The organism is Nitratireductor rhodophyticola (genome assembly GCF_019891355.1).
GTDB lineage: Bacteria > Pseudomonadota > Alphaproteobacteria > Rhizobiales > Rhizobiaceae > Nitratireductor > Nitratireductor rhodophyticola.
Genome location: NZ_JAHSSF010000003.1, coordinates 676,293 through 732,510, shown reverse-complemented (window position 1 = coordinate 732,510; position 56,218 = coordinate 676,293). Strand labels below are relative to the sequence as shown.

The following is a 56,218-nucleotide window of genomic DNA, read 5'->3' as shown; positions in this document are numbered from 1 at the left end:
ACGCCAAGCACAAGAAGGTCATGAAAGCCGCCAAGGGTTTCTACGGCCGTCGCAAGAACACCATTCGCATCGCCAAGCAGGCGGTCGAAAAGTCGATGCAATACGCCTACCGCGATCGCAAGGCCCGCAAGCGCAATTTCCGCGCTCTGTGGATCCAGCGCATCAACGCCGGCGCACGCGAACACGGCCTGACCTATGGCCGCTTCATCGACGGCCTCAACAAGGCCGGCATCGAGATCGACCGCAAGGTTCTGGCCGATATGGCCGTGCATGAGCCGCAGGCCTTCGCCGCTCTGGTGAAGAAGTCCAAGGAAGCGCTCGTGTACCTCAAGGACACCACCCCGAATGCTTTTGAAAGCGCTGTCGCTTAAGGCTGGCGCTTCCCGAAGCAAACAGGTTTAATTCGGGAAACCCGCGCTGGCAGGGCTGGCGCGGGTTTTTCTTTGCGATGATGACCATGGACAACCAGACGAGACACGAGCAGGACGTCCTTTCGCCGGAGGCGACGGCGGCGCTGCTGCGCCTGCTCATCACCGGTGAGCATCAGCGTGTTTCATCAACCGTGCTGGATGGACATACCGTCTGGATAAAACGCTATGACGTGGAGCGGCAGCCGATCGCCCAATGGCTGCATGGGGCACTGACGCCGCTGATGCCTGCCGCCTTCCTGCGCGCCTCCCCAAGCACGAACACCGCGTCCGCCATCGAGCGCGAAGTGCGCAAGCTCGATGCCTTCCGAAAGGCAGGGCTGCCGACGGCAAAACTGCTGTTCCGCAACGACCGGGTTCTGGTGCTCTCGAATGTCGCTCCCATCGCCCAGAGCGAGCTCGATATGCTGGCGCGTCATGGCGAGGACGGCGCCCATGACGGGCTTCTGGTGCAGGCGGCGGAGGCCCTATGCAAAGCACATCACCTCGGCCTGTGCCATGGCAGACCACATCCGCGCGACATGTTCATCACCGGCGACGGCCGCTGGGGCTTTGTCGACTTCGAAGAAGAGCCCGAAGCCGCCATGCCGCTGGCGACGGCGCAGGCGCGCGATGTGTGGCTTCTTTTCCTGCAGATCTGCATGCAGGCGAAGCGGCCCGACACGCCGCAAAGTGCATTCGATGCCTATTTCGCCGAGCCGCCGCGGCTGGTGGCGGAAGAACTGCGGCGGATTATTCGATTTTTCGCGCCGCTCGTCCCCCTTCTCGGCGCAATCGAGCATTGGGGGCTTGGCAGCGACGGCAAGCGCGTGTTGAAAGCAACACGGTTTTTGAAAACGGCTCTCGGCAACGCGGCGGCCACGCCCGCAGAAATGAGCCAGCACGACATCAAACCCAAAAGGGGCTACGAGGCATGAGCGAACTCGAGGAACTGGAAAAGACCATCGCCGGGCAGATCGAAGCTGCCGCCGACGAGCAGGAGATCGACGCCGTGCGCGTCGCCACGCTCGGCAAGAAGGGCTCGGTCTCGCAGATGCTGAAGACGCTTGGCTCCATGTCTCCGGAAGAGCGGCAGGTGATGGGCCCCGCAATCAACGGGCTGAAGGCGCGCGTCACCGAAGCGCTGACCGAACGACGCGACGCACTGCGCAATGCCGCCATCGACGCACGGCTCGAGCGCGAAAAAGTGGATGTCACCCTGCCCGTGCGGCGGGCACCCGCCGAGCGCGGCCGCATTCATCCGATCAGCCAGGTGATCGACGAGATCACGGCCATCTTCGCGGACATGGGTTTTTCCATCGCCGAAGGGCCGGACATCGAGACCGACTATTACAATTTCACGGCGCTGAACTTCCCTGAAGGCCACCCGGCCCGCGAGATGCACGACACTTTCTTCTTCCCGCCGGATGAGAAGGGTGAGCGCAAGCTTCTGCGCACCCACACCTCGCCGGTGCAGATCCACACGATGGAGACGCAGGAACCGCCGATCCGCATCGTCATTCCCGGCAAGACCTATCGGCAGGATTCGGACGCAACCCACTCGCCCATGTTCCACCAGCTCGAAGGGCTGGTCATCGACAAGACAGCCAATGTCGCCAACATGAAGTGGGTCCTGCAGGAGTTCTGCAAGGCGTTCTTCGAAGTGCCGCAGCTCAACATGCGCTTCCGCCCCTCCTTCTTCCCCTTCACCGAACCGAGCCTGGAAGTGGACATCCAGTGCGACCGCTCGCAGCCGGGCGAAGTGCGCTTCGGCGAGGGCAATGACTGGATGGAGATTCTCGGCTGCGGCATGGTCCACCCCAATGTGCTGCGCGCCTGCAATCTCGATCCGGACGAGTATCAGGGCTTTGCCTGGGGCATGGGCATCGACCGCATCGCCACGCTGAAATACGGCATGCCGGACCTGCGCGACTATTTCGACGCCGATGTGCGCTGGATCGAGCATTACGGCTTCCGTCCGCTGGACCTGCCGACACTGTTCGGCGGATTGAGCGCCTGATGACTTCGCCCGACAGCCATGGCGAGGCGGTTCGTTTCGCGTTCGGCGACAGCCCGGCACTGGCAGATGAACTGCTGGAGCTGGTGCTTGCCGGGCAAAAAACGGCGACCTGCGGAGCCTTGAACGACTTCGAGACCGGCGGCGAGCCGATGCCGCAGGTTGGGCGGCAGGATATCGTCCTTGACGGCAAGGGACGCCCTGCCGCCGTCATAGAGACGGTAGAGGTTACCATTCGCCGCTTTGACGAAGTGGACGAAGATTTTGCACGCGCCGAAGGCGAGGGAGACCTCTCGCTGACATGCTGGCGCGAGGGACATGAAGCCTATTTCCAGCGAAATGGCGGCTTCAGCCCCGATATGAAACTGGTTTGCGAGCGGTTCCGGCTGGTGAAAATCCTGGAACGGCAAGACCCGAAGGAATGATGCCATGAAATTCACGCTCTCCTGGCTCAAGGAGCACCTTGAGACTGACGCCACGCTCGACGAGATTGTCGAAAAGCTCACCATGATCGGCCTCGAGGTCGAGGAGGTGGATGACAAGGCATCGCTGAAGCCCTTCGTGATCGCCAAGGTTCTGACCGCCGAGCAGCACCCCGATGCCGACCGGTTGCGCGTGCTTTCCGTCGACACGGGCGACGGCAAGCCGGTTCAGGTGGTGTGCGGTGCGCCCAATGCGCGTGCCGGTCTCGTCGGCGCCTTTGCCGCGCCCGGAACCTATGTGCCCGGCATCGACGTCACGCTCTCTGTCGGCAAGATCCGCGGTGTGGAAAGCCACGGCATGATGTGCTCGGAGCGCGAATTGCAGATGTCGGACGAGCATGACGGCATCATAGACCTGCCCGAGGACGCGCCCGTTGGCACGTCATTCGCAAGCTGGGCGAAGCTCGACGATCCGGTGATCGAGATCGGCCTGACGCCGAACCGGCCAGACTGTACCGGCGTTCACGGCATCGCGCGCGATCTTGCGGCGGCGGGCCTTGGCACGCTGAAGGAGGCACCCATCGCCGCGGTGGCGGGCAAGGGGGCCTGCCCTGTCGAGCTGACCATCGAAGCACCGGAGCTTTGCCCCGGTTTCGCGCTGCGACTCGTGCGCGGCGTGAAGAATGGCGCCTCGCCAAAATGGATGCAGCAGCGCCTGACGGCCATCGGCCTGCGTCCGATCAATGCGCTGGTCGACATCACCAACTATGTGACCTTCGACCGGGGCCGCCCGCTCCACGTCTTCGATGCCGCCAAGGTGAAAGGCAATCTCACTGTACGCCGCGCCAAGGATGGCGAGACCGTGCTGGCGCTCGACGAGCGCGAATACAAGCTGACGCCGGAAATGTGCGTCATTGCCGACGAAAACGGCGTTGAGTCCATTGCCGGCATCATGGGTGGCGAGCATTCGGGTTGCGATGAGAACACCACGGATGTGCTGATCGAATCCGCCCTATGGGATGCGATGAACATTGCCCGCACGGGCCGCGACCTAGGCATCATCACCGATGCGCGCTATCGCTTCGAGCGTGGCGTCGACCCGGAGATGATGGAACCCGGCCTTGAGCTTGCCACGCAACTCGTTCTCGACCTGTGCGGCGGCGAGCCGACGGAAAGCCGCGTGGTTGGATACAAAGGCTATGAGCCACGCAGCATCACCTTCCCGGTGAGCGAGGTGAAGCGCCTGACCGGCCTTGAGGTTTCAAGCACTGAGAGCAAAGACATTCTCAACCGCCTCGGCTTTACCTCCACCGGCGATGGCGAGGTGCTGGACGTGTCCGTGCCGTCCTGGCGTCCGGACATCGACGGCAAGGCCGATCTGGTGGAAGAGGTGATGCGCATTCACGGTGTCAACGAAATCGCGCCGCAGCCCCTGCCCTCTCATGGCGCGGTCAACGGCCAGATCCTCACCGTGTTGCAGAACCGCACCCGCCAGGCGCGCCGCGCGCTGGCCGTGCGCGGCATGTTGGAGGCGGTCACCTGGACCTTCATCGACGAGACCCAGGCAAAGCTCTTCGGCGGCGGGAACGCTTCCCTCAAGCTTTCCAACCCGATTGCCGCTTCCATGTCGGACATGCGCCCCTCGCTTCTCCCGGGCCTCATCGCAGCCGCCCAGCGCAATGCCGCGCGTGGCTATGCCGATGTGGCGTTGTTCGAAGTGTCGAGCACCTATGAGAACGACAGCTATGAAGGCCAGCGCCGTGTTGCGGGCGGCATTCGTCGCGGCACAGCGGTGATGGACGGCGCGGGACGGCACTGGTCGGGCAACAGCGCCTCCGTCAGCGTGTTCGATGCCAAGGCCGATGCGCTGGCGGCCCTTGAGGCTGCGGGCGCTCCGGTGGACAAGCTGCAGATCGTCGCGGAGGCCCCCGCATGGTATCACCCCGGTCGCTCGGGAACGATCCGTCTTGGGCCGAAAATCGTGCTCGCCGCATTCGGCGAAATCCACCCACGCACGCTGGAGGCACTGGATGCCGAAGGGCCGATCTGCGGTTTCGAGGTGTTCCTCGACGCGATCCCCGAACCAAAGGCCAAGGCGACACGCACCAAGCCGCGCCTCGACCTTTCGCCCTTCCAGCTCGTGCGGCGCGACTTCGCCTTTGTGGTCGACAAGTCTGTCGAGGCGGCAACCATCGAGCGGGCGGCGGCGGCAGCCGACAAGAAGCTCGTCACCGGTGTGCGCGTGTTCGACATTTTCGAGGGCGCCTCGCTTGGCGAAGACAAGAAGTCCGTTGCCATCGAAGTCTCGATCCAGCCGCGCGACAAGACGCTGACGGATGAAGAGCTCGAAGCCATCGCCGGCCGCATCGTCGCCAATGTCGGCAAACAGACCGGCGGCACGCTGCGGGGTTGATAGCGTTCAGCGGCGCCCTTTCGGCAACCGTTTCGCTTCGCGGACGAGTGCAGCAATGTGCTCGTCCGCTTTTTTGTGGCGCTCGATCTTTTGTTGTTTGGAAAACCGCTCGAATTCCGCGCGCGCATGATCCTTTGCAGCATCCGCGCTCACACTGCCGCCCGATCGCAGGACGGCCCGGCCAAGGTTTTCGAGCTGTTGGTCGAGAAGCCGCGTTGCATCCTCCATGACAACCAATCGGCCCAGCTTGGCCTGATCCTCGAAGATATCCAGAAGGATGGTGGTCAGGCGGTTGAGTTCACTGATTTCGGCCTCGGCAAGATAGTTCTTGGAGACGGTCACGTCCCGCTTGCGGATCGTGTCGCCCGGCCAGCTTTGCAGTCCCATATTCTCGAGGCGATGATCAGCGCGTGCCATTACCACTTCCGAGGGTGTCTGCGAAACAACTGCATAGATCAGCTTGGCCTGCGTTTTCTGGAAGAAGCTCTGCGCTTTTGCGGCGCTGCCGTCATAGTCTTGACAGAGTGCGCAGATGGCTTGCAGTTCACGATAGACATTGGCCTCATCCGAGCGAATGTCGCGGATGATCTCCCGCAATTCGGCGATGCGGTCGCGCTCCTGCTTGAGGCGCGCTGAATCCACCACAAAGCCGCTGCGTGCAAACTGAACCAGAATTCCCGTGGCCCAGCGTCGGAACAGGGTCGCCTGCGCGGAGGAGACGCGGTAGCCGACTGAAATGATCATGTCGAGGCTGTAGAGCGTGACTGGTTTTGTCGACCGAGCAATTTGCATTTTCTGCAAATTGCTCTCCTGCTCCAGTTCCCCCTCGGCAATCACATTCGAAATGTGCCGGGATATAACCGAGATATCACGCCCGAAAAGCCGCGCAATCTGTTCCTGCGTCATCCAGAGCGCTTCGCCCTCGTAGCGAATGTCGAGTCGGAGCCCCTTTTCACCATCGTAAATCAGAAACCGGTCTCCGGTTTCTGCATCTTCCACGAGATGGACGGGTTCATCCGCTTTCATGCGCCTCTCCAAGGGGTTTCCAGAACATTAGCAGAACAAAATGACGCGCGAAACCTTGCCGGTTTTCAATCCCCGGCATAGAGCGGATCACCGTTTCATAGAAACGCCGCTCCGCTCAATCCTTCCCTCTCTTCCCGCATTTGTGCAGACGTCAGGTGATTCCACCTGACGGCAAAATGCTCTATGTGTTTGCCTGCGCAAAACAGGAGGAAAGTGTATGTTCCGTTGGGGCGTTCTTTCGACGGCCAGGATTGGTCGCGAGCAGGTTATTCCGCAGATTCAGGATTCGGAAAACGGCGTCGTGACGGCGGTCGCCAGCCGTGATTCGTCGAAGGCGCAGGCCGTGGCGAACCGCTTCGGTATCCCCAACGTGTTTTCTTCCTATGACGCGCTTCTCGCCTCGCCCGATGTGGATGGCGTCTATATTCCCTTGCCGACCTCCGACCATGTTGCCTGGGCGATCAAGGCGGCGGATGCCGGCAAGCATGTTCTGGTGGAAAAGCCGCTGGCGCTGGACGCCAAGGATATTGCCCGCGTGATCGAGGCGCGCGACCGCAACAATGTCGTCGTGTCGGAAGCCTTCATGGTCACCTATCACCCGCAATGGCACAAGGTGCGCGACCTGATTGCTGAAGGTGCCATCGGGCGGCTGCGGCATGTGCAGGGCGTGTTCTGCTATCACAATGTCGATCCCGAAAACATGCGCAACAGGCCAGAGCTCGGCGGCGGCGGTCTTCCCGACATCGGCGTCTATCCGACGGTGACCACGCGCTTTGCCACCGGCCTGGAGCCCGAACGCGTGCAGGCCATGGTGGAGCGCGATCCCACCTTCGGCACCGACATCTATTCAAGCGCCAAGGCCGATTTCGGGTCCTTCGAGCTGAGCTTCTACGTGTCGACACAGATGGCGCTTCGCCAGAGCATGGTGTTCCACGGCGACAGAGGCTTCATCGAAGTGAATGCACCCTTCAACACACCCGATTACGGCGACACGCGGGTGACGATGTTCAGCGCCGATCACAACAGCGCCTGCGTCTACCGCTTTCCTCGCGCGCGGCAATACCGATTGCAGGCGGAAGCCATCGTGGCGGCGGCGCAGGGAGAGAAAACGCCGATCTTCACACTTGAGGATTCGGTGAAGAACCAGAAGCTGATCGACGCCATCTATCGCGCTGCTGGCCATGATGGCTGGGAGGCCGTTTAAGAACCCAACCGCATTCAGGCCTTATCCCCGCCCTTTCCGGTGAAGAAGATGTGTCTTCCGATCCGCCCCAGCCTGTGCAGACGCCGCGCCCACCCAGGCCGCACATAGCTGGCGTGATAGTGCGTGGCAGCACTCACGGCGTGCAGGCCGCCATCCTCCGATCCGGTCTCGACGCGACAGTCTGGCGTGCGGTTCTGCATGGATGCGGCGATTTCCTGCGCAAGACGCCATGGCCGCTTTTCCTTCGGGAGAAGAGCAATACCGGTGCATGTGAAAGAGAACTGGCAGCGGTATGGCCTGTGCGCATTCTGAAACACCACGCCGCAGATGGTACGGGGAAACGATGGCGAGCGAACACGGTTCACGATCACCATTGCAACCGCCCTCTGTCCGCTCAGAGGCTCGCCCCGCGCTTCGTGATAGACGGCGGCAGAGAGACAGGTCGTTTCGACCTCCCTTTTGAGGGATGGCAACATTGCGCGGAAAGCCGAACGCCGCTGCAAATGAGACCCCGTGCCTCTCACGTCCGCAACCGCGCTGGAGGCGACCGGAAAAACGGTGCCGGGCTCCCATGCCGGAACCGCCTGAAGCAAAGAAGAAACGTACAATCCCCCAGACACGAGACTTTCTGCGAGCATCGGCACTCCTGCGGGCACCGAGCCGATGCCACACCCGTCTGCCCCCAGATAAAAAGCAATTACACAACCTATGCGCGCAAACAAATTGGCTTTGTTTCAAATGTCGATATGAATGGCCGGCGCGCACGGGGCGGGGCTGGCGGAGACGCGCTTTGCCGAACAGGCGGTCGGTTCGTTCCAAATCGAGGCAAATCCCGCCTTGCGTTGCAAAAATAGCGTTCTTATATACGCCCGGAAGCTGTTCGGTGCGTTTCGCCCAGAGATGCGGCCGCAGCAAATTCGTGTGAACAGGGGCTGTCATCTGGAACGCCGGAATGGGTCCTGACAGTCTGCTTTGCGGAGAGAAGACATGGCAAAAGTTATCGGTATCGACCTCGGAACAACCAATTCCTGCGTCGCCGTCATGGACGGCAAGGACGCCAAGGTTATTGAGAACGCGGAAGGTGCACGCACCACGCCGTCCATCGTGGCCTTCACGGATTCGGACGAGCGTCTGGTCGGCCAGCCGGCGAAGCGCCAGGCGGTCACCAACCCGGAAAACACCCTTTTTGCAATCAAGCGCCTGATCGGCCGCCGCTTCTCCGACCCCACGGTCGAGAAGGACAAGAAGCTGGTCCCCTACAAGATCGTCAAGGCCGACAATGGCGATGCCTGGGTCGAGGCGCATGGCAAGACCTATTCGCCCTCGCAGATTTCGGCGATGACGCTGCAGAAAATGAAGGAAACGGCTGAATCCTATCTCGGCGAGAAGGTCGAGAAGGCGGTCATCACCGTTCCCGCCTATTTCAACGACGCCCAGCGCCAGGCCACCAAGGACGCCGGCAAGATCGCCGGTCTTGAAGTGCTGCGCATCATCAACGAGCCGACCGCTGCCGCGCTCGCCTACGGCCTCGACAAGAAGGACGGCAAGACCATCGCCGTCTACGACCTTGGCGGCGGCACGTTCGACATCTCGATCCTCGAGATCGGCGACGGCGTGTTCGAGGTGAAGTCCACCAATGGCGACACGTTCCTCGGCGGTGAAGACTTCGACATGCGTCTGGTCGAGTATCTCGCAGCCGAGTTCAAGAAAGAGCAGGGCATCGACCTGCAGCAGGACAAGCTTGCCCTTCAGCGCCTCAAAGAGGCTGCCGAGAAAGCCAAGATCGAGCTGTCGTCTGCCTCGCAGACAGAGATCAACCTGCCCTTCATCACCGCCGACCAGTCGGGTCCGAAGCACCTGACCATGAAGCTGACGCGCGCCAAGTTCGAGAGCCTCGTCGAGGATCTGGTCAAGCGCACCGTCGAGCCCTGCAAGGCGGCGCTCAAGGATGCCGGCATGAATGCCGGTGAGATCGACGAAGTGGTTCTGGTCGGCGGCATGACACGCATGCCGAAGGTTCAGGAGACAGTGAAGAACTTCTTCGGCAAGGAGCCGCACAAGGGCGTGAACCCGGATGAAGTGGTTGCCATGGGTGCTGCCATTCAGGCCGGCGTTCTGCAGGGCGACGTCAAGGACGTTCTGCTGCTCGACGTGACCCCGCTTTCGCTGGGCATCGAGACGCTGGGCGGCGTGTTCACCCGCCTGATCGACCGCAACACGACGATCCCGACCAAGAAGAGCCAGGTCTTCTCGACCGCCGAGGACAATCAGAATGCGGTGACCATCAACGTGTTCCAGGGCGAACGCGAGATGGCTGCCGACAACAAGAGCCTGGGCCGCTTCGACCTGACCGGCCTTCCGCCCGCACCGCGCGGTGTGCCGCAGATCGAGGTCACGTTCGACATCGATGCCAACGGCATCGTCAACGTGTCCGCGAAAGACAAGGGCACCGGCAAGGAACAGGCGATCCGCATCCAGGCCTCCGGCGGTCTCAGCGACGACGAGATCGAGACCATGGTGAAGGACGCCGAGTCCAACGCCGAGGCCGACAAGAAGCGCCGCGAGGCCGTGGAAGCGAAGAACCAGGCCGAAGCCCTTATCCACTCGACCGAGAAGTCCCTTGGCGAGTATGGCGACAAGGTCTCCGAAGAGGAGAAAAAGGCCATCGAAGACGCGCTCGCCGAGCTGAAGACCGCTGTCGAAGGCGACGATGCCGAGGACATCAAGGCCAAGACCAATGCCCTCGCCGAGGCTTCAATGAAGCTTGGCCAGGCCATGTATGAGGCAAGTCAGGCAGAAGCGGCAGAAGCAGACGCTGCTGCCGATGCAAAGGCTTCGGGCGATGATGTCGTGGATGCCGATTTCGAGGAAATCGACGAGGACGACAAGAAGTCGGCCTGAACACCCTGACAGAACGACCAGAAAAGCCCGGGATTTGCGTCCCGGGCTTTTTCACATCTTCTTAAACCCCCTCCCAATAGACTTGCCGGCAAAATAAAGACTGCGGATTGGCCAGGGGGAGGCTAATGATCCGGTACCGGCTCTTCGAGATATGGCGCTTTGTCGCTGCGCTGTTGATCATGCTCTACCACTTCGGGCATTTCGCGCCCGGTGACGGGCTTGCCCTGAAAAACGAACTGGCGCCGCTCAGGCCGTTGCTCGACATGTTCTTCATCATATCGGGCTTTCTGATTTTCGCGCGTTATGGAGAGCAGGTCCGCGATGCCCGGAGCTACGGCATCTATCTCTACAAGAGACTGATCCGCCTTTACCCGCTCCACCTTGCCACGCTTTCCTATTTCGTTCTGATCGGCCTTCTCGTCTCCGTGGGCGTCTTGCGCACCGGTGGAGAGCCGCAGCTCTACGACTGGAGCGCGCTGCCGTCGAACCTCCTGCTCATACAGGCCTGGGGGGTGGAAGACAGGCTCTCCTTCAACTTTGTCTCCTGGTCGCTTTCAGCGGAGTGGTTTGCCTATCTCCTGCTGCCCGTCATCATCGTTGCCTTTCGTCGTGCCGGGCTGGCCGGTCTCTTCGTCCTGCTTTTCGCCTGCTACGCGACTTTGGAGCTGATGGTGCGCTCAGGCGTGATGCCGTTCGAAAGCTGGGTCATGGCCGATACCTGGGGCGCATACCGCACCTTCGCCGATTTTATTCTGGGCGCCCTGCTCGCGATTCTCGTGCACCGCTCTGCCTTGACGGTTTCAGCGCGATGGCCCGCCTGGGCCGCCATCCTGCTTGCCTGCGCCTCCATGCTGCTGCAACTGAACATCTATGTGACGCTGCTTCTGCTGGCGGTCGCGGTCTTCCTGGCGGGGCTTGTCGAGCGCAACGATCCTGAACGGTACAGCTATCCGGCCTTCCTGCGCCCGGCCGCCGCGGTCTCGTTCGGTGTTTATCTCTGGCACCCGGTTACCGAGAGCCTCTTTTTTTCCTATCTGTGGAGCCACCACATTCAGTCGCATTCCATTGCGCTTTTCTTTGGCTATACGGGCTCTGTGATGCTGGTGACGGTGATCTTCGCCATTGCGTCTTTCCGCTTCTTCGAAAACACGCTGTCCGGATACCTGTTGCGGGCCGCCGGTCTTGCACGGCCGAAACCCGCTTCGGCCAGGGCCGCGGCCGAGGTCAACTGAAAGCGGCCCGATGCCGCCAAATGGAGCCGCTACCGCGCTTACATGGCTGGCAATCTCATGAAAACTATGGCATTCGCTGTCGCGAATACCTAAATAACGGGCACTGATCGGGGAACGGTGTTCGCTCCAGATAGACTATGCGGGACTCTCATTGATGAAGGCAGATTTTTACGAGACGCTCAGCGTGTCGAGAAACGCCGACGAGAAGGAACTTAAGAGCGCTTTTCGCAAGCTCGCCATGCGGTATCACCCTGACCGCAATCCGGGCGACGACGAAGCCGAGCAGAAGTTCAAGGAAGTCAACGAAGCCTACGAGACGCTGCGCGACCCTCAGAAGCGCGCAGCCTATGACCAGTTCGGTCACGCCGCTTTCGAGAATGGCGGCATGGGCGGTCGTGGTGGCTTCGGCGGCGGCGGCGGATTCGCCGATATATTCGAAGACATTTTCGGCGACATGATGGGCGGCGGCGGACGACGCCGCGGTGGCCGCCAGCATGGCGCGGATCTGCGCTTCAACATGGAAATCACCCTCGAAGAGGCTTTCACGGGCAAGACCGGGCAGATTCGCGTGCCGACAGCCGTGGCCTGTGACGACTGCGCAGGCACGGGTGCCAGGCCCGGCACTTCGCCGACACAGTGCCAGATGTGCCACGGTTCCGGCCGGGTGCGCGCCGCGCAGGGCTTCTTCTCCATCGAGCGCACCTGTCCGACCTGTCAGGGACGTGGCGAAACCATTTCCGACCCCTGCCCAAAATGCTCCGGCCAGGGACGCGTGGCCGAGGAGCGGTCGCTCTCGGTCAACATTCCCGCCGGCATCGAAGACGGCACGCGCATCCGCCTTGCGGGTGAAGGCGAAGCGGGCCTGCGCGGCGGACCGGCGGGCGATCTCTACATCTTCCTTTCGGTCAAGCCGCATGAGTTCTTCCAGCGCGACGGAGCCGACCTTTATTGCAAGGTGCCGATTTCCATGACCACGGCGGCCCTCGGGGGCGCCTTCGAGGTCACCACGCTCGATGGGACACAGACCCGGGTGAAGGTGCCCGAGGGCACCCAGAACGGGCGGCAGTTCCGCCTGAGCGGAAAAGGCATGCCGGTTCTCCGGCAACCCAAGGTCGGCGATCTTTACATTCAGGTGGCCGTAGAAACGCCGCAAAACCTCACCAAGAAGCAACGGGAGCTTCTTGAGGAGTTCGAGAACATTTCCTCCAAGGAGAACAGCCCCCAGTCGGCTGGCTTCTTCTCGCGGATGAAGGACTTCTTCGAATCCTTCGGTGAGTAGCCAAACCGTGCTAAGAGGAACCACCGGGCCGTTGCCCGGTTGTTCTTATGCGGCCGGGCATTCTGACAGGGCCGCAGGGAGATCGGGAACGTGACGGAGGACGCCGGGAAGATGAGCAAGGGCTTGGATGTACGCAAGGCCATCGCGGATCGCTTTGGAGAAGAACTGCGTTTCTTTCGCGGCTGGATCGAGCAACCGAAGGCCGTCGGCTCCATCATTCCAACAAGCGGCGTGACGGCGAGGCGAATGGCCTCGGTCATCAACACGGATTCCGGCCTGCCGGTTCTCGAGGTGGGGCCCGGCACAGGCGTCATCACAAAGGCCATTCTGGCCCATGGCGTGAAACCCGAAAACCTCTATGCGGTCGAATACTCCCCGGATTTCGTCAAGCACCTGCGGGAAACCTATCCCGGAGTGCACGTCATTCAGGGCGATGCGTTCAATCTGGACCAGACGCTGACGCAGGCCCTGGGAGACAGGGCGCCACGGGTCTTCGATAGTGTCATCTCCGGAGTGCCCCTGCTCAACTTCCCTGTTGAAGCGCGCATCGCCTATCTGGATTCCCTGCTTGATCGCATTCCCGACGGGCGTCCCGTGATACAGCTCACCTACGGACCGAAATCGCCCATCCCGCCCGGACAGGGCGATTATACGGTCGAGCATTTCGATTTCGTGCTGCGCAACATTCCGCCGACGCAGCTCTGGGTCTACCGCCGCGGCAAACACTGATTTTTCACTCCGCCTCCTGACCTAACCGCCCCGCCCGGATTCGAGGCCTGTTCATCCACGCCGACATTGGCTATACGGCTCTCTCAAAAAGGAGCTGTGGCCAATGACCCCCAAGATTCTGGTTTTCGCGGGATCGATCCGCACCGGCGCCTTTAGCGGCCAGACTGCCGACGCCGCCATGAAAGAACTCGCGCAGCAGGGCGCCGAGGTGACGCGCATCTCGCTGGCGGACTACCCGCTTCCCATCATGGATCAGGATCTGGAGAAGGAGAAAGGCATTCCCGAGAATGCCTACAGGCTCGGCCGGCTGATCGCCGCCCATGACGGCGTGCTGATCGCCAGCCCGGAATACAACGCCTCCATCCCGCCTCTGTTGAAGAACACCATCGACTGGGTAAGCCGCATCTCGAAGGACGGTGGAAAGCCACTGCGCCCATGGGCTGGAAAGTCCATGGGGCTCTGCTCCTCCTCAGACGGCAATTTCGCCGGCATACGCGGGCTCTATCACCTGCGCGCCGTGCTGATGAACTGCAAGGCCGACATCATCACCCAGCAGTGCTCCGTTGCCCGCGCACAGGACGCCTTCGACGAGAATGGCGACTTCAGGGATGACCGCACGCGCGGGATGATGGAAGCCGTGTGCAGCAGCCTGATCGAACGCGCCAGATTGACATCGACAAGAGTGGGAGCCTGACCTTATGAGCGAAGCAATGCGGGACCGCCTGATCGTAGGCCTGGATGTGCCGACCCTGACCGAAGCCGACCGGGTGGTCGCGGCACTCGGCGATACCGTTTCATTCTACAAGATCGGTCACCAACTCGCCTTTGCCGGCGGGCTGGGCTTTGCGCGCGAGCTGGCCGGCTCAGGGAAGAAGATCTTCCTCGACATGAAACTCCTCGACATAGACAACACCGTGGCCAAGGGCGTGGAAAACATCGCCCGTATGGGCATGACCATGCTGACCATCCATGCCTACCCCAAGGCGATGCGCGCAGCCGTGCAGGCGGCGGAGGGCTCGGGGCTGACGCTGCTTGGCGTAACGGTTCTGACCTCGATGGACGATGCGGACCTCAACGAGGCCGGCTATGCGCTGACGGCGCGTGAGCTGGTGAAGAAGCGCGTCGCGCAGGCGCGCGAGGCAGGGATGGGCGGCATTGTCTGCGCACCGACCGAGGTGAGCGAAATGCGCGATGTGGCAGGTCCCGGCATGGCGCTGGTGACCCCCGGCATTCGCCCGGCAGGCAGCGACCATGGCGACCAGAAGCGTGTGATGACGCCCGGCGACGCGATCCGCGCGGGAGGCTCCCATCTGGTGGTGGCCCGCCCGATCGTGGCGGCGCAGGATCCGAAGGCCGCGGCGCAATCCATTCTCGACGAGATGGCCGCAGCCTGACAGAGTGGGCCGGACGCCGACCACGGAGGAGGAAATCATGCCCAAGGGTTACTGGATTGCCCATGTCGATGTGCGCGATCCCGAGCGCTACAAGGACTATGTGGCTACGGCCAAACCGGCTTTCGAGAAGTTCGGTGCGCGTTTTCTCGCGCGTGGCGGCACCTGGGAAGGACTGGAGGGCACGGGGCGCGGGCGCAATGTGGTGATCGAGTTTCCCTCGTTGCAGGCAGCGCGCGATTGCTACAACTCGCCTGAATATCAGGCCGCAAAGGCGATCCGCACGACCGTTGCGCAGGCCGACATGATCCTTGTCGAGGGTGCGGAATAAGCGGCGCACGAAGAGGACAGAGCCACGATCGATCTGCCTGAGAATTATACGATCCGGCCCTATCGGAGCGCAGACGCTGCGCTGCTGCCGGGGGTGGAGGCGCGTGCCGCACGGCTTTTTGCCGCGCATGGATATGCCGACCTGGCCGCCACTCCGGCCATGACGTCGAAAACGTTCGACAGGATCGCCCTTGAGAACCAAACCCTTGTCGCGGAGCACGAAACCGATGGCGCCGTCGGCTTCGCCATTTGCGGCACCATCGGCCCGTTTCTTCATCTGAAGGAGCTTTCCGTCGCGCCGGAGCACGGGAAGCGAGGGCTGGGCAGGGCGCTGCTTTCGGCGGTGGTTGGAGAAAGCGTTTCGCGCGGGCTTGACGGCGTGTCGCTCTCCACCTTTCGGACCGTGCCGTTCAATGCGCCGTTTTATGCGCGTCATGGCTTTGTGGAGCAGCCGCTCATTTCAGCGCCAGAAGCGCTGAGAGAGCGTTTTTTCTCCGAGATTCCACCGGGAATTGCGGCGGAAAGCCGTGTTTTGATGCTGCGTCGCAACAGACCCGGCTAATATTGCATGCCTATTTATCTATTAATATCAGTCTGTTGCAAGTTCTGCACTGAGGCAACTGCCGAGAAAACAGCGGTTCTATTGCAACGCAGCAAAAGTCGTTTACTCTAATTGGTATGCAAATGACCAAGGCTACACCGTTCTACACACACCTCCCCCGGCGGTCTGGCCATAGCGAAGGTCCTCCCAGGAAACCTAGCAATGTATTATCAGCTCTATGAATTCAACCACGCCGCGCTTCAACCGGCGCGGGCTTATGCCGATGCGGTTCGGCTCTTTTACAGCAATCCTTTAAACCCCGTCGCCAAGACCTATTTCGGTCGCACGGTGGCCGCGGCCGCCGAGGTTTTCGAGCGCAGCACGCGCCGCTATACCAAGCCCGAATTCGGCCTCACGGAGACCAGCGTCAATGGCGTGAAGGTGGCTGTGCGCGAACAGACCGTCTGGTCGCAACCTTTCTGCGATGTCATACGCTTCAAGCGTGACCTGCCTGAAAGCGCGCATCCGGGTCCGAAGATCCTGATGGTCGCGCCCATGTCGGGCCATTATGCCACGCTGCTGCGCGGCACGGTGGAGACCATGCTGCCCTATGCGGATGTCTACATTACGGACTGGGCAGACGCGCGCACGGTGCCGGTCACCGATGGGTCGTTCGATCTCGACGACTATATCGATTACCTGATCGACATCTTCGACCATATGGGGCCCGACACGCATGTGATGGCAGTCTGCCAGCCTTCCGTTCCGGTGCTTGCGGCCATCGCGCTGATGGAAGCGCGCGGTGAGAAAAACGTGCCCGCCAGCATGACGCTGATGGGTGGGCCGATCGACACGCGCAAGAACCCGACGGCCGTCAACGAACTGGCCGAGCAGAAGGACATATCCTGGTTTCGCGACAATGTGATCATGCCGGTGCCGTGGCCCAATCCCGGCTTCATGCGGCATGTTTACCCAGGTTTTCTGCAGCTCTCCGGCTTCATGAGCATGAACCTCGACCGGCACATCACGGCGCACAAGGACTTCTTCATGCACCTTGTGAAGAATGACGGCGACTCCGCCGAGAAGCACCGCGACTTCTATGACGAGTATCTCGCCGTCATGGACCTGACCGCCGAGTTTTACCTGCAGACCGTGGAGACCGTGTTCATTCGCCACGACCTGCCGCGCGGACAGATGCGGCATCGTGGCGAGCTGGTGGATCCCGCCGCCATTCGCCGTGTGGCGCTGTTGACCGTGGAAGGCGAGAACGACGATATTTCCGGCGTCGGCCAGACGAAGGCGGCGCATGATTTATGCGTCAACATTCCCGAAGACATGCGCCATCACTACATGCAGCCGACAGTTGGCCATTACGGTGTCTTCAACGGTTCGCGCTTCCGTTCCGAGATCGCGCCACGCATTCTCGACTTCATGCGCAGCCACCCTGCCGGCGGGCTGAAAACCACGACAAAAGCCCCCACCGGCGTTTCCCGGAAAAAGGTCCAGAAACGACAAATTCGGGCCAAGCAGCCCTGAAATTCCGAAAAAACGGGACCGTTTTCCGGAATTTTCTACCATGTCGAAGACCCTGCTGAACAGCAACCTCAACCCGCTGTGCATTTCAGCAACAGAGCGGATGAAACCGGCGCCGCGACCCGGCGCTGGTAACCATAGCTGGTAAGATTGCCCGCCCGCCGATTGACAGCGCCCCCTCGCGTTTCTTAACGTTTCGTTAACGATAGAAACAAGCGGGGAGCGGCATGATGGCTGCTTTGCGGGGGGTAATCCGCAACGGGATTTCTGCGGGCCTGATTCTGGCTGGCGCCATGACGGCACCGGCCGGAGCGACAAGCATGATGGCGACCGGCGGATTCACGTCCCAGCCGATCGGGCATTATGAGTTCTGCAAGGCCAATCCCGTCGAATGCTCCATTCGCATGCGCGACCAGGGGCCGGAGCACATGACGAAAACGCTCTGGAAGACGGTCAGCGATGTCAACGCGGCGGTGAATCGCGCCGTGAAGCCGATGAACGACATCGACATCTATGGCGCGGAAGAAGTCTGGACCTATCCCTCGACCGGTGTGGGCGACTGCGAAGACTATGTTCTGGAAAAACGCCGGGCGCTGAAGCGCGCGGGGTTATCGCTTACCAACCTGCTGATCACCGTTGTCCGCAAGCCCAATGGCGAGGGCCATGCCGTCCTGACCGTGCGCACCGACCGGGGTGACTTTGTGCTCGACAACCTGAATGACAGCGTGAAGCTGTGGAGCGCCACGAACTATCGCTACCTGAAACGGCAGGCCAGCAACCATACGGGACGGTGGGTGAGCCTTCGGGAGGGCAACAACCCGGTTGTCGGCGCGGTCAGCGAATAGCCCAGTGTTGTGGAACATAACTTACCATATTTGATGATGCTTGTCACCGAATAGAATAGCCTATCGTTGCTTAAAAAATGAGAGACTCTCTCAAACAACCCGTCGCGCTCAAAATAAAACCCGTCAAAATTGACGTTCTCTATTTCTGATCCTGAGACATACATATAGCCTTGGCTGAATTCGTGCGCGGACATTCGGCGGGCCTTATCAAATGACGTTTTGGGCGTATCTCTGTTAAGACGCAAATAGAATTTCTCTGGGTTCGCGATCACCATATGATCAATATTATTTCCTTCGCGAAGACTAATCTCAGTGGGGAAGCCTGCGTATATTACGCGGCGATTTTCATGGCTAACTTTTGTTAGAACGAAGCACGTTAGAAACGTGACATAGTTAGGCGACATTATCGAAGCTAGCGGCCCATACATAATTCGTCCCAAATATTTAAATCGAAACGACATTCTTTGGATAAAAATAGCAGACACAAATGCGACGCCGCATATTGCTATAAATATTATTATACAAAGTATTGGAAATTTTATTAAGAAGTTAATTATATTGTATCGAACACCATCATGAAATAAATAAAGTACGGAATTAAACTCAACCACTTTGATAGGTATTTCATATTCGTAGAAAATATTTATAAATAATATTAATGCGTTGCATAGAACTATAAAAACAATTAATATTGCTACAGAGTACAAAATTACAGCGATAGACGAATAAATTGTTCCAGAGGCGAAAAAGGGCCGCTTAACAAGCGACCCTTGATACACAGCGTAACGAAAAATCAGACCTGGCACGAGCAGCAAAAACAAGGCCAATGTAGACGCGCTAAGAGACATCAGCGCGTCTTAACCGGCGGCAGCACGAGCGTCCTCTTCGCTCATAATTTTCTTAATCCGTTCGCGAACTTCTTTTTCCTCAAGCTTCAAACTTTGCTTCTCAGTCGCAAGCTGCGAAAGGGCACGATAAACCACCGAAAAAGAGCCTTTAGCTTCTCTCCGGAATTCATCCAGAATCTGATCACGTCGAGCGAATGCATTCATATCACCATCCTCTCAATCACAATCCTACTCCGATAACGGCCTTATAAAGCCAACGTTCCGCAAATTTCTTAGACTGCGGTGAACTCAGATCACCCTACGTCCGTGTTTGGGGTACGTCAATCGTGTGTCTTTGAGTGGTTACAATTCATGTAATCATTCAGCTTCATGTTTCCAAGCTGAGGTCGTGGACGCCGATCACGTCCATGCACATCATAAAGAACGCTGCCGTGAAACTCCCGCGGCTTATTTTGTTCGCAATGTTGCGCTCGGATTCCTTGGCACCTTTTTCCGTAAGCCGCTCAGCTAGGTCCGCGTAGGTTATGCCCCGGCGCTTCAGTTTGCCTTTGAGGACGTTTTTGGCGCGCTCAGCGTAGAGCGCGGTAGGCGTTTCGTTCGTTGCTGCCAGCGTCGAACATAGCTGAACCGTTCATGCTGATGAAGCGTCCCATTGGGACAAGCTGGCCGCGTACTTCCCGATAAAGCGCATCAATCACCAAGTGGCTTATTCGCAAGATGGCGCTTGCACCAATCAGGCTGAATCGTTCTTCTCTCGTATGCGTCGGGCAGAAATTGGCACCCACCATCGCATTGCCGACAACTATCTGGTATCTTACGCCGCCGAAATGCCATGGTCATTGGCGCTGTGGCTATCAAACCAATGGCGCGGGTACTGGCAACGCAGAAGGCGAGCCTAGCCGTCGAGGTATTAGTCGAATACGTCATCCTTTTTCGGCGGATCGCCAGCCCCTTCATCATCCTCAATGATGTTTGCGGTAGGTCTAACCCGTCGCTGCATCTTGCGGATAAAAATCCGCAAGTGATCCTCAAGATCCGCAAAACTATCAGACGAGAGGTTTTCAGGGAATGAGATCGTCACGTCTCCCTCGTCAAGGGCGACAATCTCCCGTCGCATCCCTTGCGGCGCGACTGGCCATCCGCCACCGGCAACTTGACCTGAACGAGACTGTCGCGTCTGGCGGTGCGGTTCTACGGCTTGCATGATCTCACCATCATCGTCAGGAGACGAACGGGAATCGCAGTCCCTATCCGCTACTGTTACAAGCGCGATTGTAGCCAGATAGGTGCGGGCGGCTTTCGTAGCGGCCTCACTCGAAAAGCCCCGTTTGACAAGCCAGTATTTTAGGTTGCTATCACTTGGCGGTGTGGGAAATTCTTTCGAAATGTCGCTAAACAGCGGAGGCCTAAGAGCCATGCGCTGGAGGGCCTCAGACTTTTCGCTGGATTCTTCTGGAGCCATGAGAGCCGTTATTGCTTCCTCCGACACGCGGTTCTCGTCACCGGTTCCTTCCACAACACCGTAAGCGCGCAAAGCGCCGATTTTTCCTAGAGCCGGCCCGCTCAGACTGTCGTGGCCTAAGTGGGATGCCAACGCCAGTTGTGGAATCTTATTGCGTCCGTCTTTGTCGAACAGCTTTCGCGCCATTGCCAGCGCGGAGGCTAGGTCAACCTGCGGGTAATTAGGGCTTCGTACCCTTGCCATCTGCGACCCCTCCTATCGGGCTCTCGACTTATCTCATCCGCCAAGAGAATAATCAAGAGAAGAATTAGACACGCTAACTGAGAATAGACTTGCCAGGAGCCGTGCCGCATGTATGCTGCCATCGCCGAGGGAGAACCCTCGGCGATTCGCAGCCATAGGAGATGCGATGGAACCCATATGACGGACTTCCTGATCTGGCGAGGTCTTGCCACCTGGTCATTTCAGCAGTCGCCGCAGGGCGGCAGGGGTCGGGACGCGAATGCCCCGGCTCCACACTGGCCCGGAAATGGTTCCGGGGCAGAACCGTGACCGAATATCGGACACCTACAATAAGACCATGATTCATTTAGGAATCCGCGTCAACTGATATTCGGTCACGTTCATGCTGCGAGGTAAAAAGCATGAAAGACCGCAAGCTGACGCCGGAAATGGTTCCGGTGATCAAATTGGCCCGAGGTTTGGATTATAACTACGCGCGCATCGCGAGCTATTTCCAGATCAACCAAGGCAGGATCGCGGACGTGATGACAGGGCGCAAGTTCCCCAACATCCCGCCCGCGAACGAACTACCCGCCGACTTCCCTTCGGCGTAGGACAGCAAAGATAGGGGTGGCCTACTGGTCACCCCTTTTCAGTCTCCACAATTTGTACGGCCTGTACTCATCGTGGTTTTCGGTCCGGCCGCATTCCTCGATCAACCCTTGGCCCACGCACGTCTTTATACAAGCGCCAATGCGCTTCCTTATTATCGTCGTGGTGGCGTCGTCGGCAGCCAAACCACGGTCCTCCAACCACACCTCAACGATCTGGCGCGACGTGAGCGGTTCCGTTGCCTCACGAAAGGTATTCAGGATGAACCGCTTCACCGAGCCTTTCTGTGCCCGGTGCTTGGTCACCTACTCCTTTATCGGGGACGTGTCGGCGTTCGGATCGAATAGCCTTATGGCGGCGTCCAGGTGGTCTATGTCGACCGTGAGCTTCTTGATCTCGGCTTTATACCGGTCGCGAAGTGCCACAAGCTCCGCATGCTTGGCAACAAGGCCCGCAACTGTGTTCGGGCGGTCGTATTTCGTCTGATCCGTTATATCAGATGGCGTAGCTCATTATTATCAGTATGCCTATCATCATATTTGGTGAGCTTGCCCCATAATGCCGGAATAATCGGATCGCCGTGCCCCAACCTTCGTCACAATTGGCCTTCTAAACTCTCCGACCCTGCTGAAACGGGAGTTCTGGATGCATGGCTTCATGTCTTTGCCGGGCCGACAGGTTTTGTGCCTTGTGGCGGCGCTTCTGATGGCTGTGGCCTCTCACACCGGCGCTTTTGCGCAGCCCCCTCTCATCGCGGCTGCCGAAAGCGGCGACCTCGCCGCGCTACAACGCGCGCTCCAGGCCGGCGCCGCACTCGAGGAACGCGACGCGCGGCAAAGAACGGCGCTGATGGCGGCCGTCCAGACAAACCAGACCGACGCCGCACGCCTTCTCATCGAAGCGGGTGCGGACGTCAACGCCCGGGACGGGATCGACGACAGCCCCTATCTTCTTGCAGGCGCGCGGGGCTATCTGGAAATTCTTCGCCTGACGCTCGAAAACGGGGCCGATCTTGAAAGCACCAACCGGTTCGGTGGCACGGCACTCATTCCCGCTGCCGAGCGCGGCCATGTCGAGACCGTGCAGACGCTGATCGCTGCCGGCGTGGACCCGGATCACATCAACAGGCTTGGCTGGACGGCGTTGCTGGAGGCGGTGATCCTGGGCGACGGAGGGCCGGACCATGTGGCCATCGTCAAACTGCTGGTCGACGCCGGTGCCGACACCGACATCGCCGACCGCGCGGGCATGACCGCCCTGCAGCATGCAAAGCGCAGCGGCTATGCGGAGATCGTTGAGATATTGCAGGCTGCAGGCGCACATTAGATCGGCGCGCACTGCAACGCGCCACGCTCCATCGCATGGTCTTGACAACTCATAACTGGAGAGCTATCGGTTTAATTCATAGCCCTCTAGTTATGAGTTGCAATGCAGCAGTCCCGCGATATCCTCTTTCGTACGCTGGCGGACCCGACGCGCCGCGCGATCTTTGAGCGTCTTTGCCGTGACGGCGACCTGACAGTCGGGGTGCTCACGGCTGGCGCCGGTGTGTCGCAACCCGCCGTCTCAAAACACCTCGGCGTGCTGAAACGCGCGGGGCTTGTACGCGATCATCAGGAGGGCCGGCAGACCCGTTACAGCGCGCAGATCGAAGCACTGACTCCCCTCATCGACTGGACAAAAGAGATGAACGGCTTCTGGCAGAGCCGCTTCGACGACCTTGAAGACCTGCTCAACAGGATGGATCAATGACACATGCCGCAACCGAAACGCGCTCCGTGGTGGTCGAGCGTGAGATTCCGCACCCGCCGGAAAAGATCTGGCGCGCGCTCACGCAGCCGCACCTGATCGCGGAATGGCTGATGAAAAACGATTTCGAAGCGCGTGAGGGCCACCGGTTCAGCCTGACCGCCGACTGGGGCGGCGTGGACTGCGTGGTAGAGACGGTGGAGCCGCACAGGGCGCTTTCCTATGCCTGGGACACGAAGGACCTGCGCAGCACCGTCAGCTGGACCCTCACTCCTACAAAGGACGGGACGCTCCTGCGCATGGAGCAGGAAGGGTTTCAGCCGAACCAGAAGCCCTATTTTCAGGGCGCAAGTGTGGGATGGCCGCGCTTTATCTCCGCGCTCGAACGGGTGGTCGAGAGGCTCGACTGAGGCGGCTGCGCAAAGCCGAACGAATGCGACCTGGAATGCATGAGGACGATACATGACCACAGCCGATACCGGAAAATCACCGCCCGAGCTGATCGACGCCAGGATCGCGGAACTGGGCGACTGGCGCGGCGAGTTGCTTTCAAGGCTTCGCGACATCATCAAACAGGCGCTTCCCGACGTGATCGAGGAGTGGAAATGGCGCGGCGTGCCGGTCTGGTATCAGGACGGTATGCTCTGCACCGGAGAGACCTACAAGAAGGCCGTAAAAATGACCTTTGCCAAGGGTGCTTCGCTTGAAGACCCGTCCGGCCTCTTCAATGCCAGTCTTGAAGGGAACACACGGCGCGCCATCGATTTCCATGAAGGGGAGGCCATCGACGAGGACGCGCTGAAGGCGCTTCTTCGCGCCGCCGCGCGACTGAACGCATCGACACAGAAACGGGAGCGCACCAGATGAAGTGGAATCTCTGGCTTCGGCAGGCGCATCGCTGGATTTCGATCGCCTTCACGCTTGGCGTGATCATCAACACCATCGCGGCGATGCGCGGCCAGGAACCGCCCGTCTGGGTTTACTTTCTGGCCAGTGGCCCGCTTATCCTGCTGCTGATCACCGGACTTTATCTTTTTGCGCTTCCCTATGTGACGCGCCGCCGCGCGCATGGAAAAGCCAACGCATAACAATATCAGGAGGCATGCAGATGCCTGCGAAATCTTCCGGGAAAGCACAGGGCAAGACGGAACCGCCACGTCTCCTGTCCGGCGGAAACCCGCAGATACCCAAGGGCGATGGGGATGCACCCGTTCAGGCCTACATCGCGGCGATGCCAGGCTGGAAGCGTGAGGCCGGTCGCCTGATCGACCGGTTGATCGTGCGCGAGCTTCCCGAGGTTCGCAAGGCGGTGAAGTGGAACTCACCGCTCTACGGGATCGAGGGCCAGGGCTGGTTTCTCGGGCTGCACTGCTACACGCGCTATATCAAAATGGCGTTCTTTCACGGCGCCGCGCTTGAACCGCTGCCCCCCGTGGCATCCAAAGACGCCAACACGCGCTATTTTCACCTTCATGAGGATGAAGTGCTCGACGAAGCCCGCTTCACCTCATGGGTGCGGCAGGCATCCGCCCTGCCCGGCTGGGTTCCCTAGATCGCCGTGCGTCCGTCCGGAAGCACAAAGGACGATCTATACTATTGATGGAGCATCGGAATAAACCGAAAACCGGTTTCCACTTTTCGGGCCGATGCTTAAGATCGCCGTGCGTCCATCCAGACGCACAAAGGACGATCTAGACTGATGATGGAGCATCGGAATAAACCGAAAACCGGTTTCCACTTTTCGGTCCGATGCTCTGGAACAGTTCACCGTTTCATGATCCAACCCTGACGCCCTGGCGCGGTGCATTAATTAGCCAGCTTTATTCCTCGTCAGAGCCATCATCTTTCCTGCAGGGCAAGACGTGCGCCGAGAGCCAGATAGATGGTGCCGACGACGCGCCCCTGCCAGCGTGCGACCGCAGGGTTGCGCCGTAGCCACGCACCGACCGAGCCGGCGCCGATCGCAATGAGCGAGGTGAAGGCCGCGCTCATCACGACAAAGACAAATCCCAGTGTCGCGAGCTGGAGGACGGCCGAGCCTCCCGGCTGAACGAACTGCGGCAGAAAGGCAAGGAAGAACAAAGCCGTCTTCGGGTTGAGCACCTCGGCAAACAGTGCCTGCCGAAAGGCCCGCGGCGCCGTCAGCGGCCGCACGACGGGCAGATCAAACCGGTCCGTCTTCTCCAGAAAAGCGCTGATGCCGAGGTAGATCAGATAAGCGACACCGATATATTTGACGATGGTGAAGGCCAGCGCCGAGGTCATGAGGATCGCGGACAGACCGACTGTCGCCATGATCGTGTGAACCAGATCGCCCGCCGCGATGCCGAGCCCCGTGGCGATGCCGATCCGCCGACCGCCGCTGGCGGCACGGGCAAGTGTCATCAGCACTGCAGGACCGGGGATCAGAAACAGTCCCAGGACAACGAGCACGTAGGTCAACAGGGTTCCGGTCTCGACCATTTCATCCTCTCTGTGAAGCGCCATGCGCCCTTGCGGGCACTTGAAAGACGTTCAATCTCTGCACTCTTCCCCATCGATGCGGACACCAGATGATCCCATCTGACCGCAAAATGCTCCAGAGCCACCGGCGCAACTATGCGGTGCTTTTCAGACTGCAGCAACCTCGCACCCCGCGCGCAACAGATTCAGGCAATCTCCGCCCTTGCCTGCCCGGCCATGCGATAGGAAATCGCTTCGGCGATATGGGGTCGCGCAACGGCATCGGCACCGTCGAGATCCGCCAGCGTGCGCGCGACCTTGAGCACGCGATGATAGGCGCGGGCAGAAAAGCCAAGTTTCTCGCTCGCCTGACGGATCAGGGCCGTGCAATCGGCATCGAGAGAAACGACGTCTTCGATGAGTGCTGCGGAACAGGATGCATTCGTGGTCCACGCCGGCAGGCCATGCGCCGTGTAGCGTGCCTGCTGCTTTTGCCGGGCAAAGGCGACACGCTCGGCCACGGCAGCGCTCGTTTCGGCCCGCCCTGCCCCGCCGATGAGATCTCCGGCAGAAACCGCAGGAACATCGATGCGAAGATCGATGCGGTCGAGCAGCGGACCTGAAATGCGCGCCTGATAATCCGTCACGCAGCGCGGCCCGCGCCGGCAACGATGGCCGGGCTCCCCCGCCATGCCGCAGCGGCACGGGTTCATGGCGGCGACAAGCTGGATGCGCGCCGGGTAGCTGACCCGGTGATTGGCACGGGCGATCACGCATTCGGCGGTCTCGAGTGGCTGGCGCAGGGAATCGAGAACCTGCGGGGAGAACTCCGGCAATTCATCGAGAAACAGAACGCCATGATGGGACAGCGAGGCCTCGCCGGGCCGGGCCTTCAACCCGCCGCCCACGATGGCCGCCATGGATGCGGAATGGTGCGGCGCGCGAAAGGGGCGCCGGTCCGACAGTTTCCCATCCGCCAGTTCGCCGGCGATGGAGGCGATCATCGAAACCTCCAGAAGCTCGCGCGGCGCGAGCGGCGGCAGGATGGACGGCAGGCGCTGCGCCAGCATGGACTTGCCGGCGCCCGGTGGCCCGACCATCAGGAGATTGTGGCCACCGGCAGCCGCCACTTCGAGCGTTCGCTTGGCGGCTTCCTGCCCGCGAATATCGGCAAGGTCCGGCACCGTGGACGGCGGCGGATAGAGCGCCGGCTCCGGCCGGCTCATGACCTGGCTACCCCGGAAATGATTGGCCAGCGCGATGAGGCTGCGCGGAGCGAGAATATCTATATCCGCGCCGGCCCATGCCGCTTCCGCGCCACAGGCGTGGGGACAGATCAGGCCGCGTTCCATGGCGTTTGCACCAATGGCAGCCGGCAAAACACCATTGACCGCAGCGACCGTGCCATCGAGCGACAGTTCGCCGAGGACGACGTAACCCGCCAGCGCATCTGAAGGGACAGCGCCGAGCGCCGCCATCAGCCCCAGAGCGATGGGGAGATCATAATGGCTTCCCTCCTTCGGCAGATCGGCGGGGGCGAGATTGACCGTCACCTTCTTCGGCGGCATGGACAGGCCGGAGGCATGAAGCGCGGCCTGCACCCGCTCCCGGCTTTCCGCCACCGCCTTGTCGGCGAGCCCGACGATCTGCATTCCCATCTTGCCGGGGGCAACCATGACCTGCACGTCGACGGGAACGGCCTCCACCCCCTGAAAGGCCACAGTGCGGACATGCGAAACCATGCGTTATCCCCCCAGCCACGCCTGAACCGGCTGTTTCTGGATCGCCATGCACCCATTCGGGCGCACAAAGGCGGTCCAGGTCTTTGAAAGGGCATCGGAACAACCCGAAAACCGGTACCCACTTTTCGGTCCGATGCCCTGGCATCCACAAGACGCAGGCAGGCCTGCATCCCGGCAAGACGCATCAGAAATACAGCCAGAACAAGAAATCTCATCGCCCTGCAACTTCATTGAAGCAGGTTCCGGCGATCAGATCAAGAACGTTTCAGGAACAGGCAAGCGTATGGGTTGTTTTCGGGTTGCAGGCGGTTGTGCCGGCGGAACAGGGCCATATCAGCCGCCGGCCCGACGCGCCTCAACGGCCTCCCAGAACAGGGCGGCAATGTCGGCTCCGCCGAACCTCTTCACCTCCCGGATGCCCGTTGGCGAGGTCACGTTGATTTCCGTCAGCCAGTCGCCGATGACATCGATGCCGACCAGGGTGAAGCCGCGTTCGCGCAGGGACGGGCCGATGCGCGCGCAGATCTCGCGCTCGCGCTCGGTCAGTTCCGCATGTTCCGCGCGGCCGCCGACATGCATGTTGGAGCGGGAATCATGATCGGCGGGAACCCGATTGATAGCACCGACGGGCTCGCCCTCGATGAGGATGATGCGCTTGTCGCCGCCCCGCACCTCTTTCAGATAGCGCTGCACGATGAAAGGCTCGCGGAAGGCGCCCATGAACATCTCCAGCAGCGAAGCGAGATTGCGGTCACCCTCCCTCAAATGGAAGATGCCCGCACCGCCATTGCCGTAGAGCGGCTTGACGATGATGTCGCCATGCTTTTTCCGGAAATCGTCGACCTCACGCGTGTCACGCGTGATGAGGGTTTCGGGCATCAGGTCCGCAAACTCGGTGACGAAGATCTTTTCGGGACTGTTTCGCACCCAGGACGGATCGTTGACGACCAGTGTCTTCGGGTGGATGCGGTCGAGGATGTGGGTGGTGGTGATGTAATTCATGTCGAAGGGCGGGTCCTGGCGCAGAAGCACCACGTCCATCTCCGACAGATCGAGCCGCTGCGGCGCGCCCAGCGTGAAGTGATTGCCCTCTTCGTCCCGCACTTCCAGCGTCTCGGCCCAGGCAATGACCTTTCCATCGACCATGGAGAGCCTGTCCGGCGTGTAATGCCAGAGCGCATGACCCCTCGCCTGCGCTTCGAGAGCGAGCGCAAAGCTCGTGTCGCCGGCAATCGAGACGGTGGAAATGTGGTCCATCTGGACCGCGACTTTAAGGGACATGGAATAAACTCCGGAGGGAAACTGGCAGCTCGCCTCCAACATTCGCTTCCCATCCGCTTCGACGGCGAGAGCAAAGGCCGGAAACAACGGTGCCACTGGCCGCTTTATATTTCCTGGGTCGGGACCCTGATGGAATTTATGAATTCGACATTCGATCTCAAGGTGGGACCAAGCAAATATCGGTGTCAAACTCATTCCAATGGCGGCAGCAGATGACGGCGCGAGCGCGCCCGTGTCAAGCCGGTGGAGCGGTCCGCGCGCGGTGCCGTGCCGGATCGGCGACAATCAGATACGCTTTATTCGAATATTGGATACGATTCCTAAACAATTTAGGTCCATGGTTCGGCGCATGTGATCAAAAAATCGCCAGAGCAACGGAGTTTCGATGCAGCCGGCGCCCGCACAAGAACGGACGATAACGGCAGACCAGTCCGACTTTGCCTTCACCGATGCGTTGACGGGCCTGGGAAACATGCGTCGGTTCTTCGACAAGATTAACCGACTGATCGAAGAACGCGCCGACGACCCCGCCCCCTTTGCGATTGGCGTTCTCGACCTTGACGGCTTCAAGCCGATCAACGACCTCTTCGGCCGCGCTGCCGGCGACGAAATCCTGCAACAGGTTGCCATGCGGCTTCGGGCGGCGATGGATGCGCACTCCACGGAGACGCGGATCGGCGCCGACGAGTTTGCGTTTCTGTTTCCTCTCGTCTTCAGCGAGGAGGCGGCGCGCGAGAAGACCAGGCTCCTGATCGAAATCCTTTCCGCCCCCTATGATGTGGGGCAGCGCACGGCCAGGCTTTCGGCTTCGGCCGGCTGCTCGCTCTATTATTCGGAAGAGGAAACGAGCGAGGTTCTGCTCAACAAGGCGGAAACCGCGCTCTACCAGGCCAAGCGTACCGGCCGTGGGGCCGTGGTGGTCTACACACGCGAAATGGAAGAAGCCGCCAAGCGCGTGACCCATATCGAACAGGCGCTGAGACGCGCCGTGGCCGCAGGCGAGGTGGAGCCGCACTTCCAGCCGATCGTGGACCTGAACACACGCCGCACGGTGGGTTTCGAGACGCTCGCCCGCTGGACGGACAGGGATCTCGGGCCGGTTTCCCCCGGCATATTCATTCCCATCGCCGAAGAACGCGGCATTATCGGCCAGCTCTCGCAGCTCGTTCTGCGCAAGGCCACGGAGGCCGCGCGCGACTGGCCCAAAGACCTGTTCCTGTCGTTCAATCTCTCGCCATCGCAGCTCGTCGACCACAATACCGGGCTGCAGATTCTCTCCATTCTGGAACGGACGGGCTTCGACCCGCGCCGGCTGGAGATCGAGATCACCGAAACCGGCCTGATGAACGACCCCGCCTCGGCGCGTCGCATCGTGGAAGATCTGCGCCGTGTCGGCATCCGTGTATCGCTGGACGATTTCGGCACCGGCCAGTCCAGCCTCGGGCGGCTGCGCGAGTTCCATTTCGACAAGCTGAAGATCGACCGCGCCTTCGTGGCATCTATCCTCGACGACCGGCCGTCGGAACACATCATCCGGGCCATTCTTGCCATGTGCGAAGGGCTGGGCATGGATGTTGTCGCAGAAGGCATCGAGGCCGAAGCACAGGCCGACCGGCTGGTGCAGTTTGGCTGCGCGGGCGGGCAGGGCTATCTCTTCGGCCGCCCCTGCAACGCCGATGCGACGCTTGGCTATCTTCGCCAGAACAATGAGGCGCCGGCGCAGCGCAAAGCCGTCATCTGACCGGGGCGCGCGCAGGGCGTCACTGTGTCTTGAGGCAGACCCTGGTATGCCCGGCACGAATGAAGCCAAGCCTTGCGGCGGCGGCTTTCGACAAATCCAGTATCCTGCCACGCACGAAGGGGCCGCGATCGTTGATCCGCACCACCACGCTGCGGCCATTGCGCTTGTTCGTCACACGCAGCTTCGTGCCGAAGGGAAGGGTGCGATGCGCCGCTGTCATCGCCGCGGGGTTCATTCGCTCGCCGGAAGCGGTCATGGAGGTCAGCGCGTACCATGATGCGCTACCGCACTGCGCGAAGGCCGGCGCAGAAAGCACGGTGACGATCAGAGCGGCTGCGGGCGCGATCTTCGCGCCGCGGGAAAGTCGCTTGTGCATTTTTTCGTCCTGGATTGTCGTTGCCAGGGGGCCTAACGGCCAATTGAGGCGAGGACGGGGCACTTTCCCTAACGGCAGGGCCCGACGCCCTTAACGTTGGGGTAAGGGGCGGCTGATATCCGCCAGATCATGAAACTGGTTGTCCTCAAAGCTGTCATTGCAACGCTGTTGTCCATCATCGCCTCTCTGGCGATCTGCTGGATTGCCATCCATCTGACCGGCGGCTCCATGAACTGGTTTGCGGCGCTGCTGAGTGCGCTCTGCCCGCTGCTCATCGCCTTTCCTGCCAGCATGTACACATTTTACCAGAACCACAGGATCGCGCTGGCGCACCAGGAGCTGGAGGCGACCCATCGCGAGCTGGCCGGCGTCTATCGCAAACTTGCCGCGGCGGCGCGTATCGACGAGATGACAGGGCTGCTCAACCGCAGCACGTTCATCGCGGAACTGAACCAGGCCGGGCAGCGGGGCGCCGGTGGCGTTCTGCTCGTCATTGACGCGGACGACTTCAAGGGGATCAACGACACCCACGGGCATCTGACCGGGGACCGCGCACTGGCGGCCATCGCAGATGTCATCCGGGACGTGTTTTGCGGAGAAGGTCTTGCCGGCCGCATCGGCGGCGAGGAATTCGGCGTGTTTCTCGAAGCGACCACACTTTCAAAGGGCGAAGCGCTTGCCGAACGGCTGCGGCGCGGCGTCGAGCGCATCGAGCTTCACACGGAACGGAACGGTCTCGCGCGGCTCAGCGTGAGCATCGGTATCGCCTTTGTCGAGGAAGCCGCAGACTTTTCCAGCCTGATGGCGACCGCCGACGAGCAGCTCTATGTGGCGAAGCGGCGCGGCCGAAACCAGGTTTCCGTACCGGAGATGCAGAGCGCGACCGTGCAGCTGCGCACGGCTTCGTGAAGCGGCCATCCCGATCGACATACAAAAAGCGCTGCGGGAGCAAACGCGCAGCGCCGGGAGATGCTCGTATCGAACTCGAAGAATGGTGCCCAGGAGAGGACTCGAACCTCCACGCCTCGCGGCACACGGACCTGAACCGTGCGCGTCTACCAATTCCGCCACCTGGGCAGGTGTGCGATGCCGATGTAAGGGCCGAACCCTTCCGTGTCAACGCGGATTCTTGCTGTTTGTCAGGAAAATGACAAAAGCCCCGCGCGGGCCTCGCGCAAAAGCGGGCGGGGGCGCATTTGGACGCCCCCGGAAAGGCGTTCAGTCGTCCAGAACCTCTTTCGAGGCTACGGTCGAATCGGCGTTGAGCCGGTAGACGATGGGAACGCCGGTGGCGATTTCCATCTTCACGATCTCCTCGCCCGAAAGGCCGTCGAGCGCCATGACAAGGGCGCGCAGCGAATTGCCGTGTGCGGCCACCAGAACCGTCTCGCCGCGCAGCACATGCGGCAAAATCTCATGCAGGAAATAGGGCCACACGCGCGCGCCCGTGTCCTTCAGGCTTTCGCCGCCGGGGGGCGGGGTGTCATAGGAACGGCGCCAGATATGCACCTGCTCCTCGCCCCATTTTTCGCGCGCATCGTCCTTGTTGAGGCCCGATAGGTCGCCATAGTCGCGCTCGTTGAGCGCCTGGTCGCGGATGGTTTCCAGATCCTCCATCCCGAGCTCTTTCAGGATGTGATCATTGGTGACCTGCGCGCGGGAGAGGACCGACGTGTAGGCAATGTCCGGCTTGAAACCGCGCGCCTTCAGCCGGCGGCCGGCATCCTTCGCCTCTTCATGGCCCTTTTCGGTAAGGCCCGGATCACGCCAGCCGGTGAACAGGTTCTTCAGGTTCCATTCGCTCTGGCCGTGGCGAACGAGAATAAGGGTACCGGACATGGTGCGTTCCTTGTTGCTTCGTGATGGTGGGGTCAGTTGAGCCCGAGCACGTCGAGCATGGAATAAAGGCCGGGCTTGCGGCCATGCGCCCAAAGAGCGGACCTGGCCGCGCCATGCGCGAAGATGCCGCGATCCTCGGCCTGGTGCGAAAGCGTGATGCGCTCGCCGGAACCGGCGAGAATGACCGAATGCTCGCCAACGACAGACCCGCCCCGCAGCGTGGCAAAGCCGATCGTGCCCTCCTCGCGCGGGCCGGTCTGGCCGTCGCGCACGCGCACGCTCTTTTCCGCCAGTGCGATCTCGCGCCCCCTTGCGGCGGCCTCGCCCAGAAGCAGCGCCGTGCCAGACGGGGCATCGACCTTGTGGCGGTGGTGCATTTCCAGCACCTCGATGTCGAAATCAGACGCCTCCAGCGCGCGGGCGGCTTTCTCGACCAGAACGGCAAGCAGGTTCACGCCAAGGCTCATATTGCCCGACTTGACGATGGTGGCGTGATGCGCGGCGGCCCTGATTTTCGCCTCGTGCTCCGGCGCAAAACCGGTGGTGCCAATGACATGGACGATCTGCGCCTGCGCGGCGTAGCCGGCAAACTCCACGCTGGAGTCCGGCGAGGTGAAATCCAGCACGCCATCGGCCTTTGCGAAGGCGGCCAACGGGTCATCGGTGATGGCAATATTGATCGTGCCGATGCCGGCGAGCTCGCCCGCATCGCGCCCCAGGAAAGAAGAGCCCGGACGCTCTACCGCAGCGGCGACGCGCAGCCCGTCCATTGCGTGCACGGTGCGGATCAGCGTCTGGCCCATGCGGCCAGCCGCCCCAACGATGACAAGCCCCATATCGCTCATGTGTTCTGCTCCTGCGGCTCTGCTGTGGTGTTGGCGAGCAGGTTCTCGCCCTTCTGGCTCTGCATGCGGTGGAAGCGTGCATAGATGCCGTGCGGTTTGGCAAGGAGGCTCTCATGCGTGCCTTCTTCCACCAGATGGCCTTCTTCAAGCACGACGATGCGGTCGGAATTGACCACGGTGGAAAGCCGGTGCGCTATGACGAGCGTGGTGCGGGTTTCCATGATGCCTTCCAGCGCCTGCTGGACACGCGCTTCCGACTCGTTGTCGAGCGCGGAGGTCGCCTCGTCGAGCAGCAGGATCGGCGCGTCGCGCACGATGGCGCGGGCAATGGAAATGCGCTGGCGCTGGCCGCCGGAGAGGTTGGCGCCGTTCTCGCCAACCAGCGTGTCGTATCCTTCCACCTGCTGGCGGATGAAATCGTCGGCGAAGGCAAGCCTTGCCGCTTCCTCGACCTCGGCATCGGTTGCATCGGGGCGGCCATAGCGGATGTTGTCGCGGATCGTGCCTTCGAAAAGATAGGGCTGCTGCGAAACATAGGCGATGGCATTGCGCAGCGAGCTCTTGGTGACGGAGGATATGTCCTGCCCGTCGATTTCGATCCTGCCGCCATCGAGATCGTAAAAACGCTGGAGAAGCGCGAAGAGCGTGGACTTGCCGGCGCCGGACGGGCCGACGATGGCCGTGGTCTCACCCGCTCTGGCGACAAAGCTGATGCCGTGCAGCACCGGCAGATCGTCGCCATAGGAGAACGCCACTTTGTCGAAGGTGACGGTGCCCTTTTTTACGGCCAGCGTGCCCGCGCCCGGCGCATCACGCTGCTGGGGCTCGGTGTCGAGGATCTCGTAGATCATGCGGGCATTGACCAGCGCGCGTTCGAGATTGACCTGCACGCGGGCAAGCTTGCGCACCGGATCATAGGCGAGGAGCAGGGCGGTGATGAACGCGAAGACGGAGCCCGGCGGCTGCGCGCTGACGGAAGCGCGCCAGGCCGCGTAGCCGATCACGCCGGCAATCGCCAGCCCCGCCAGAAGCTCGGTGATGGGGCCAAGGCGCTCGGAGACACGGGCGATCTTGTTGGAACGGTCCTCGGCATAGGAGATCAGCCCGGACATCTTGCCCGAGAGCTGGTCTTCCATGGTGAAGGCCTTGATGATGGCAATGCCCTGCACCGATTCCTGCATCGCGCCCAAGAGGCGGGAGTTCACATCCACCGCCTCGCGCGTCACGCGGCGCAGCCGGCGCATCAGATAGTTGACCGAGTAGATGAGCGGCGGGCCGATCACCAGCGCGATGACCGAGAGCAGGGGATCCTGCATCACCATCACGGCAACGAGACCGATGAGGGTGACGAGATCGCGGGCGATTGAGGCGACCGTCATGTTGAGCAGGTCGCGGATGCCGGTCACGTTCTGACTGATCTGGGCGGCGAGCTGGCCGGAACGGGTGGCCGTAAAATAACCGATGCCGAGCCGCATCAAATGATCGAACATGCGCTGCTGATAGCGGGCGACGATATTGTTGCCGATCTTTGCCAGCATGACCGACTGGCCATAGGTGGCGAAGCCGCGAATGGCGAAGGCGGCAACAATGGCGCCGCAAATCCAGCCAACCAGCTCCCAGCGCTGGCGATAGAAGACCTCGTCGATGATGTCGCGCATGATCCACGCGCTGAAGGCGGTGGTGGCGGCAATGGCCAGCATGCAGGCAATCGCGATCAGATAGTGGCCGATATAATCGCGGCCGTTCTCCGCGAAGATGCGGCGAATGACCGGGAGAACCTCTCCCACATCCGCCTTGTTCTTTCCAAGCTTCAAAACATCCGTTCCTGTTCAGCCGGGCGACCGGGCGTTGAGCAGCCGCGCTTTCCAGCAACAGGCTATGCCCGTTCGACTGCGCTCATGCAACGGTGAATCCGGCTCTGGCCGGCGCTTTTCATGCGGCCTTCCAGCGCCGCCCCTGGGTTTCGATGCCGAAACGGACCGGAGTGCGCGCATAGGCGGCGAGGCCGACAAGAGCGGCCTTTGGATGGGTGATGACATAAACGGGGATGTCTTTCACCAGAGCGCTGTGGGGCGCCTTGTCTTCGAATGCCGCCCTGAAATGGCCATTCTTGAGCGTCGGAACGATCTTCTGCGCAATGCCGCCGCTCAGATAGACACCGCCGCGCGCCATGAAGATGAGCGCCATGTCACCGGCCAGCCGCCCCAGATAGGTCACGAAGAGATCGAGCGTTTCCATGGCCACGGGATCGGACCCGTCGAGCCCGGCGCTGCTGATCTCTGCCGGCGTCTCGTGAACGGGTTTCGTGCCGTCGGCAGCGTTGATCGCGCGGTAAAGGTTGACCATGCCGCGCCCGCACAGGATCTGCTCGGCGGCGACACGGCCCTCGATCCGCTCCAGATGCGGGAAGATTTCCAGATCGCGCCCGGTGCGCGGGCCCAGATCCACATGCCCGCCTTCGCCCGGCACAGGAAACCAGGTGTGTTGCGCATGAACAAGCCCGGCCATGCCGAGCCCCGTTCCGGGCCCAAGCACCACGCGGCTGCCCGTGGGCTGCGATGTGCCGGGGCAGACCATCTCAAGATTGTCGTCATCGAGCGCCACCACGGCCAGCGCCTGCGCCTCGAAATCATTGATGACGATGATGTCGCTAAAGCCCATCGTCTCCATCATCTTCCGGGGGCGCACCACCCAGTCGCAATTCGTGAGGTCGATCTCGTCGCCCTCCACCGGACCGGCCACCGCCAGCACCGCCGATTGCGGGATGATGGAGGTGCGGTCGAGGATGGCGCTCTGGATGGCTTCGTCGATGGTTGCGTAGTCCGCGGTCTGCACCACGGGAAAGGCTTTGGGCTCGGCGTTGGAGTCCACCAGGATGGCAAAGCGCGCATTGGTGCCGCCGATGTCGCCGATCAGAACGGGAAATCGCAGGGCTGTATCGTTCTCATTCTTGAAATGCATGGCACAGACTCTGACGATTTGCCGCTCCAAAGACCAGGTTAAAGCGGATTAAATCGGTTGAAGGCGGAAGGCAAGCGCATCGGCGGCAAAAAGTCGACGCGCCCACCACTTCAATGCCGGGCGGTTCTACTGAAATCCGGGCCGGTTGCTCGGCCTCGGCACCTGAGCCGGAGGCATCGCGGACAGGACACTTGCGGGGCTGACCGCCTGATAGCCGAGTGCCGGCAGATCCGCTGCGGCGGCCTGCGGAACACCGCCCTGGCCGGCAACGGTGACCGCGGCTTCCGAAGCGGGATTCGGCGCATCGAGCACGGCGCGGCACGCGGAGGGCAGGGCCGCCATGGTCATCACGTCGCGGGCTTTCGGCTTGGCCGGGCCCTTTGCCGGCTTCCACGGTTCGTCGGTAAACCACCAGGCGAGTGAATCATCGCATCCCTCGCTGCGCGGCGGCGGGCTTTGCGGCTTGCAGCCGGTGGAGCGGGCTGGGCAGCCGATGCGGACATGAAAATGATAGTGATGTCCCCAGAATGGCCTGACCTTGCTGAGCCAGGAGCGATCGCCGCGCACCGTGTCGCAGAGCTTTTTCTTGATGCCGGGATGCACCAGAATGCGCTCCACTTCCGGATAGTTCGCCGCACGCCGCAGGACCGCTTCATGAGCCGGGGTCCATTTGCGGTCATCCACGTAGAGCGAATCCTTTTTCAGCATCGAGATGGCGCTGATGCGTTCGCGGTCGGCCACGCTCATGCGCTGCGCCGGCATCGGCGTGAACCAGATGTCGGCATCGAGGCCGATCTGATGCGAGGCGTGACCCGTGAGCATGGGGCCGCCACGCGGCTGCGAAATATCCCCGACGAGAAGGCCGCGCCAGCCATCCTGCGCGGCTTCCCGCGACAGGCGCTCAATCAGGGAGATGAGGACCGGGTGCCCCCAGCGACGATTGCGCGAGAGGCGCATGGCCTGCCAGTGCGGCCCGTCACGCGCGATGGCGACACCGCCGGAAAAACACCCTTTCGAATAGAAGCCATAGGCTGCCGGCCTGGTGGCGGCGGGGAGCTTCTTGGCTCCGAACAGCTCCTTGGCGAGAGGTTCGGCCTGAACGGCGGCAACCGTGGTGGAAAGTCCCAGCAGGGCCATGGCCACCAGTTTCAGAGTCCGTTGGAATCGCATCGCTTCCTCGTTGTGAGCCTACCCCCGCGATTATCGAATCATAGCACAGCTTGCGATTCGCTTACCGCCGTCGTTTACGATTCTTCTGCGCGCCAGCTTTCATCCGCCCACATGGTTTCGAGCGCTGCGCGATAATCCGGATGCCGCATCCGGTAGCCCGTGCTTTTGAGGCGCGCATTCGAGACACGTTTGCATTCGCCGTAAAACGACCGACCCATGGGGGAGAGACCGGCATCTTCGAAGGCAACTTCCGGCGGGGCGGCCTGTCCGGCCAGTGCGGCCGCATATGCCACCACGTCCTGCGGGGGCGAGGGAGCATCATCGGTCACATTGAAGATGCCCGTTTCGAAACGGCGCGCGAGATGGGCCGTCGCGCCCGCGATGTCGTCGACATGAATGCGGTTGAACACCTGGCCCGGCTTGACGATGCGCCGCGCCTTGCCGGCCTCGAGATTGCAGAAGGGGTTGCGGCCCGGACCGTAGATGCCGGACAGGCGGATGATGGCTACCGGGAGGCCGAGCTCCTCGCCAAGCTGAAGCCAGTCGTTCTCCGCAACGAGCCTCTGTTTCGAGCGATCCGAGACTGGATCGCAGGGCGCCGTTTCATCCACCCAGGCACCGCCGTGATCGCCGTAAACGCCAACGGTGGAGAGATAGCCGATCCATTTGAGCGCGGGCATGGCGCCGGAAATGATCTCGCGGGCGGCGATCAATACGGGATCGCCCGCCGCATCCGGTGCGACGCTGACGATGAGATGCGTGGTGGTGGCCAGCGCTTCCTTCACATCGGGAGAAACGGTGTCCTGAAACAGAAAGGGCACGATGCCTGCGTGCTTCAGTCTTTCGGCGTTCCCGGCGCTGCGCGTGGTGCCGGCCACCAGGGCGGCTTCGCTGGCGACCTCGCGGGCGATGGCCCGGCCGGAATAGCCTGCGCCGAAGATGAAAAATTTCTTGGTCATGATCGCCCGTCCCATTCAGCCTGCACCTGTGCATCCGTTTCCTGCGGGCGCAGCCGGGTTTCGATTGCCCGGAAGGCCTTGTCGTCCAGAAGTCGGGACAGCGCCCAGACGGCCGCGCCACGCACGAGCGGCGCATCATCTTCGGCGAGGCGCCTGCACGGGTCAACCAGGCTGGCTTCGCCGGAATTGCCCGCCGCGATCAGCACATTTCGGATGAAACGGTCGCGGCCAATGCGCTTGACCGGTGAGCCGGAAAACAATGTGCGAAAACCGGCATCGTCCAACTCCAGAAGCGCGGACAGCGGCGGTTCCTTCAGATCCTCGCGCGCCTGAAGCTTCGCCTCGGCGGCGCCTTGAGCGAACTTGTTCCACGGGCAGGCGGCGAGGCAGTCGTCACAGCCATAGATGCGGTTTCCCATGGGGACGCGGAATTCGCGCGGGATCGGACCCTTGTTCTCGATGGTGAGGTAGGAGATGCAGCGTCGTGCATCGATCTGGTAGGGGGCCGGAAAGGCCCTGGTCGGGCAGATGTCGAGGCAGGCGCGGCAGGAGCCGCAATGGTCGCGCTCCGGTGCATCCGGGGCAAGCTCTGCGGTGGTGAAGACGGTACCGAGAAACAGCCAGGAGCCGAACTCGCGGCTGACAAGATTGGTGTGCTTGCCCTGCCAGCCGAGGCCGGCCTCGCGGGCCAGCGGCTTTTCCATCACCGGCGCGGTGTCGACGAACACCTTCACATCCTCGCCGGTGCGGGCGGCGAGTTTGCCGGCAAGCTGTTTCAGCCGGCCTTTGATGACATCGTGATAATCGCGGTTGCGCGCATAAACGGAGATTGCCGCCCGGTCCCGACGCTCCAGAATCTCCAGTGGGTTTTCGTCCGGGCCGTAGTTCATGCCCAGCATGATGACAGAGCGCGCCTGCGGCCACAGATCGCGCGGATGGGCGCGGCGGTCCGCCGTTTCCTCCATCCATTGCATGCTGCCGTGCCGGCCTTCCTTCAGGAAATGGCCAAGCTCGGCCGCACGCGAGGGGGCACGCTCTGCCGAGGCCACGGCGACGGCATCGAAGCCCAGCGCGCGCGCCTCCTTTTCGACGAACGCGCGAAGCCTGTCGGCCTGCGCGCTTTTCATCAGAAATCCAGATCCGCGTAGTGAGAGACGGGGGAAAGCCCACGCACGCGGTCAGCCAGAATGGAGCGGAAAGAGGGGCGCGATTTCATGCGGGTGTACCAGTCGCGCGCTGCCGGATAGTCACGCCACTCGATCTCGCCCAGATAGTCGAGCACCGAGAGCGTGGCCGCGGCAGCGAGATCCGCATAGGAGAGTCTTTTGCCGGCCATCCAGTCGCGCGTGCCGGCAAGCCAGTTGGTGTATTTCATGTGCTGGCGCACATTGGTGCGGGCAGCGCGGATGGCTGCCGAATCCGGCGAACCGCCACCTTCCGACCCCGCCATCTGCGGCTTCAGCGCCCTCTCACGCACCAGATGCCGGGTCACGTCGGCGTCGGCCTTGAGAAGATACCATTCGACAAGTCGGCGAATTTCCGCGCGGTCGACGGAATCCTCGGCCATCAGACGCTTGTCGCGCTTCAGCGCGCCACGCGTCTCATCGAGATATTCCGCGATAACGGTTGCACCGACAATGGGATGGTCGCCCTCGGCAAGCAGGACGGGGATCGTGCCCGCCGGATTGAGCGTGAGAAACTCCTCGCGGCGCGCCCAGGGGCGTTCCTCGATCAGGGCGAGTTCCTCGCCATATTCGCCAAAGGAAAGCCGCACGAAACGGCAGGAAGCATAAAGGGGATGGTGAAAGAGCGTCAGCATGCGTCTGCTTCTAGAGGAAGGCTCTGGCCATTTCATGGCCGTGACGGTAATCCTTCGATTACCTGATTCTGCGAGTTCTTCCCTCAGCTATAGGGGGAGACTTATCTGCTGACAAGCAAGCCTTGATTGAGGAGCGAACATGACGGATCAGACCATCGTGGGGGCGCTCCTTCTTGGCATCCTCGAAGGACTGACGGAGTTCATTCCCGTCTCCTCCACCGGGCACATCCTGCTCGCCGGCCATTTCCTCGGTTTCAAATCCACCGGCAAGGCCTTCGAGGTTCTGATCCAGCTCGGCGCCATCCTCGCAATTCTCAGCGTCTATGCGGCGCGGCTCTGGCAGATGCTGATCGACCTGCCGCGCGACCCGGCAACGCGGCGCTTCGTCATCGGCATTCTGATCGCCTTTCTGCCGGCTGCGGTGATCGGCGTTCTGGCTTACAAGATCATCAAGACCGTGTTCTTTGAAACACCGCTTCTGATCTGCGTGATGCTCATTCTGGGCGGCTTTGTGCTGCTTTGGGTGGATCGCTGGGCAACGAAACCGCGCTATCACGACATCACGAAGTTCCCGCTGTCCATGTATCTTGGCATCGGTCTGTTCCAGTGCCTTTCAATGATCCCGGGCACCTCGCGCTCCGGTGCGACGATCGTCGGCGGGCTGCTTATGGGCGCGGACAAGCGCTCGGCGGCGGAGTTTTCGTTTTTCCTCGCCATGCCGACCATGACCGGCGCCTTCGCCTATGATCTCTACAAGAATTACGACCTGTTATCGGCAGCCGATGTGAAGATCATCGCCATCGGGTTCATCGCCGCCTTCTTTGCCGCGCTTATGGTCGTGCGCTGGCTGCTTGGCTACGTATCGCGGCGCGGCTATGCGCTGTTTGGCTGGTGGCGGCTGCTCGTGGGCAGTGTCGGGCTGATCGCACTGCTTGTGTGGGGTTGAGCCTGCCGAAATCGAAGTGTGGAATCCGGTTTTCAGATTGTTCCGCCTCGATTTTATGGCAGCAGCGTGGTGCGTGGTTCGACAAGCTCACCATGAGGGAAGTGGAGCATCGCGGAAAAGCCTGCTTCGGTGAGGTTACGGACAGGAACTGCAATCATCTACCTCCCTCATGGTGAGCTTGTCGAACCACGCACCACGTCGATGCAATCCATCCAACAAAAAACCCGGCGCGAGGCCGGGTTTTTCATGTCTCTGCAGGCGACGTTTTAGGCAACGGCACCGTTGATCCACGCAGAAAGCGCCGTCTTGGGTGCGGCGCCGACCTTCATGTCGGCCACTTCGCCGCCCTTGAACATCATGAGGGTCGGGATCGAGCGCACGCCATACTGCGCGGCCAGTTCCGGGTTCTCGTCAATGTTCACCTTGGCGATCTTGACCTTGCCACCAAGCTCGGCAGCGATCTCGTCCAGCGCGGGCGCGATCATCTTGCACGGGCCGCACCACTCGGCCCAGAAGTCGACAACCACGGGCTCGGACGCCTGCAGCACGTCGGACTGGAAATTGTTCTTGTCCGCCTTCACGGTGGCCATGGGAATTCTCCTTATCGGCAAATCGGTCACACCACATGTGGTGGTGGCGCGGGGTCGCGTCAAGCTCTCTTGTGTCACGCCCGCGTGAGTCGTTCAAGCGCGTCTGCCAGACGTTCGGCGGGAACCGGCAGCAGCACCGGCGTTTCGGTAAACAGAAGCGCAGCCTCGATCCTGCGCCCGGGATAAAGCGGTTTCAGAAGCTCCGCATAGAGCGCAAGCTGCGCGACATAGGGGGCGGGTGCTTCTTCCAGCGATTTTGGCGCGGGGCGGTTGGTCTTGTAATCGACGATCAGCACCGCATCATCGGTGACGGCCAAGCGGTCGATCTTGCCGGAGACGGCGTGACGGCGTTTGCCAAGCGCGAGTTCGCCCATGACCGAAACTTCTGCGCGGGACCCGGGTGCGAAGATGGGCGCGAAGCGCGTGTCCTCAAGGATCGCGCGAACCGAGTGCCAGACTGCCTGCCGCTCTTCGCTGCTCCAGGTGCCGCCCACACGATCGAGATAGCGGCCCGTTGCGGCCTCACGCTCTTCCTGCGGGCATTCGGGCAACAATTGCAAAAGCTTGTGAACCGCCAAACCGCGCTGGATGGCAAAGCCCGGCTTGCGCGCCTCGTCGAGAACGGGAGAAAGAGGTGAAGGGACCGGCTCGTAATCAGCTTCGATCAGAGCGCCAGCACGCGACGGCGAAAGCGGGCGCGGCAGATCGACCGGCATGGGCGGCGGCGTGAGCAGGGCTTCGGGAAGCGCGGTTTCGGGCGCAGCTTGGACAGCTTCTTCCATATCGGGTTTCACCGCCGGAGCATCGCTCACACGATAGCGATAGACCGGTGCGCAGATTGCGGGGCTCGCCCGTTCCTCCACCCGGTCGGCTCCCGAAAGCGCGGTGCGCACGACATTGAGCCAGGTCAATTCCTGGGGCTCGCGCTGGCCGTGATAGCCGCAGACGATCAGCCGGTCCTCGGCACGCGTCATGCCCACATAGAGGAGGCGGCGGTATTCTTCCTCCGCCTTGATCTTTGCATCGGCTTCGAAGGTGGCCGCCACCGTGTTGGAAACATCCTTGCCGGCGCGCCAGAGGAAACCCTTGCCCTGCCAGCCTTCGCCACGCGGCGCGAAGGGCATGAGCTTGGGCAGATGCTGGGAGACGAAGGGCGCGCTGCCCGGATCGACCAGAAACACCACCGGCGCCTCAAGACCCTTGGCGGCATGGACCGTCATGATGCGCAGCTCGTCTCGCGTCTGGTCCATCTCGCGCTTGATTTCCGGCGCCTGCCCTTCAAGCGCCGAAAGCAGCGCTTCGAGCCCGTTGAGCCCCGCCCGTTCGCCGGCGAGCGCGAAGGAGAGGAACTCGTCGAGAATGTCATTGGCCTCATGGCCGAGCCGCGCCACAAAAAGCCGGCGCGCGCCCTCCCGCTCGCGTGTGCCCGTGAGAAGGCCCGCATAAAACTCGAAAGCCGGCTTGAACGCCGCCTCGTTCTGCCAGGTCTGCAGGGTCTCGACCATGCCGGCCACGGCCGGATCTGACAGCGCCTGCGCACGCATGGCATCGAACAGCGGAACGGCGCGCCCGCGGTTCCAGGCCAGACGGAAGAGGCGTTCCTCATCCATGCCGAAGAGGGGGCTTTTCAGCACTGCTGCCAGCGACAGATCGTCATGCGGCTGGAGAAGGAAGCGGCCGAGCGCGATCAGGTCCTGCACGGCGATGTGTGCGGTGAGCCGCAGCCGGTCCGCGCCGGCAACATCGATGTGGCGGTTTTTCAGGCTGCGCGAGAGCGCGTGCACGAAACGGTCGCGCTTGCGCACGAGCACAAGCACATCGCCCGCCGTGAGACGCTTGCCGGTGCCTTCGATGATCTCGCCATTGCGGATCCAGTCCTCGACGGTCTGTGCGATGGTTTCGGCCAGCCGCACAGCGGGTGCGGAGGCGTGGTCGATGGCTTCCGTCCAGTCTTCCGGCTCGTCCACCGCGACCGGCGCGATGGGCGACCAGACTTCCACATAGCCGGGCTGGCCCGCGCGAACGGCCAGATGCTCGATCGGCTCGGGATCATGCGTCAGCCCCTGCGCCACATCGGCTTTCGAGAACACGAGATCGGCGGCACGCAGCACATCCTCGGTGGAGCGGAAGGAATAGCGCAGGCGCAGGCGCTCGAAACGGCGCTCGACCTCGCGCACCTTTTTCTCGAACGCGCGGCCGCTCTCGCCGAAGGCAGCCGGCTCCGCACCCTGAAACGAGTAGATGGACTGTTTTTCATCGCCCACGGCGAAGATGGTGCGCAGGAGGCCTTCGCGCGCACTTTCGCCGGCAAAGAACTCTTCCGCCAAAAGGCGCACGATCTGCCACTGCTCGGGGCTCGTGTCCTGCGCTTCGTCTATCAGCACATGGTCGATGCCCTTGTCGAGCTTGTACTGAACCCATGGTCCGGCATCGGCACGGGCCAGAAGCCGGATGGTGCGCATGATGAGATCGTTGAAATCAAGAAAGCCGCGCGCGCGTTTCAGACGCTCATAGCGGGCGATCATGCCATCTGCGATGACAAGGGCCGCACGCGTTGCCTCCAGCATGCGGAAGAGCGCCACGCGGTCGGCGGCATTGCGGATTGCCTCCGCCGCCTCGCCATAGCGCTCGACAATGTCGGGCAGGGCAGTGCGCAGCGCCTTTTTGAAGGTGCTCTCGCCATAGACACCGCCATCGGCCTTCAAAAAGCCCTTGCGCAGATGGTCGAGCCGGCGCAGCGAGTCCGCCTCCTCGAAGGCGCGGCTGGCATCGGGCACGATGCTCTTCAAAACGGTTTTGGCGTCGACGGCCTCAGCCTCCGCCACGAAGGCACGAAACGCACCGGCATCGAAGCCCGGAAGCGGCCAGATGGAGGCGGCAATCGATGCTGCCGTGTCATCGACTGCGAAATCGAACTCCTCGAACAGGGCGCTGTAGGGCACCGGGTCGTTGCCGATTTCATCAATGAAGGCGCGCAAGCCGTCGCGGCGGGCGATGATCTCGGACAATAGCTCCTGCAAGCCGCTCTCGCCGCCGCGCTCCAGCACCTCGGCAAAGGCTTCGGCCAGCGCGCCATCCTCGCCGGCCGCACCGGAAAGAAGATCGCGCCGCGCTTCGGCAAGCAGCGCCTCCTCCATCTGCGTGTCGAGCAGCTCGAAATGGCCGGCAATGTTTGCCTCCAGCGGGAACTGGTGCAGGATCGCCTCGCAGAAGGCGTGGATCGTCTGGATTTTCAGACCGCCCGGCGTTTCCAGCGCGCGGGCGAAAAGCCGCCGCGCGCGGGCAAGCTTTTCACGGTTGGGCGCCTTGCCCTCCATCTTTGCGATCACATCGGACAGCGCTTCGTCGGGCAGGAGGCTCCAGCCGGCAAGGTCGCGGAACACGCGGTTGGCCATGTTGGCAGCGGCAGCGCGCGTGTAGGTGAGGCAGAGGATTTTGGAGGGGTCCGCCCCCTGCAACAGAAGCCGGATCACGCGCTGGGCAAGCACATGGGTCTTGCCGGAGCCGGCATTGGCCGAGACCCAGGCCGATGTGGCGGGGTCGGCTGCAAGCGACTGCGCCTTGATCGTGTCTTCGGGGATGAAGGGAAACTTTTTCATTCGTCCCCTCCACTTTCGCCCGCATCGCCGCCGGCAGACCATTCGAGCACGCGCGCCAGATGGTCGTAATCGCCATCCACATCGCCCTCGCGGAAGGGCAGGACGCGCGAGCGATAGCCCGTCTCAGGCTTGTGATAATGGGCGAGAAGTTGACCCAGCCGTTCCCATGCCTCTTCGGCCATGCCGGGCGCGGTCTTGTCGCTGTCCTTCATGCGCAGGATGGATTCAGGCACCACCTCGCCATTGGCCTTGAGCCGCACATAGGCGAGGTCGCCAGGCTCGGCGGGGCCTATATCGGCGAACGCGCCGCGCTGAAGCAGCGCCGCTTCCAGCGCAAGCTGTGGGGAAAGAAGCGTGTGCGCCTGCCGGCGCGACGGCGAGGCGCCGGTCTTGTAGTCGAGGATTTCGGCGCTGCCATCGGCGCGGATGTCGATGCGGTCGGCGCGGCCTGAAAGGGTGAGGCCGAGCTTTGCCACCTCGATGGCCGAGGCGCGAATTTCGGCATGGCGCCTTGCGATGCCTTCGGCGCGACCGCGCTCCCATTCGACGACGGAGGCCGCCGTGCGCTCGAAGCGCGGCCACCAGACCGTTGCCACATCCTGCGGTAGACCGGCTTCGGAAAAGAGCTCGCGGCCAATGGCGATCAACCTGTCGAGCGCGTCGGGGGCCGTCGGGTCTTCCACCTCCTTGATGAAGCGCTCCAGAACATCATGGAAGAGATTGCCGCGTTCTGCGGCACCCGGATCGCGGATCAGCGGGTCGAGCGCAACGAGCGCCAGAATGCGCTTGGCATAGACGGCATAGGGATCGCGCCGCAGTGTCTCGATCTCGGTGATGGAGAAGCGCGTGGGGCGCGCCTCGACAGGCGGCGCTGGCTCGGGCCGGGGAGCGAAATCCTCGTCCGGCCTGTCGTCCAGAAGACGCGCCCATGCGATCAGCTCCCGGCCGCGGGCGCGCATGGTTTCGGCAACATCTTTGCCGGCAAATGCCGTGAGGCGCTGCAGCCAGCGCGAAGCGACAGCCGGTGCATCGCCGGCGCGGGCGGCGCGTGTCAGCACCACATTCTTCGTGCCCATCGCCATCATGAAATCATGCGCGGCCTGGCCGATGCGGCGCTCCGGCGGCTCCAGCGAAAGCTCGGCCTTCATCAGGCGCGACATGAAGCGGTCGGAGGAGGGAATGGCAGGCCAGGTGCCCTCGTTCATGCCGCCCAGAACCATCGTGTCGACATGCAGAAGCCGCGCTTCGAGCGTGCCCCAGATGGCGACGCGCCTGTCTGCACCCATGGTGGGTTTGACCACCTCGGTGGCGATGAGCGCGGCAAAGACCGCCGGCCACTCGGCGGCATCGAAGGGCAGGGTCGTTTGCGAACCCACCAGACCGCGCAGGAAGGCGGCCATGGCCTGCCCGCGCTCGCCGTCATAGTAGTTGGTGAGGCTGCCGTCTTCGGACCGGCCGAGTGCTTCGAGAACTTCGACTGTCTTGCGCGCCATCTCGGGCACGCCGATGCCCGATTGCCCGCGAAGCGCAGCCAGTGGGCGCAGCGCCTCGACCAGGGCACCGAGCACGACGCGCGCTTCGGCCAGTGCGGCGGCGTTGACGCGCGGGAACCAGAAGGGTTTGCGCGTGTCGCGTTCAATCGCTTCCCAGCGTGTTTCAAAGAGCGCATCGAGCGTGGCGATGTCTGGCCGACCCGTGCCGCCGCGCAGCGCCACTAGCTCGATGGTCTCGGCGGCGCGGCGCACGTTGGCGCGTTTCAGCCCCAGCTGGAGCAAGGGATGCTTGAGGAGGGCCACCATGGCGATGGGTTCGCCGGGGCGGAACACGGTTTCCAGCAGCAGCCGGGCGAGCGTTGCCGGCGGGGTGTCGGCGAGCGGCGTGCCGCCGGAATCATCCGCCTCGATGCCGAAGCGACGCAGTTCCACCGCGACACGCCGCGCAAGACCGCGATCGGGTGTGACGAGTGCCGCCGTTGCATTCTCGTCGGTCAAGGCCAGGCGCAGCGCAACGGCTATCGAGAGCGCTTCCTCACGCTCGTTTGCGGGCTCGACCAGGGTCACGCCGGAAAGCGCGTCCCCTTCCGTCGCATCGGCTGCAAGCGCCTGATTTTCGAGCCAGGCATCCGTGGTTTCGGCAGGGCGCAGGGTTTCGCTGACCAATGCGCGGCGCAGGGCAAGCGGCGGGGCAGGCTCGCCAAGCTCGACCACCTCTTCGCGCGTGATGCCGATGGCGGAAAGCAGTTTCTTCAGCCCTGCCTGCGGATGGCCGAAGGCGGACGGCTCGTCTGCATCGCCCACCGCCTCCCAGGCACGTGCGTCGAGCCGCGTGTCGAGGCCCGGTAAAACCACGGCACCGTTTTCCAACCCGGCGATTGCCGCGAGAAGCCGCGCTGTCGCCGGAATGGAGCCGGTGGAACCGGCGGCGATGACCGGGCCCTTGTGTGCATGGGCCTTGAGGCGTGCGGCTTCCGCCGCCAGCATCGCGTTTCGATGCGCGGCGGGGTTGGAACGGTCGAGCTCTTCGAGCAGCTTTGGCCAATGGGCGGTGACGATCTGCAGGAATTCGAGCGTCACCTGCCACCAATGCGCCAGCGCATCGGGCGCGAGGCTGGCAAGCTTCGTCCAGTCAGCTTCCTCGGTTTCGATCTCGTCCATCAAGCCGGCCAGATCACGCGCGAGCCAGATGGAATCCGACGCCGAAGCCGGCACCACGACACCTTCCTCAAACAATGCCGCCACATGGCCGGGCAGCCGCGCCTTCCACGCCTGCACCAGCGGTGCCAGCAGCAGGATGCGGTCCAGCGCCTCTATCGGCGGGGCAAGATCGAGCGCGGTGGCACCCTCTGTATCGAACAGCGCGGCCTCCTCATCGAACTCGCCCAGCGGGCGAATGACGGGGAGGATGGCGGATTGCCCATCGAGCTTTCGAAGCAGGACATCGCGCAGGGCGCGCGCGGCACGGCGGGTTGGCAGATAGATGGTGACATCGGCCAGGGCCAGCGGATCGCCCGTGTGGCGAAAGCCCGGCACGAGCCTGCCCTCAAACAGGGCTTCGACAAGCGTCTCCAGAAAGCCGACGCCGGGGGGGATGGAAAAGACGCGGCTTCTATCTTCAGCCAGCATCGCTCTTCCCGGCGTGCTTCATCACCACCGCTTCGGCGGGCGCGATGGCATCCGGCGTTCCGACGGTGATCCACGCGCCGTCCATCCTCATACCGAAAAGCCGGCCCGTGGCCTCGGCTGCATCGAAATAGGAATTGAGAGACTGGGGCTCGTTGCCGGCACCGGCAAAGATGCGCGGGTGAAGCACGATCGCGCCGGCATAGATGACACCGCCCTCCACGCCGCGATCACGGGTGAGGCGGCCTTGCGCATCCATTCGGTAATCGGTCGAGCCGGAATGACCTGTCGCCTGTTCGGTGTCTGCAACCATGAGGAGAATATCCATGGTCTCAGGCTCCCAGGCAAGGGCCATGCGCTCGAGATTGGACGTGCCAGATTCAAGCCAGAACGTATCGGCATTGAGAATGAAGAAGGGCGCATCACCAAGATGCGGGAGGGCGCGGATGACGCCACCGGCCGAATCCAGAAGCTGTGCGCGCTCATCGGAAATGACGATCTTCGGCGCGGTGCGGCCTGCCAGATGCGCTTCCATCTGGTCGGCGCGGTAGTGCACGTTCACCACGGCCGTTTCGATGCCCGCACCTTCCAGCATGTCGAGCGCCCGGTCGATCAGCGTGCGTCCGGCGATCTTCACCAGCGGTTTGGGCATGGTGTCGGTGATGGGGCGCATGCGCTTGCCGAGCCCGGCGGCGAGCACCATCGCCTTTTTCGGGACTGTTCCGCTCATGCCTCGTCTCCGCTCAGGAAACCGGCTTCTTCGTAGAACACGCGCAGCTCATCCAGCACGGGATGGCTCATTGCGCGGCGGAGATAGGCGCGGATGCGCGGCAGGTGCTTGATGTAGAAAGGCTTATGGTCGCGCTGCTCCAGCCGCACGAAGGTGCCAAGCAGCTTTGAATTGCGTTGCGTGGCGCAGATCGCATAGGCCTCGTCGAAAGCTTCGCGGTCGAACGGCCCCTGCTCGGCGCGGGCAGCGCAATAAGCCTCCACCACAGCGCGCTCCAGCGCTTCGGGCATGGTCACGCGGGCATCGAGCGCCAATGAGGCGACGTCATAGGCCGCCGGCCCGCACACCGCATCCTGCAGGTCGATCAGCCCCAGCCGATCGAACCCTTCGCGCTCCGCCCGCCAGATCAGGTTTGGCGAATGAAAATCGCGCAGGACGAGATTTTTTTCGAAATGCTCAAGGCGTGCAAACAGCCGGTTCCAGCGCTCCATATAGCCCGCGCGTTCCGCATCGTTTGCGGGGCGCCCGGCCATGAACGGCATGTACCAGTCGGTCAGGAGGCTCACCTCGATGCCAAGCGCCTCGCGGTCATAGGGCGGCAGTTCATGGACAAGCTGATCGTTGACCGGCATCTCTTTTGGCCATGCGTCGCGGTGAAGAGCGGCGAGGAGGCGCGCAGCCTCCACATAGCGCTCAGTGACCGGCTCGCCTTCGGGCGAAAGAAACGGTGTCTCGCCGAGATGTTCGGTCAGGAGAAGTCCGGTTTCCAGATCCTGCGCATAGACCTGATAGGCCGAGAAACCGCGCGCACGAATGGCATTTGCCGTGGCCACGGAAGCGGCGACCGACTGGGCCAGGTGCGCGACCTGGCTATAGGGGCGACCGCACTCAAGCAGCGGCTCGTCGCGCCGCTCGGGCGCGTTCATCAGGATGCGGCGGGCGCCAAGCCGCGTGGTCACCGTCTCATAGGCCCGCAGCGAGGCATCGCCCAGAAGGAAGGCGCGATGGGCGCGCAGTTCTCCAGCGTTGTTGAGGAAATCGCGGATGGCGAAGCTGCGCTCCAACCGAAGCATTGCCTCCTCCGGCCCGGCAATCACCGCAAGCCGGCCTTCACCGCTGTCGTGAAGCTCAAGGCGGATCGCACCGGCGAGCCGGTCGCCTACGCGTTCCGGCCACTCCACGAGTGCAACACCCTCTTCCGTCGCCTCGAAAAGGCCAAGCTCTTCCAGCTCGTCGGGATCGGCCAGCCGATAGAGATCGAAATGATGCACGGGGATGCGCGCTTCGTAGCTCTGCACCAGCGTGAAGGTGGGGCTTGGAACATCGAGCTCCGCATCGCCGGCCAAGGCGCGGATGATGGAGCGGGCAAGTGTCGTCTTGCCGGCACCGAGATCGCCCTTCAGGGCCAGAATATCGCCGGGCCGCAGCGCCACGGCGATGTCCTCGCCGAAAAGCGTGGTTGCGTCTTCATCCGGCAGGAAGCGTTCCAGAACGCGTGCTGTCATACGGTTTGGCTACTCTGCGGCGACCCGCGCCTGTGTCGGCGCGGAGGGGAAACGGCAGGTTACCGTGGTTCCGCGCCCTTCGCCCGTGTCGATGTGAACCGAGCCTCCATGCAGCTCGACGAAACTCTTGACGATGGAGAGGCCAAGGCCCGCACCACGCCTGCGCCCGCCATTAACATGCGGCTCGAAGCGTTTGAAGATCGTTTCGAGCACATCAGGCGCCATGCCGGGTCCGTCATCGTGGACGCGGAATTCGACCGCATCGTCATATTGGCGCGCGGAGAGGCGGATCGTGCCGTTCTCGGGTGCGTAATTGGCTGCGTTGGAGAGCAGGTTGAACAGAACCTGCCGCACGCGGTTTTCGTCCGCATGGAAAACGAGCGTGGCATCATCCATCTGCACATCGAGGCGAATCTGGTGCTCGCGCAGACGTTCCGAGATCAACCCGGCCGCCGTCTCGACCATGTCGCCGACCCGCACCTCGCCGATTTCCAGTTCCATGATGCCGGCATCGACCGTCGCAAGATCGAGAATGTCGTTCACCACGGTGAGAAGCACGGAAGAAGACGACCCGATGTGGTCCACATATTCCCGCTGCTTCTGATTCAGCGGTCCCGTCTCCGGCAGGTTCAGGAGTTCGGTAAAGCCGATGATGTTGGTCAGAGGCGAACGCAGCTCGTAGGAGACGTGCTGGACAAAATCGTTTTTCAGCTTGTCGGCCTTCTGCAGCGCGTCGTTCTTCTCCTTCAGCGCGCGTTCCACGTTCACGCTGTCGGTCATGTCGACAAACGTGATCATCACCTGACCGTTGGGCAGCGGGATTGTGGCGTGGCTCAATACCGAGCCATTCGAAAGCTCCACCTGGCCATGCTGGCTGCGCCGCTCGTCATCGAAACCCGTGACGGAGGCAACGAAGCCGCGCCATGGACTGTCCTTGGCGAGCGGATCGCACACCGCGCGGATATCGGCGATGTGCGCTTCGGGCGTAACGAGCTGGTCCGGCAGGTTCCAGATGCGCTGGAAGGCGGGGTTGGAAAGGCGCAGACGTCCATCCGGGCCGAACACCGCAACACCTTCGGTGAGATTGTCGAGCGTTTCGCCCTGCACCCGCATTGCCGCATTGTAGCGGCTTTCCAGATCGAATTTCTCCGTCAGGTTCTCGAACACCCAGGTCACGCCACCCTTGGGCTGCGGATTGGCGATCACGCGGATGGTGCGCCCGTCAGGCAGGTGCCACCAGTGCTCCTGCGGCTTCATGCTGCGATAGGCGGACAGGAGCCCTTCCTTCCAGCGCCGCCACTCGGGCTGTTCGGCCAGCGTGCCTTCGCTGCGCAGCCGGTCGAGCAACAGGGCGTTGTCGGGTCTGCTTTCGAGGAAAGGGGTGTCGAGATCCCACAGCTTCTGGAACGACTGGTTGAAGAAGCGCAGCTTCTGGTTCTCGTCGAAGATCGCCACCGCCGTGGTAAGCTGGTCGAGCGTGTCGGAGTGGCTCTGGACCGTGCTCTGATACTCCCGGCGGATCGATTCCACTTCGCTGACATCCGCCGCGATGCCCGCAGACCCATGCATGCCCGCATAGTCCGTGACCGCAAAAACCCGCCGCTCGCCCCTAACGACCGCCGAAAGCGATTGCCGGAAGACCTCATTGGCTTCCCGATGCCGGTTTGTGATTTCCTCGCGCGCCGACATGGGCAGGAATTCGAGCTGTTCGCGCAGAACCGCATCGCCGGTGGACGCATCCACCGCGCCCGTGAATGCACGGTTCACCCATGCGAGCTGGCCAGCCTTGTCGCGCAGCCAGAACGGCATGTCGAGCGCGTCGATCAATCCCAGAAGCGTCGCACGTTCCGACAGAAGATTGCCCTGCTCGAGCTGAAGCCGCGCATGCTCTTCACGCACGCCGGCGAGCGAAACGAAGCGCAGAACCGTATGCTGGGCGGATTTTCGCCCCTGTGCCTCGATCATCGTGCCGGAACGGGTTTCGATGGTCAGATCGAAGTTCTCGCCGGTTTCGCGCAGCGTGGCGAGTGCGCGGTCAAGCGCTGAAGCCGAGCGCGGCATCATCCAGCGCCCGAAGGCGAGAAATGCCGAGCGTTCGTCCGGGGCGCCGCAGCCGGGCGGAAGATCGCCGACGATCGCCGGCCTGTCCGATCCGCCGTCCCAGACAACGGCCCGCTGATCCCTGAGATTGAGGAGGGCTTCGGAGCGGCCAAGAGCGCCGCTCAGCTCGGCGATGCGTGCACGCAGTTCGAGATTTTCAGAAGCGATGCGGGCGCGCTGCCGGATCAGCCAGATGGCGGAAAGAAAGGCGGCGCCCATGACACCTACGAAAACCGCGAGCTGGATGACATCGACAGCCGTGACGGAAATGCCCGGTGCAAGCTGTGCAGTGGTCTGCGCGGCCGCCACGGATGGCACTGCCACGCTTGTCGTCAGCGTCAGAAACCGCACCAGTCCCCGCATGATGCCCGCTTTGCGCTGTCGGCCCCTAGGGCCCGTAGATCCGCCGCTCAGCGGGTCCAGCCCCGGCATGTCCTGTTCCTTCTCCGCCGCATGATCTGGCAAGACCGCCCCTTCCTTTCGCCAGGCTCACAGCCCGGAAGGTCAGCCGCCTCGCGAATCACAGCACTGTACCGCGTGAGCGAATCGCCGTGAAGAAGGACGCGTGACAAAAATAATACCGGACCAAAAGTCAATGGCCCGGTATCAATATCTTGTGTCTTAGTTAATTCTGCTTAATAGCGGTAGTGTTCCGGCTTGAACGGCCCCTGCGGCGTGACGCCGATATAGGAGGCCTGTTCTTCCGACAGAGTGGTCAGTTGAGCGCCCAGCTTGTCGAGATGCAGGCGCGCGACCTTCTCGTCGAGATGCTTCGGCAGGACATAGACCTCGTTCTTGTACTGCTCGCCACGCACAAAAAGCTCGATCTGCGCCAGAACCTGGTTGGTGAAGGACGCAGACATGACGAAGCTCGGGTGGCCCGTGGCGTTGCCGAGATTGAGAAGACGGCCTTCGGACAGGAGGATCATCCGCTTGTTGTCCGGGAAGGTGATCATGTCCACCTGCGGCTTGATGTTCGTCCATTTGAGATTGCGCAGGGCTGCAACCTGAATCTCATTGTCGAAATGGCCGATATTGCCGACGATCGCCATGTCTTTCATCTTGCGCATGTGATCGAGAGTGATGACGTCCTTGTTGCCGGTCGTGGTGATCACGATGTCGGCGGTGGGGGCGGCATCATCCAGCGTGACGACCTCGAAACCGTCCATGGCGGCCTGCAGGGCGCAGATCGGATCGACTTCGGTCACCTTAACGCGGGCACCGGCACCGGCGAGCGACTGGGCCGAGCCCTTGCCGACATCGCCATAGCCGCAGACCACCGCCACCTTGCCGGCCATCATCACGTCGGTGGCGCGGCGGATGCCATCGACCAGCGATTCCTTGCAGCCATATTTGTTGTCGAATTTCGACTTGGTCACGGAATCGTTGACGTTGATTGCCGGGAAGGGGAGAAGGCCCTTCTTCTGAAGCTGGTAGAGACGGTTCACACCGGTGGTGGTCTCTTCCGTCACGCCCTTGATGGCTTCCTTCTGGCGCGCGAAGAAGCCCGGCGTTGCCGCCATGCGCTTCTTGATCTGCGCAAACAGGACTTCCTCTTCCTCGCTGCCCGGGTTGGACAGGACATCCTCGCCAGCCTCGGCGCGGGCACCGATGAGGATATACATGGTGGCGTCGCCGCCATCATCCAGGATCATGTTGGAGGGTTCGCCATCCGTCCACTGGAAGATCTGGTCCGTGTAGGTCCAGTACTCCTCGAGCGTCTCGCCCTTGACGGCGAAGACCGGCGTGCCGCTCTCGGCGATGGCCGCTGCAGCGTGATCCTGCGTGGAGAAGATGTTGCAGGAGGCCCAGCGCACATCCGCGCCGAGCGCCTTCAGCGTTTCGATCAGAACGGCGGTCTGGATCGTCATGTGCAGCGAGCCGGAGATGCGCGCGCCCTTGAGCGGCTGTTCCTTGCCAAACTCCTCGCGGCAGGCCATCAGGCCCGGCATTTCCGTTTCGGCGATCTCGATTTCCTTGCGTCCCCAGTCGGCCAGGGAAATGTCGGTGACCACAAAATCCTTGTCAGCGCTCATTGGCGTACTCTCCGATTTTCATGAATTCGGGCGCCACAGGCAGCAGGCCGGGCGCGAAGGCTGGCATCTGACTACCAGATCATGGCGCAGCTCACAATGGATATAAAGAAATCTTTATTCGTGCATGTGAAGCGGCGGGGGCGGCTTCAGCACTCTTCACCGAAGCGATCGGCAATCAGGGTCTGCAACGCATCGAGAAGCGCTTCTGCTTCCCGCCCGCTGGCGCTCACGCGGATCTTGCAGCCGGGGCTGGCGGCAAGCATCATCAGACCCATGATGGAGGTTCCGCCGACGGTAATGCCATCCTTCTCGACCTCGACATCGGCGTCGTGATTTTCCACCGTCTGCACAAACTTTGCAGAGGCGCGTGCATGCAGGCCGCGCTGGTTGACGATGCTGAATTCGCGCTTCAGCCCCTCGGGAGCGGGTTTGCTGGCTGAGACTTCGTTTGCCTGGGCCCCGCTCATTTTCCGCTCAGAACCTGACTTGCGACATTGATGTATTTGCGGCCGGCTGCCTGTGCCTCCTCAAGCGCCTGCGCCATGTCGTCATTGGCGCGTGCGGAAGAAAGCTTGATCAGCATGGGCAGGTTGACCCCCGCAATGACCTCGACACGGCCCGCATCCATCACCGAGATGGCAAGGTTCGACGGCGTGCCACCGAACATGTCGGTGAGAATGATCACGCCCGCGCCGGTGTCGGCCCGGGCCACAGCATCGACGATATCGCGGCGGCGCTGCTCCATGTCGTCCTCGGCGCCGATGGAAACCGTTTCCAGGTTTTCCTGATGGCCTACCACATGTTCCACGGCGTGGCGGAACTCCTCGGCCAGCTGGCCATGCGTCACCAAGACGAGCCCGATCATCGGCACATCATCCGAAGGCTTGGTTTTTCGCTCGAGCCTGTCACGCTTTCACTCCATCCACTGGCTTCACGGGTATGTCCGCTTATCCGGTTTTTCTTCAATTAGCGTTCGGACCCTTCTGGTCCACCCTTGGTTTGACGGTTCCGAAGACGCCCCAGTCCCGTCCCGTCCCGCGGCAAGAGCGCTATCTTGTCAAGGCACAGGCCGTTGACAAGCCCAAAACTGCGGCGATTCGCCTAAATAAAGTTCAAACGGGGGTGCGGGCGGGTCCAAAAGGCGGCAATTGAAGGGCTGCAGCGATGGCGTGGACCGCCCTTCGTGCCTGCCGTTGCGGCAATACCACGCACGGAATCGCAATGCCCTCGTGTTCGATCTCCGCCCCTTCGGAGA

General features: G+C 61.9%; 53 protein-coding genes, 1 tRNA gene and 1 pseudogene (2 of these 55 only partly in view). 27 read left to right on the top strand and 28 right to left on the bottom strand.

Features of this window, described 5'->3' with window-relative positions; genetic code table 11:
* From rplT to pheT, 5 genes are all read left to right on the top strand, one after another.
* Positions 1-371, top strand: the 3' portion of a protein-coding gene (gene rplT / locus KUG85_RS14585) for a 50S ribosomal protein L20 (RefSeq protein ID WP_007009055.1). It extends 31 nt beyond the left edge of the window; the window shows 371 of its 402 coding nt (coding positions 32-402); its start codon lies off the left edge, out of view; it ends in the stop codon at positions 369-371.
* An 86-nt stretch (positions 372-457) separates the two neighbouring features.
* Positions 458-1,345, top strand: a complete 888-nt coding sequence (locus tag KUG85_RS14580; RefSeq protein WP_223005701.1) for a BUD32 family EKC/KEOPS complex subunit — start codon at positions 458-460, stop codon at positions 1,343-1,345.
* Positions 1,342-2,427 carry a phenylalanine--tRNA ligase subunit alpha gene (pheS, locus tag KUG85_RS14575; RefSeq protein ID WP_223005700.1) on the top strand — a complete coding sequence of 362 codons (1,086 nt, stop codon included), beginning with the start codon at positions 1,342-1,344 and terminating at the stop codon, positions 2,425-2,427. Before KUG85_RS14580 ends, pheS begins: the two co-directional genes overlap by 4 nt.
* Positions 2,427-2,849: an ASCH domain-containing protein gene (locus tag KUG85_RS14570; protein ID WP_223005699.1), complete on the top strand. Its 423-nt coding sequence runs from the start codon at positions 2,427-2,429 to the stop codon at positions 2,847-2,849. Before pheS ends, KUG85_RS14570 begins: the two co-directional genes overlap by 1 nt.
* Before the next feature lie 4 nt (positions 2,850-2,853).
* On the top strand, positions 2,854-5,259 hold the full coding sequence (gene pheT, locus KUG85_RS14565; protein ID WP_223005698.1) for a phenylalanine--tRNA ligase subunit beta: 2,406 nt from the start codon (positions 2,854-2,856) through the stop codon (positions 5,257-5,259).
* Between the two features lie 6 nt (positions 5,260-5,265).
* On the opposite strand, the gene rhuM is transcribed toward pheT, so the two are convergent.
* A complete protein-coding gene (gene rhuM / locus KUG85_RS14560) occupies positions 5,266-6,285 on the bottom strand; it encodes a RhuM family protein (RefSeq protein ID WP_223005697.1) in 1,020 nt (339 codons plus the stop codon).
* Between the two features lie 217 nt (positions 6,286-6,502).
* Between rhuM and KUG85_RS14555 the strand changes: the two genes are divergently transcribed.
* Complete coding sequence (locus KUG85_RS14555; RefSeq protein WP_223005696.1) at positions 6,503-7,489, top strand: Gfo/Idh/MocA family protein; 987 nt, start codon at positions 6,503-6,505, stop codon at positions 7,487-7,489.
* A gap of 14 nt (positions 7,490-7,503) precedes the next feature.
* Here the strand turns inward: KUG85_RS14555 and KUG85_RS14550 are convergent, their stop codons facing one another.
* Entirely contained in the window at positions 7,504-7,965 is a 462-nt protein-coding gene (locus tag KUG85_RS14550; protein ID WP_255606414.1) for a cell wall hydrolase, read from the bottom strand.
* Positions 7,966-8,476: 511 nt separating this feature from the next.
* On the opposite strand from KUG85_RS14550, the gene dnaK reads away from it, so the two are divergent.
* The 10 genes from dnaK to KUG85_RS14500 all read left to right on the top strand — a co-directional run bounded on the left by dnaK (position 8,477) and on the right by KUG85_RS14500 (position 18,270).
* Complete coding sequence (dnaK, locus tag KUG85_RS14545; protein WP_065816712.1) at positions 8,477-10,390, top strand: molecular chaperone DnaK; 1,914 nt, start codon at positions 8,477-8,479, stop codon at positions 10,388-10,390.
* 125 nt (positions 10,391-10,515) lie between these two features.
* Entirely contained in the window at positions 10,516-11,622 is a 1,107-nt protein-coding gene (locus KUG85_RS14540) for an acyltransferase family protein (protein ID WP_223005695.1), read from the top strand.
* Between the two features lie 154 nt (positions 11,623-11,776).
* Complete coding sequence (gene dnaJ / locus KUG85_RS14535; RefSeq protein WP_223005694.1) at positions 11,777-12,901, top strand: molecular chaperone DnaJ; 1,125 nt, start codon at positions 11,777-11,779, stop codon at positions 12,899-12,901.
* 111 nt (positions 12,902-13,012) lie between these two features.
* Entirely contained in the window at positions 13,013-13,630 is a 618-nt protein-coding gene (pmtA, locus tag KUG85_RS14530; RefSeq protein WP_065816715.1) for a phospholipid N-methyltransferase PmtA, read from the top strand.
* Between the two features lie 103 nt (positions 13,631-13,733).
* Positions 13,734-14,324, top strand: a complete 591-nt coding sequence (locus tag KUG85_RS14525; protein ID WP_223005693.1) for an NADPH-dependent FMN reductase — start codon at positions 13,734-13,736, stop codon at positions 14,322-14,324.
* Positions 14,325-14,340: 16 nt separating this feature from the next.
* Positions 14,341-15,024 carry an orotidine-5'-phosphate decarboxylase gene (gene pyrF, locus KUG85_RS14520; RefSeq protein WP_223005867.1) on the top strand — a complete coding sequence of 228 codons (684 nt, stop codon included), beginning with the start codon at positions 14,341-14,343 and terminating at the stop codon, positions 15,022-15,024.
* 37 nt (positions 15,025-15,061) lie between these two features.
* Positions 15,062-15,352 carry a DUF1330 domain-containing protein gene (locus KUG85_RS14515; protein WP_007009066.1) on the top strand — a complete coding sequence of 97 codons (291 nt, stop codon included), beginning with the start codon at positions 15,062-15,064 and terminating at the stop codon, positions 15,350-15,352.
* A gap of 159 nt (positions 15,353-15,511) precedes the next feature.
* Complete coding sequence (locus tag KUG85_RS14510; protein ID WP_255606413.1) at positions 15,512-15,913, top strand: GNAT family N-acetyltransferase; 402 nt, start codon at positions 15,512-15,514, stop codon at positions 15,911-15,913.
* Positions 15,914-16,114: 201 nt separating this feature from the next.
* Complete coding sequence (locus KUG85_RS14505; protein WP_223005691.1) at positions 16,115-17,428, top strand: polyhydroxyalkanoate depolymerase; 1,314 nt, start codon at positions 16,115-16,117, stop codon at positions 17,426-17,428.
* Positions 17,429-17,655: 227 nt separating this feature from the next.
* Complete coding sequence (locus KUG85_RS14500) at positions 17,656-18,270, top strand: transglutaminase-like cysteine peptidase (protein ID WP_223005690.1); 615 nt, start codon at positions 17,656-17,658, stop codon at positions 18,268-18,270.
* A gap of 857 nt (positions 18,271-19,127) precedes the next feature.
* On the opposite strand, the gene KUG85_RS14495 is transcribed toward KUG85_RS14500, so the two are convergent.
* Together KUG85_RS14495 and KUG85_RS14490 are read right to left on the bottom strand one after the other, a co-directional pair.
* Complete coding sequence (locus KUG85_RS14495) at positions 19,128-19,322, bottom strand: hypothetical protein (RefSeq protein ID WP_223005689.1); 195 nt, start codon at positions 19,320-19,322, stop codon at positions 19,128-19,130.
* 163 nt (positions 19,323-19,485) lie between these two features.
* Positions 19,486-19,644 (bottom strand): DUF6471 domain-containing protein, encoded by a 159-nt coding sequence (locus KUG85_RS14490; RefSeq protein ID WP_255606436.1) that lies wholly within the window; start codon positions 19,642-19,644, stop codon positions 19,486-19,488.
* A gap of 103 nt (positions 19,645-19,747) precedes the next feature.
* Between KUG85_RS14490 and KUG85_RS14485 the strand changes: the two are divergent.
* A pseudogene (locus KUG85_RS14485) lies at positions 19,748-20,017 on the top strand (transposase); the annotation flags it as partial.
* Positions 20,018-20,028: 11 nt separating this feature from the next.
* Here KUG85_RS14485 and KUG85_RS14480 read toward each other — a convergent pair.
* Positions 20,029-20,823, bottom strand: a complete 795-nt coding sequence (locus KUG85_RS14480; protein WP_223005688.1) for a hypothetical protein — start codon at positions 20,821-20,823, stop codon at positions 20,029-20,031.
* Between the two features lie 401 nt (positions 20,824-21,224).
* On the opposite strand from KUG85_RS14480, the gene KUG85_RS14475 reads away from it, so the two are divergent.
* The 7 genes from KUG85_RS14475 (at position 21,225) to KUG85_RS14440 (ending at position 24,715) form a co-directional block, all read left to right on the top strand.
* Positions 21,225-21,416, top strand: coding sequence for a hypothetical protein (locus KUG85_RS14475; RefSeq protein WP_223005687.1), 192 nt, complete (start codon positions 21,225-21,227; stop codon positions 21,414-21,416).
* A gap of 703 nt (positions 21,417-22,119) precedes the next feature.
* Entirely contained in the window at positions 22,120-22,740 is a 621-nt protein-coding gene (locus KUG85_RS14465) for an ankyrin repeat domain-containing protein (RefSeq protein WP_255606435.1), read from the top strand.
* Between the two features lie 102 nt (positions 22,741-22,842).
* Positions 22,843-23,166: an ArsR/SmtB family transcription factor gene (locus KUG85_RS14460; RefSeq protein WP_065816721.1), complete on the top strand. Its 324-nt coding sequence runs from the start codon at positions 22,843-22,845 to the stop codon at positions 23,164-23,166.
* Positions 23,163-23,573: an SRPBCC family protein gene (locus KUG85_RS14455; protein ID WP_025029693.1), complete on the top strand. Its 411-nt coding sequence runs from the start codon at positions 23,163-23,165 to the stop codon at positions 23,571-23,573. Before KUG85_RS14460 ends, KUG85_RS14455 begins: the two co-directional genes overlap by 4 nt.
* Positions 23,574-23,625: 52 nt before the next feature.
* Positions 23,626-24,030, top strand: coding sequence for a DUF1801 domain-containing protein (locus tag KUG85_RS14450; RefSeq protein ID WP_007009073.1), 405 nt, complete (start codon positions 23,626-23,628; stop codon positions 24,028-24,030).
* Positions 24,027-24,251: a hypothetical protein gene (locus tag KUG85_RS14445; RefSeq protein ID WP_223005685.1), complete on the top strand. Its 225-nt coding sequence runs from the start codon at positions 24,027-24,029 to the stop codon at positions 24,249-24,251. The genes KUG85_RS14450 and KUG85_RS14445 overlap by 4 nt, the downstream gene beginning before the upstream one ends.
* Before the next feature lie 20 nt (positions 24,252-24,271).
* Positions 24,272-24,715: a DUF1801 domain-containing protein gene (locus KUG85_RS14440; protein WP_223005684.1), complete on the top strand. Its 444-nt coding sequence runs from the start codon at positions 24,272-24,274 to the stop codon at positions 24,713-24,715.
* A gap of 287 nt (positions 24,716-25,002) precedes the next feature.
* On the opposite strand, the gene KUG85_RS14435 is transcribed toward KUG85_RS14440, so the two are convergent.
* The 3 genes from KUG85_RS14435 to gshB all read right to left on the bottom strand — a co-directional run bounded on the left by KUG85_RS14435 (position 25,003) and on the right by gshB (position 28,628).
* Positions 25,003-25,626, bottom strand: coding sequence for a LysE family translocator (locus tag KUG85_RS14435; protein ID WP_065817084.1), 624 nt, complete (start codon positions 25,624-25,626; stop codon positions 25,003-25,005).
* Between the two features lie 185 nt (positions 25,627-25,811).
* Positions 25,812-27,347, bottom strand: coding sequence for a YifB family Mg chelatase-like AAA ATPase (locus KUG85_RS14430; protein WP_065816723.1), 1,536 nt, complete (start codon positions 27,345-27,347; stop codon positions 25,812-25,814).
* A 333-nt stretch (positions 27,348-27,680) separates the two neighbouring features.
* Positions 27,681-28,628: a glutathione synthase gene (gene gshB / locus KUG85_RS14425; protein ID WP_223005683.1), complete on the bottom strand. Its 948-nt coding sequence runs from the start codon at positions 28,626-28,628 to the stop codon at positions 27,681-27,683.
* A gap of 385 nt (positions 28,629-29,013) precedes the next feature.
* Between gshB and KUG85_RS14420 the strand changes: the two genes are divergently transcribed.
* A complete protein-coding gene (locus KUG85_RS14420; RefSeq protein ID WP_223005682.1) occupies positions 29,014-30,369 on the top strand; it encodes a putative bifunctional diguanylate cyclase/phosphodiesterase in 1,356 nt (451 codons plus the stop codon).
* Between the two features lie 19 nt (positions 30,370-30,388).
* On the opposite strand, the gene KUG85_RS14415 is transcribed toward KUG85_RS14420, so the two are convergent.
* Positions 30,389-30,745, bottom strand: coding sequence for a septal ring lytic transglycosylase RlpA family protein (locus tag KUG85_RS14415; protein ID WP_223005681.1), 357 nt, complete (start codon positions 30,743-30,745; stop codon positions 30,389-30,391).
* Between the two features lie 129 nt (positions 30,746-30,874).
* Here KUG85_RS14415 and KUG85_RS14410 point away from each other — a divergent pair, with 129 nt between their 5' ends.
* The gene (locus tag KUG85_RS14410) at positions 30,875-31,654 is read left to right on the top strand and encodes a GGDEF domain-containing protein (protein ID WP_223005680.1); all 780 of its coding nucleotides are present in this window, start codon (positions 30,875-30,877) and stop codon (positions 31,652-31,654) included.
* Between the two features lie 83 nt (positions 31,655-31,737).
* Here the strand turns inward: KUG85_RS14410 and KUG85_RS14405 are convergent.
* From KUG85_RS14405 to KUG85_RS14365, 9 genes are all read right to left on the bottom strand, one after another.
* Positions 31,738-31,822, bottom strand: a tRNA-Leu gene (locus KUG85_RS14405).
* A 141-nt stretch (positions 31,823-31,963) separates the two neighbouring features.
* Positions 31,964-32,584, bottom strand: a complete 621-nt coding sequence (locus KUG85_RS14400; protein ID WP_223005679.1) for a 2,3-bisphosphoglycerate-dependent phosphoglycerate mutase — start codon at positions 32,582-32,584, stop codon at positions 31,964-31,966.
* 32 nt (positions 32,585-32,616) lie between these two features.
* The gene (dapB, locus tag KUG85_RS14395; RefSeq protein ID WP_223005678.1) at positions 32,617-33,429 is read right to left on the bottom strand and encodes a 4-hydroxy-tetrahydrodipicolinate reductase; all 813 of its coding nucleotides are present in this window, start codon (positions 33,427-33,429) and stop codon (positions 32,617-32,619) included.
* Complete coding sequence (locus tag KUG85_RS14390) at positions 33,426-35,243, bottom strand: ABC transporter ATP-binding protein (protein ID WP_223005677.1); 1,818 nt, start codon at positions 35,241-35,243, stop codon at positions 33,426-33,428. Before KUG85_RS14390 ends, dapB begins: the two co-directional genes overlap by 4 nt.
* A gap of 118 nt (positions 35,244-35,361) precedes the next feature.
* Entirely contained in the window at positions 35,362-36,390 is a 1,029-nt protein-coding gene (locus KUG85_RS14385) for a glucokinase (RefSeq protein WP_223005676.1), read from the bottom strand.
* A gap of 126 nt (positions 36,391-36,516) precedes the next feature.
* Positions 36,517-37,560 (bottom strand): penicillin-insensitive murein endopeptidase, encoded by a 1,044-nt coding sequence (mepA, locus tag KUG85_RS14380; protein WP_255606412.1) that lies wholly within the window; start codon positions 37,558-37,560, stop codon positions 36,517-36,519.
* A 74-nt stretch (positions 37,561-37,634) separates the two neighbouring features.
* A complete protein-coding gene (locus KUG85_RS14375; protein ID WP_223005675.1) occupies positions 37,635-38,519 on the bottom strand; it encodes an SDR family oxidoreductase in 885 nt (294 codons plus the stop codon).
* The gene (gene queG / locus KUG85_RS14370) at positions 38,516-39,646 is read right to left on the bottom strand and encodes a tRNA epoxyqueuosine(34) reductase QueG (RefSeq protein ID WP_223005674.1); all 1,131 of its coding nucleotides are present in this window, start codon (positions 39,644-39,646) and stop codon (positions 38,516-38,518) included. The genes KUG85_RS14375 and queG overlap by 4 nt, the downstream gene beginning before the upstream one ends.
* Complete coding sequence (locus tag KUG85_RS14365; protein ID WP_007009090.1) at positions 39,646-40,338, bottom strand: glutathione S-transferase family protein; 693 nt, start codon at positions 40,336-40,338, stop codon at positions 39,646-39,648. The genes queG and KUG85_RS14365 overlap by 1 nt, the downstream gene beginning before the upstream one ends.
* Positions 40,339-40,477: 139 nt before the next feature.
* Between KUG85_RS14365 and KUG85_RS14360 the strand changes: the two genes are divergently transcribed.
* Complete coding sequence (locus KUG85_RS14360; RefSeq protein WP_065816732.1) at positions 40,478-41,284, top strand: undecaprenyl-diphosphate phosphatase; 807 nt, start codon at positions 40,478-40,480, stop codon at positions 41,282-41,284.
* Between the two features lie 266 nt (positions 41,285-41,550).
* Here the strand turns inward: KUG85_RS14360 and trxA are convergent, their stop codons facing one another.
* From trxA to KUG85_RS14310, 10 genes are all read right to left on the bottom strand, one after another.
* Positions 41,551-41,874 (bottom strand): thioredoxin, encoded by a 324-nt coding sequence (gene trxA, locus KUG85_RS14355; protein ID WP_007009092.1) that lies wholly within the window; start codon positions 41,872-41,874, stop codon positions 41,551-41,553.
* A gap of 74 nt (positions 41,875-41,948) precedes the next feature.
* The gene (gene addA / locus KUG85_RS14350) at positions 41,949-45,473 is read right to left on the bottom strand and encodes a double-strand break repair helicase AddA (RefSeq protein ID WP_223005673.1); all 3,525 of its coding nucleotides are present in this window, start codon (positions 45,471-45,473) and stop codon (positions 41,949-41,951) included.
* Positions 45,470-48,595 (bottom strand): double-strand break repair protein AddB, encoded by a 3,126-nt coding sequence (gene addB / locus KUG85_RS14345; protein WP_223005672.1) that lies wholly within the window; start codon positions 48,593-48,595, stop codon positions 45,470-45,472. The genes addA and addB overlap by 4 nt, the downstream gene beginning before the upstream one ends.
* Positions 48,585-49,322: a nucleotidyltransferase family protein gene (locus tag KUG85_RS14340; protein WP_223005671.1), complete on the bottom strand. Its 738-nt coding sequence runs from the start codon at positions 49,320-49,322 to the stop codon at positions 48,585-48,587. The genes addB and KUG85_RS14340 overlap by 11 nt, the downstream gene beginning before the upstream one ends.
* Complete coding sequence (tsaE, locus tag KUG85_RS14335; RefSeq protein WP_223005670.1) at positions 49,319-50,827, bottom strand: tRNA (adenosine(37)-N6)-threonylcarbamoyltransferase complex ATPase subunit type 1 TsaE; 1,509 nt, start codon at positions 50,825-50,827, stop codon at positions 49,319-49,321. Before tsaE ends, KUG85_RS14340 begins: the two co-directional genes overlap by 4 nt.
* 9 nt (positions 50,828-50,836) lie before the next feature.
* Complete coding sequence (locus KUG85_RS14330) at positions 50,837-53,359, bottom strand: sensor histidine kinase (RefSeq protein WP_223005864.1); 2,523 nt, start codon at positions 53,357-53,359, stop codon at positions 50,837-50,839.
* A gap of 203 nt (positions 53,360-53,562) precedes the next feature.
* On the bottom strand, positions 53,563-54,963 hold the full coding sequence (ahcY, locus tag KUG85_RS14325; RefSeq protein WP_223005669.1) for an adenosylhomocysteinase: 1,401 nt from the start codon (positions 54,961-54,963) through the stop codon (positions 53,563-53,565).
* Between the two features lie 146 nt (positions 54,964-55,109).
* A complete protein-coding gene (locus KUG85_RS14320) occupies positions 55,110-55,430 on the bottom strand; it encodes an HPr family phosphocarrier protein (protein WP_223005668.1) in 321 nt (106 codons plus the stop codon).
* Positions 55,427-55,828: a PTS sugar transporter subunit IIA gene (locus KUG85_RS14315; RefSeq protein WP_007009100.1), complete on the bottom strand. Its 402-nt coding sequence runs from the start codon at positions 55,826-55,828 to the stop codon at positions 55,427-55,429. Before KUG85_RS14315 ends, KUG85_RS14320 begins: the two co-directional genes overlap by 4 nt.
* A 247-nt stretch (positions 55,829-56,075) precedes the next feature.
* Positions 56,076-56,218 carry the end of an HPr kinase/phosphorylase gene (locus KUG85_RS14310; RefSeq protein ID WP_223005667.1) on the bottom strand. It continues 316 nt past the right edge of the window, so 143 of the gene's 459 nt are visible here — the last part of the coding sequence; its start codon lies beyond the right edge, outside the window — the gene reads right to left on this strand; it ends in the stop codon at positions 56,076-56,078.

What these genes read in the sequence shown, in the direction of transcription:
- KUG85_RS14480 (WP_223005688.1), bottom strand. Translation starts at nt 20,823, where the DNA reads ATGGCAAGGGTACGAAGCCCTAATTACCCGCAGGTTGACCTAGCCTCC.
- KUG85_RS14330 (WP_223005864.1), bottom strand. Translation starts at nt 53,359, where the DNA reads ATGCCGGGGCTGGACCCGCTGAGCGGCGGATCTACGGGCCCTAGGGGC.
- KUG85_RS14340 (WP_223005671.1), bottom strand. Translation starts at nt 49,322, where the DNA reads ATGAGCGGAACAGTCCCGAAAAAGGCGATGGTGCTCGCCGCCGGGCTC.
- KUG85_RS14400 (WP_223005679.1), bottom strand. Translation starts at nt 32,584, where the DNA reads ATGTCCGGTACCCTTATTCTCGTTCGCCACGGCCAGAGCGAATGGAAC.
- rhuM (WP_223005697.1), bottom strand. Translation starts at nt 6,285, where the DNA reads ATGAAAGCGGATGAACCCGTCCATCTCGTGGAAGATGCAGAAACCGGA.
- KUG85_RS14445 (WP_223005685.1), top strand. Translation starts at nt 24,027, where the DNA reads ATGAAGTGGAATCTCTGGCTTCGGCAGGCGCATCGCTGGATTTCGATC.
- KUG85_RS14410 (WP_223005680.1), top strand. Translation starts at nt 30,875, where the DNA reads ATGAAACTGGTTGTCCTCAAAGCTGTCATTGCAACGCTGTTGTCCATC.
- KUG85_RS14570 (WP_223005699.1), top strand. Translation starts at nt 2,427, where the DNA reads ATGACTTCGCCCGACAGCCATGGCGAGGCGGTTCGTTTCGCGTTCGGC.
- KUG85_RS14440 (WP_223005684.1), top strand. Translation starts at nt 24,272, where the DNA reads ATGCCTGCGAAATCTTCCGGGAAAGCACAGGGCAAGACGGAACCGCCA.
- KUG85_RS14435 (WP_065817084.1), bottom strand. Translation starts at nt 25,626, where the DNA reads ATGGTCGAGACCGGAACCCTGTTGACCTACGTGCTCGTTGTCCTGGGA.
- KUG85_RS14555 (WP_223005696.1), top strand. Translation starts at nt 6,503, where the DNA reads ATGTTCCGTTGGGGCGTTCTTTCGACGGCCAGGATTGGTCGCGAGCAG.
- KUG85_RS14415 (WP_223005681.1), bottom strand. Translation starts at nt 30,745, where the DNA reads ATGCACAAGCGACTTTCCCGCGGCGCGAAGATCGCGCCCGCAGCCGCT.
- KUG85_RS14510 (WP_255606413.1), top strand. Translation starts at nt 15,512, where the DNA reads ATGACGTCGAAAACGTTCGACAGGATCGCCCTTGAGAACCAAACCCTT.
- addA (WP_223005673.1), bottom strand. Translation starts at nt 45,473, where the DNA reads ATGAAAAAGTTTCCCTTCATCCCCGAAGACACGATCAAGGCGCAGTCG.
- KUG85_RS14515 (WP_007009066.1), top strand. Translation starts at nt 15,062, where the DNA reads ATGCCCAAGGGTTACTGGATTGCCCATGTCGATGTGCGCGATCCCGAG.
- KUG85_RS14385 (WP_223005676.1), bottom strand. Translation starts at nt 36,390, where the DNA reads ATGCATTTCAAGAATGAGAACGATACAGCCCTGCGATTTCCCGTTCTG.
- KUG85_RS14455 (WP_025029693.1), top strand. Translation starts at nt 23,163, where the DNA reads ATGACACATGCCGCAACCGAAACGCGCTCCGTGGTGGTCGAGCGTGAG.
- mepA (WP_255606412.1), bottom strand. Translation starts at nt 37,560, where the DNA reads ATGCGATTCCAACGGACTCTGAAACTGGTGGCCATGGCCCTGCTGGGA.
- gshB (WP_223005683.1), bottom strand. Translation starts at nt 28,628, where the DNA reads ATGTCCCTTAAAGTCGCGGTCCAGATGGACCACATTTCCACCGTCTCG.
- KUG85_RS14375 (WP_223005675.1), bottom strand. Translation starts at nt 38,519, where the DNA reads ATGACCAAGAAATTTTTCATCTTCGGCGCAGGCTATTCCGGCCGGGCC.
- tsaE (WP_223005670.1), bottom strand. Translation starts at nt 50,827, where the DNA reads ATGACAGCACGCGTTCTGGAACGCTTCCTGCCGGATGAAGACGCAACC.
- KUG85_RS14320 (WP_223005668.1), bottom strand. Translation starts at nt 55,430, where the DNA reads ATGAGCGGGGCCCAGGCAAACGAAGTCTCAGCCAGCAAACCCGCTCCC.
- KUG85_RS14430 (WP_065816723.1), bottom strand. Translation starts at nt 27,347, where the DNA reads ATGGTTTCGCATGTCCGCACTGTGGCCTTTCAGGGGGTGGAGGCCGTT.
- KUG85_RS14450 (WP_007009073.1), top strand. Translation starts at nt 23,626, where the DNA reads ATGACCACAGCCGATACCGGAAAATCACCGCCCGAGCTGATCGACGCC.
- queG (WP_223005674.1), bottom strand. Translation starts at nt 39,646, where the DNA reads ATGAAAAGCGCGCAGGCCGACAGGCTTCGCGCGTTCGTCGAAAAGGAG.
- KUG85_RS14550 (WP_255606414.1), bottom strand. Translation starts at nt 7,965, where the DNA reads ATGTTGCCATCCCTCAAAAGGGAGGTCGAAACGACCTGTCTCTCTGCC.
- dnaK (WP_065816712.1), top strand. Translation starts at nt 8,477, where the DNA reads ATGGCAAAAGTTATCGGTATCGACCTCGGAACAACCAATTCCTGCGTC.
- KUG85_RS14420 (WP_223005682.1), top strand. Translation starts at nt 29,014, where the DNA reads ATGCAGCCGGCGCCCGCACAAGAACGGACGATAACGGCAGACCAGTCC.
- KUG85_RS14525 (WP_223005693.1), top strand. Translation starts at nt 13,734, where the DNA reads ATGACCCCCAAGATTCTGGTTTTCGCGGGATCGATCCGCACCGGCGCC.
- pheT (WP_223005698.1), top strand. Translation starts at nt 2,854, where the DNA reads ATGAAATTCACGCTCTCCTGGCTCAAGGAGCACCTTGAGACTGACGCC.
- dnaJ (WP_223005694.1), top strand. Translation starts at nt 11,777, where the DNA reads ATGAAGGCAGATTTTTACGAGACGCTCAGCGTGTCGAGAAACGCCGAC.
- KUG85_RS14505 (WP_223005691.1), top strand. Translation starts at nt 16,115, where the DNA reads ATGTATTATCAGCTCTATGAATTCAACCACGCCGCGCTTCAACCGGCG.
- KUG85_RS14465 (WP_255606435.1), top strand. Translation starts at nt 22,120, where the DNA reads ATGGCTGTGGCCTCTCACACCGGCGCTTTTGCGCAGCCCCCTCTCATC.
- pmtA (WP_065816715.1), top strand. Translation starts at nt 13,013, where the DNA reads ATGAGCAAGGGCTTGGATGTACGCAAGGCCATCGCGGATCGCTTTGGA.
- KUG85_RS14360 (WP_065816732.1), top strand. Translation starts at nt 40,478, where the DNA reads ATGACGGATCAGACCATCGTGGGGGCGCTCCTTCTTGGCATCCTCGAA.
- KUG85_RS14500 (WP_223005690.1), top strand. Translation starts at nt 17,656, where the DNA reads ATGGCTGCTTTGCGGGGGGTAATCCGCAACGGGATTTCTGCGGGCCTG.
- dapB (WP_223005678.1), bottom strand. Translation starts at nt 33,429, where the DNA reads ATGAGCGATATGGGGCTTGTCATCGTTGGGGCGGCTGGCCGCATGGGC.
- pheS (WP_223005700.1), top strand. Translation starts at nt 1,342, where the DNA reads ATGAGCGAACTCGAGGAACTGGAAAAGACCATCGCCGGGCAGATCGAA.
- KUG85_RS14460 (WP_065816721.1), top strand. Translation starts at nt 22,843, where the DNA reads ATGCAGCAGTCCCGCGATATCCTCTTTCGTACGCTGGCGGACCCGACG.
- trxA (WP_007009092.1), bottom strand. Translation starts at nt 41,874, where the DNA reads ATGGCCACCGTGAAGGCGGACAAGAACAATTTCCAGTCCGACGTGCTG.
- ahcY (WP_223005669.1), bottom strand. Translation starts at nt 54,963, where the DNA reads ATGAGCGCTGACAAGGATTTTGTGGTCACCGACATTTCCCTGGCCGAC.
- KUG85_RS14475 (WP_223005687.1), top strand. Translation starts at nt 21,225, where the DNA reads ATGAAAGACCGCAAGCTGACGCCGGAAATGGTTCCGGTGATCAAATTG.
- KUG85_RS14365 (WP_007009090.1), bottom strand. Translation starts at nt 40,338, where the DNA reads ATGCTGACGCTCTTTCACCATCCCCTTTATGCTTCCTGCCGTTTCGTG.
- addB (WP_223005672.1), bottom strand. Translation starts at nt 48,595, where the DNA reads ATGCTGGCTGAAGATAGAAGCCGCGTCTTTTCCATCCCCCCCGGCGTC.
- KUG85_RS14315 (WP_007009100.1), bottom strand. Translation starts at nt 55,828, where the DNA reads ATGATCGGGCTCGTCTTGGTGACGCATGGCCAGCTGGCCGAGGAGTTC.
- pyrF (WP_223005867.1), top strand. Translation starts at nt 14,341, where the DNA reads ATGCGGGACCGCCTGATCGTAGGCCTGGATGTGCCGACCCTGACCGAA.
- KUG85_RS14540 (WP_223005695.1), top strand. Translation starts at nt 10,516, where the DNA reads ATGATCCGGTACCGGCTCTTCGAGATATGGCGCTTTGTCGCTGCGCTG.
- KUG85_RS14495 (WP_223005689.1), bottom strand. Translation starts at nt 19,322, where the DNA reads ATGAATGCATTCGCTCGACGTGATCAGATTCTGGATGAATTCCGGAGA.
- KUG85_RS14580 (WP_223005701.1), top strand. Translation starts at nt 458, where the DNA reads ATGGACAACCAGACGAGACACGAGCAGGACGTCCTTTCGCCGGAGGCG.